Origin of the sequence: Bradyrhizobium sp. PSBB068 (assembly GCA_016839165.1) — a bacterium.
Lineage (GTDB): Bacteria > Pseudomonadota > Alphaproteobacteria > Rhizobiales > Xanthobacteraceae > Bradyrhizobium.
In genome coordinates, this window is the sequence record CP069300.1 from 6324745 (window position 1) to 6382415 (window position 57671).

At 66.2% G+C, this 57671-nt stretch carries 37 protein-coding genes and 1 riboswitch (2 of these 38 only partly in view); of the genes, 8 read left to right on the forward strand and 29 right to left on the reverse strand.

Annotation, left to right across the window (positions count from 1 at the left end; all coding sequences use genetic code 11):
• The 10 genes from JQ507_29445 to JQ507_29490 all read right to left on the reverse strand — a co-directional run.
• Positions 1–5073: the start of a filamentous hemagglutinin family protein gene (locus JQ507_29445; protein QRI68966.1), read on the reverse strand. Its footprint begins 7020 nt before the window's first position; the window shows 5073 of its 12093 coding nt (coding positions 1–5073); its start codon is at positions 5071–5073; its stop codon lies beyond the left edge, outside the window.
• Positions 5074–5357: 284 nt separating this feature from the next.
• On the reverse strand, positions 5358–6341 hold the full coding sequence (locus tag JQ507_29450) for a FecR domain-containing protein (protein ID QRI68967.1): 984 nt from the start codon (positions 6339–6341) through the stop codon (positions 5358–5360).
• Positions 6342–6405: 64 nt separating this feature from the next.
• On the reverse strand, positions 6406–6948 hold the full coding sequence (locus JQ507_29455; GenBank protein QRI68968.1) for a sigma-70 family RNA polymerase sigma factor: 543 nt from the start codon (positions 6946–6948) through the stop codon (positions 6406–6408).
• Positions 6945–7499 (reverse strand): STN domain-containing protein, encoded by a 555-nt coding sequence (locus JQ507_29460; protein ID QRI68969.1) that lies wholly within the window; start codon positions 7497–7499, stop codon positions 6945–6947. The genes JQ507_29455 and JQ507_29460 overlap by 4 nt, the downstream gene beginning before the upstream one ends.
• Before the next feature lie 282 nt (positions 7500–7781).
• Entirely contained in the window at positions 7782–9275 is a 1494-nt protein-coding gene (locus JQ507_29465; protein ID QRI68970.1) for a PepSY domain-containing protein, read from the reverse strand.
• A gap of 2 nt (positions 9276–9277) precedes the next feature.
• A complete protein-coding gene (locus tag JQ507_29470) occupies positions 9278–11551 on the reverse strand; it encodes a TonB-dependent siderophore receptor (GenBank protein ID QRI68971.1) in 2274 nt (757 codons plus the stop codon).
• A gap of 105 nt (positions 11552–11656) precedes the next feature.
• Positions 11657–11852: riboswitch (cobalamin riboswitch) on the reverse strand.
• Positions 11853–11960: 108 nt separating this feature from the next.
• A complete protein-coding gene (locus tag JQ507_29475) occupies positions 11961–12890 on the reverse strand; it encodes a GTP-binding protein (GenBank protein ID QRI68972.1) in 930 nt (309 codons plus the stop codon).
• 1 nt (position 12891) lies between these two features.
• Positions 12892–14382 carry an amidohydrolase family protein gene (locus JQ507_29480; GenBank protein ID QRI68973.1) on the reverse strand — a complete coding sequence of 497 codons (1491 nt, stop codon included), beginning with the start codon at positions 14380–14382 and terminating at the stop codon, positions 12892–12894.
• A gap of 154 nt (positions 14383–14536) precedes the next feature.
• Positions 14537–15076 (reverse strand): hypothetical protein, encoded by a 540-nt coding sequence (locus JQ507_29485; protein QRI73571.1) that lies wholly within the window; start codon positions 15074–15076, stop codon positions 14537–14539.
• A 4-nt stretch (positions 15077–15080) separates the two neighbouring features.
• The gene (locus JQ507_29490) at positions 15081–16937 is read right to left on the reverse strand and encodes an ABC transporter ATP-binding protein/permease (protein QRI68974.1); all 1857 of its coding nucleotides are present in this window, start codon (positions 16935–16937) and stop codon (positions 15081–15083) included.
• A 195-nt stretch (positions 16938–17132) separates the two neighbouring features.
• Between JQ507_29490 and rpmE the strand changes: the two genes are divergently transcribed.
• Positions 17133–17360: a 50S ribosomal protein L31 gene (gene rpmE, locus JQ507_29495; GenBank protein ID QRI68975.1), complete on the forward strand. Its 228-nt coding sequence runs from the start codon at positions 17133–17135 to the stop codon at positions 17358–17360.
• Positions 17361–17599: 239 nt separating this feature from the next.
• On the opposite strand, the gene JQ507_29500 is transcribed toward rpmE, so the two are convergent.
• The 3 genes from JQ507_29500 to JQ507_29510 form a co-directional block, all read right to left on the reverse strand.
• Complete coding sequence (locus JQ507_29500) at positions 17600–18148, reverse strand: hypothetical protein (GenBank protein QRI68976.1); 549 nt, start codon at positions 18146–18148, stop codon at positions 17600–17602.
• A 217-nt stretch (positions 18149–18365) separates the two neighbouring features.
• Complete coding sequence (locus JQ507_29505; protein QRI68977.1) at positions 18366–18983, reverse strand: LysE family translocator; 618 nt, start codon at positions 18981–18983, stop codon at positions 18366–18368.
• A gap of 13 nt (positions 18984–18996) precedes the next feature.
• Positions 18997–19623, reverse strand: coding sequence for an FMN-binding negative transcriptional regulator (locus JQ507_29510; GenBank protein QRI68978.1), 627 nt, complete (start codon positions 19621–19623; stop codon positions 18997–18999).
• 123 nt (positions 19624–19746) lie between these two features.
• On the opposite strand from JQ507_29510, the gene JQ507_29515 reads away from it, so the two are divergent.
• A complete protein-coding gene (locus JQ507_29515; protein ID QRI68979.1) occupies positions 19747–20337 on the forward strand; it encodes a hypothetical protein in 591 nt (196 codons plus the stop codon).
• Here JQ507_29515 and JQ507_29520 read toward each other — a convergent pair.
• Together JQ507_29520 and JQ507_29525 are read right to left on the reverse strand one after the other, a co-directional pair.
• The gene (locus tag JQ507_29520) at positions 20315–20827 is read right to left on the reverse strand and encodes a DUF1465 family protein (protein ID QRI68980.1); all 513 of its coding nucleotides are present in this window, start codon (positions 20825–20827) and stop codon (positions 20315–20317) included. The two genes, JQ507_29515 and JQ507_29520, sit on opposite strands and share 23 nt — an antisense overlap.
• A gap of 488 nt (positions 20828–21315) precedes the next feature.
• The gene (locus JQ507_29525) at positions 21316–21507 is read right to left on the reverse strand and encodes a DUF1192 domain-containing protein (protein ID QRI68981.1); all 192 of its coding nucleotides are present in this window, start codon (positions 21505–21507) and stop codon (positions 21316–21318) included.
• A 258-nt stretch (positions 21508–21765) separates the two neighbouring features.
• Between JQ507_29525 and JQ507_29530 the strand changes: the two genes are divergently transcribed.
• Together JQ507_29530 and JQ507_29535 are read left to right on the forward strand one after the other, a co-directional pair.
• Positions 21766–22764, forward strand: a complete 999-nt coding sequence (locus JQ507_29530) for an NAD(P)H-quinone oxidoreductase (GenBank protein ID QRI68982.1) — start codon at positions 21766–21768, stop codon at positions 22762–22764.
• Between the two features lie 120 nt (positions 22765–22884).
• The gene (locus JQ507_29535) at positions 22885–25761 is read left to right on the forward strand and encodes an EAL domain-containing protein (GenBank protein ID QRI68983.1); all 2877 of its coding nucleotides are present in this window, start codon (positions 22885–22887) and stop codon (positions 25759–25761) included.
• On the opposite strand, the gene JQ507_29540 is transcribed toward JQ507_29535, so the two are convergent.
• Positions 25758–26015: a hypothetical protein gene (locus JQ507_29540; GenBank protein QRI68984.1), complete on the reverse strand. Its 258-nt coding sequence runs from the start codon at positions 26013–26015 to the stop codon at positions 25758–25760. The two genes, JQ507_29535 and JQ507_29540, sit on opposite strands and share 4 nt — an antisense overlap.
• Before the next feature lie 116 nt (positions 26016–26131).
• Between JQ507_29540 and JQ507_29545 the strand changes: the two genes are divergently transcribed.
• A complete protein-coding gene (locus JQ507_29545; protein QRI68985.1) occupies positions 26132–27625 on the forward strand; it encodes a GGDEF domain-containing protein in 1494 nt (497 codons plus the stop codon).
• Positions 27626–27924: 299 nt separating this feature from the next.
• On the opposite strand, the gene JQ507_29550 is transcribed toward JQ507_29545, so the two are convergent.
• The 9 genes from JQ507_29550 to glf all read right to left on the reverse strand — a co-directional run bounded on the left by JQ507_29550 (position 27925) and on the right by glf (position 39402).
• Positions 27925–29958: a DEAD/DEAH box helicase gene (locus tag JQ507_29550; GenBank protein ID QRI68986.1), complete on the reverse strand. Its 2034-nt coding sequence runs from the start codon at positions 29956–29958 to the stop codon at positions 27925–27927.
• Between the two features lie 185 nt (positions 29959–30143).
• Positions 30144–30737 carry an N-acetyltransferase gene (locus JQ507_29555; protein ID QRI73572.1) on the reverse strand — a complete coding sequence of 198 codons (594 nt, stop codon included), beginning with the start codon at positions 30735–30737 and terminating at the stop codon, positions 30144–30146.
• Positions 30737–31564, reverse strand: a complete 828-nt coding sequence (locus JQ507_29560; GenBank protein QRI68987.1) for an ABC transporter ATP-binding protein — start codon at positions 31562–31564, stop codon at positions 30737–30739. The genes JQ507_29555 and JQ507_29560 overlap by 1 nt, the downstream gene beginning before the upstream one ends.
• Before the next feature lie 12 nt (positions 31565–31576).
• Positions 31577–32374 (reverse strand): ABC transporter permease, encoded by a 798-nt coding sequence (locus JQ507_29565; GenBank protein QRI68988.1) that lies wholly within the window; start codon positions 32372–32374, stop codon positions 31577–31579.
• A gap of 23 nt (positions 32375–32397) precedes the next feature.
• Complete coding sequence (locus JQ507_29570; GenBank protein ID QRI68989.1) at positions 32398–33849, reverse strand: phenylacetate--CoA ligase family protein; 1452 nt, start codon at positions 33847–33849, stop codon at positions 32398–32400.
• A 520-nt stretch (positions 33850–34369) separates the two neighbouring features.
• On the reverse strand, positions 34370–34717 hold the full coding sequence (locus JQ507_29575) for a hypothetical protein (protein ID QRI68990.1): 348 nt from the start codon (positions 34715–34717) through the stop codon (positions 34370–34372).
• Between the two features lie 238 nt (positions 34718–34955).
• A complete protein-coding gene (locus JQ507_29580) occupies positions 34956–36257 on the reverse strand; it encodes a sorbosone dehydrogenase family protein (GenBank protein ID QRI68991.1) in 1302 nt (433 codons plus the stop codon).
• Between the two features lie 605 nt (positions 36258–36862).
• A complete protein-coding gene (locus JQ507_29585) occupies positions 36863–38134 on the reverse strand; it encodes a beta-lactamase family protein (protein QRI68992.1) in 1272 nt (423 codons plus the stop codon).
• 62 nt (positions 38135–38196) lie between these two features.
• Positions 38197–39402 carry a UDP-galactopyranose mutase gene (glf, locus tag JQ507_29590; GenBank protein ID QRI68993.1) on the reverse strand — a complete coding sequence of 402 codons (1206 nt, stop codon included), beginning with the start codon at positions 39400–39402 and terminating at the stop codon, positions 38197–38199.
• A gap of 209 nt (positions 39403–39611) precedes the next feature.
• Here glf and JQ507_29595 point away from each other — a divergent pair, with 209 nt between their 5' ends.
• Both JQ507_29595 and JQ507_29600 read left to right on the forward strand, forming a co-directional pair.
• Positions 39612–40844, forward strand: coding sequence for a hypothetical protein (locus JQ507_29595; GenBank protein QRI68994.1), 1233 nt, complete (start codon positions 39612–39614; stop codon positions 40842–40844).
• A 73-nt stretch (positions 40845–40917) separates the two neighbouring features.
• The gene (locus JQ507_29600) at positions 40918–42075 is read left to right on the forward strand and encodes a caspase family protein (GenBank protein QRI68995.1); all 1158 of its coding nucleotides are present in this window, start codon (positions 40918–40920) and stop codon (positions 42073–42075) included.
• Between the two features lie 42 nt (positions 42076–42117).
• Here the strand turns inward: JQ507_29600 and JQ507_29605 are convergent, their stop codons facing one another.
• Both JQ507_29605 and JQ507_29610 read right to left on the reverse strand, forming a co-directional pair.
• Positions 42118–42666: a DUF488 domain-containing protein gene (locus JQ507_29605; GenBank protein QRI68996.1), complete on the reverse strand. Its 549-nt coding sequence runs from the start codon at positions 42664–42666 to the stop codon at positions 42118–42120.
• 12 nt (positions 42667–42678) lie between these two features.
• On the reverse strand, positions 42679–42888 hold the full coding sequence (locus JQ507_29610) for a DUF2945 domain-containing protein (protein QRI68997.1): 210 nt from the start codon (positions 42886–42888) through the stop codon (positions 42679–42681).
• Positions 42889–43148: 260 nt separating this feature from the next.
• Between JQ507_29610 and JQ507_29615 the strand changes: the two genes are divergently transcribed.
• The gene (locus JQ507_29615; protein QRI68998.1) at positions 43149–45692 is read left to right on the forward strand and encodes an EAL domain-containing protein; all 2544 of its coding nucleotides are present in this window, start codon (positions 43149–43151) and stop codon (positions 45690–45692) included.
• Between the two features lie 153 nt (positions 45693–45845).
• On the opposite strand, the gene JQ507_29620 is transcribed toward JQ507_29615, so the two are convergent.
• Together JQ507_29620 and JQ507_29625 are read right to left on the reverse strand one after the other, a co-directional pair.
• Positions 45846–46388 carry an RNA polymerase sigma factor gene (locus tag JQ507_29620; protein ID QRI68999.1) on the reverse strand — a complete coding sequence of 181 codons (543 nt, stop codon included), beginning with the start codon at positions 46386–46388 and terminating at the stop codon, positions 45846–45848.
• 23 nt (positions 46389–46411) lie between these two features.
• Positions 46412–57671, reverse strand: the 3' portion of a protein-coding gene (locus tag JQ507_29625; protein ID QRI69000.1) for a filamentous hemagglutinin family protein. The gene runs 941 nt beyond the window's last position; only the last 11260 of its 12201 coding nucleotides appear in the window; its start codon lies off the right edge, out of view; the stop codon is at positions 46412–46414.

The window sequence follows — 57671 nt, forward strand, 5'->3', positions numbered from 1 at the left end:
GTCCGGGATCGTATCGGTGCTGCGGCCGATGGTCAGCGTGGGCGGCTGATCGGACTGCGCTGCCGTGAAATTGCTTTGCCCGGCGGTGACGACCGCGACAGCGCCTGTGGCAGGATAGATCTGGGCTGCGATGAGAGCGAGATTCCAGTCGGTCGATAACGTCGTCGCCTGCCCCGCCGCACCGCTGGCCAGGAAGCGGATATCGCCCTTGCTGGCGAACCTGATGTCGCTAAAGCCGGGCGCGTACATGCTGTTCGGCGCGGCAGCCGAGAATTGGATCAGCCCCTGAATGTCGATCTGACCGGCATCGGCCTCGAAGATCGCATTGGTCGGCAACACCGCGCTTCTGGGATTGCGGATGCTGCCGCTGATGGTGCCGTCAGGGATATTGGCGACCGATTCAGCAAACAGGATGTAGGGCGCCGACAGCTTCACGCTCCCGGTCGCGGCCGCCATCGAGGAATCGATCGGCCCGGACACCGGAGCTCCCGACGTGAACGCCGCCGCCGTCAGCGTCAGGCTGCGGCCGAGCGCGAGCGACACGTTGCCGGAGAACTGCATGTAGTCGCCGGAGATCAGCGTCAGGCTGTCGAACCCGCCGGCCTTGACCATGTCGGCGCTCACGGTGGCCTGGCCGAACGCGAGATGCGACGCATCCGTCCCCGGAGCGATGTCCGCAGGCAGCAAGGAATCCGGACGCCCCTGCACCACGGTCATCAGGCTTGGCACGATCACATTGGACGGCGCCGTGCTGTTGGGGAAGGTACTCATCTTGAAGATCGGCGTGGTGAGCGCGATCGACAAATTGCCGCCGGAAGCGCCGCTCCCGCCGGAGAAGGCGTGGATATCGCCGTCGAGATAGAGACCGCTCTGCGACGCCAGCGTAACGGAGCCGCCATTCGTCGTGACCATCTGCGGTTGGGTTGACGACGCTGCACCGCCCGCTGCCAGATCGATCGCGACGTGGGTGCCGTCTGCATTGAGTTCGGCGCCCGGGCGCAGGATCACGAAGGCGCCGCCGCCATTGATGGTGATGGCGCCGCCGTCGGTCGCTCGCCCGAACAGATGTCCTGATGTGTCGGATGCCTGATAGGCCAGACCCGAGACATCGAGCCTGGCTGCGGCATCGACCCAGACCGAAACGCCGCGGCCGTTGCCGTTCAGGTCGAAGTTGAGACCCGCCAGAACCGGCGAGCTGTAGGCATCATTGACCAAAGTGATGCTGCCGCCACGCGCAGTGAGGTTGCCGAACACGCTGATCTGGCCGAAGGCGTCGAGCGTGATGCTCTGGCCCGGATCGACGCTGATCGAGGCACCGTCGCCCACCACGATCGCGCCGCCGCCCGCGAGAGGACCGGAGCCGGATCTGACGAGCGAGCGCAGCGTGAGGCTCGCACCGCCGCGCTGGGTCACAGCGGCCTTGACCGAATCCGCGGTGAACAACGGCGGCGTCCACAGCGTCAGCGCCGATGACGGATCGCTGCCGGTAGCTGCCGCATAGCTGTTCGCCGTGAACCGGTAGACCGGCATCGCGGCCGCAATCACGGTGTTGCTGGCCACCACGACGCCGAGCCCGCCATTGATGTCGTAGCTCGAGAAGCCGGCGGTGAAGAACGCTGGATTGAGCGCCGCTGCCGGTGTGATCTGGACGGTCTGCGGCAGCACCACGCCGGCTGGAATAATGGTCCCGACCGGATAGGTCATCGGCGTGGATTGAATCGATCCTGCGGCGTAGGTGATTTGATAGGGCGTGATTGGAATGCCGTTCGGGAAGACATTGGAAGGAATGGTGGTTCCCGCCGGAATACGGCCATTGCCGCTCCAGCCAGTGATGACCGTCCCGACCGGGATCACATCGCCTGGGCTCCAATAATTCGTCCCGCCATTGCTGGTCCTGCTCTGGAGCGCATCCATGCCCTTCGGCACGGTCCAAATCGCACCGGTCGGCGCGGTCGGTACCGCTGAGATCGTGACGTCGACCGGTATCGGCGTGTCGTACACCAGCGAGGTGAAATTCAGCGTCAGCGCCGTCGGCAAGGGCTGGCCTGCGGGAATGGTCATGGCCTGCTTCAGCTTCACGGCCAAAGGCGCCGACATGCCCGCGGGCAGTACACCGCCGGCAAGTTCGGCATTCTCGCCGATCAGGATGTTGCCGGGCGTCGAGATCGTCAGCGTGCCGCCGCCGCTGACACCCCAGGCACGGATCGCGCCGTCGAGAACAAGATTTCCATCGCCCGGCGTGCCGGCGTTCTGCTGGGTGTGGCCCGCAATGATCGTGACGTTGCCGCCCTTGCCGCCCTGCGTCTTGCCGTTGATGAGAACGGCACCGCCGGAGGAGACATCGATCACGCTGCCGGCCGCGAGCGTGACGTTCTGGGTCGAATCGAAGGTGACATTGCCGCCGTCGAGCAAGCCGAGGCCCGACACACTGGTCGGATCGGTCTGCGCATTGACCCACAGGCCGCGCGTGTCGATGGTCGCGCCGGCCTCCAGCGTCAGCGTCGCGCCGCCGGTCGCGTTGGTCAGCGCGATGGTGCCGTTTGCGGTGTTGAGGATGTTGCTGACCGTGACGCTGCCGGAGCGCGCGATGATGTCGGCGGCGATATCGACGGTCGGAGCGGTCAGCCTGACCTGCGCGCCCGGCGCAAATTGCAGCGGCGCGTTGATCGAGATCTTGTTGCCGGTGTTGATGTTGAAGCCGCCGAGGCCAAAACTGTTCAGCGTCGGCGCATCGAACCAGGCCGTGTTGGCACGGTCGGACGGCAGCGCGGAGGTCAGGCCGAGATTGCCTGAGACCGGCGCGACGTTACCGAACGTCACGTTGGTGTTGTAGGCGTTGGAGAGTCCATAGCGATCGTACTGCCCAAGCGCCAGCGTGCCGGCGAGCGGCACGGTGGTCTGCGTCAGCTTGTAGCCGTCGCTGATGCCGGCCGGACGCTTGGCAAGCTGCTGCTCGCCGTCGATCACGTTGGCGAGGATCGTGCCCTCGAACACCGAGGTCGGGGTCGAAAGGAGGAGGCTGCCGGCGTCGCGGCCCATCGTGTAGCCGTTTTCCCAGCGGCTGCTGCCCTTGCCGAACGGGCTGAGATAGACCTCGACGACGCCCCAATGCGCGTGATTGACGATGAAGCCGTTCGCCACCGCGACATAGGTCAAATAGGACGGCGCATTGTCGGCACTGTAGATGCGACCGTCACTGCCGAGCAGCAGCGTCTGCCGCACATAGCCGCTCTGATATTGCACCGCGCCGCCGGAGATGTTGAAGAGCGCGCCTTGCTGCGCCACCACTTCCGGCGCCGACAGCGTGATGGTGCCGCCGACCGCGGTCCATTCGCCGATCTTGTGGCCGGTGTTGTTGAGATAGCCGGAGACTTCGAGCAGTCCGCCCGCGGTGTAATAGCGGTCGGTCGCATAGCCGCCGGTGCCGGCCGGCACCAAAGTGAGATCACGGGCATCGATCCACATGTTGCTGTTGAGCAGCGTGCCGCTGTCGCGGTTCTGCGGGCTGTCGCGCAGCTCGTTGCCCTGGACATTGACCTTGATCGCATTGGCCGACACCGGCAGCACGGTGCCGGTGGTGCCGGAGACGTCGATGACAGAGCCGGTTTCGGCGAACACCCGCTTACCGGCGGAGGCCGTGACCTGGCCGCCCTGCGCCATGGTCAGCGAGCCGTTCCTGAAGTCGATGGTGCCGCCGGTGACGATCTCGATGCGCGACTGATCGGGGCGATCCACCAATGTCGAGAGGTTGTCGAACTGGCCGGTCGCCAGCAGATTGGGCTTGGCCGAGGCGATCAGCGCATCGCGCTGCGAATTGAACGCGGTCGCGGTCGGATCGATGCCCGAGACCAGCGCGGCCGCGGCATCGGTCTCCGGCAGGATCAGGCTGATGCCGTTACTGGTCAGCGTAACGCTGCCGCTTGTATCGGACGCCGAGTTGAGCAGATGAATGGTGCCGCGCTGGTTGACCGAGGTGGTGGAGACGAGGATGCCGTCCTGGGTGACGGCATGGCCGGCCAGAGTGATGTCGCCCTGCTGGGCCAGCACCAGGCCGGTGTTGGTGACCGTGCCGCTGCTGCTGCCGCTGCGCAGCAGCGGCGCGATCTCGTTGCCGCGTGTGGTCGAGTTCTGGTTGGCGTTGGTGCCGTAACCGGCGCGCAGGATGAAATCGTCGCCGGCCGCGAACTGGGTCTGGCCCTTCGGCGTAGTGATGGCGCCGGCGTTGTTGACCTCGGTGCCCATCAGCAGCACGAAGCCGCCGCCCGCCGTCACCGAGGACGGCGCATTGGTGGTGATCAGCGCGCCGCTCTCGACCACGATCTTGCCGCCCGCGCCGGTGAAGTTCGGCACATAGACGTTGCCGCTCTGGCTCGCATAGATGCCATTACCGAACTGGCCGTCGGTGATGTTGGCGCTGGAGGCGATCAGCGAGCCGACATTGATCTGGCTTGCGCCGCCGAAGATGATGCCGTTCTGGTTGATCACCAGCACCTGGCCGGGAGCGGTGATGCGGCCGAGGATCTGGCTCGGCCCGGTGTTGCCGACGACGCGGTTCAGCGCGGTCCAGTTGCCGGCCTGCTGGTTGAAGTTGAGCGTGGTCTGGCTGCCGACGTTGAAGCTTTGCCAGTTGAGGATTGCCTGCGGCGCGGTCTGGTTGACGGTCACCGTGGTCTGGCCGCCGCTCGCGGTCTGGCTCGGCAGCGCGGCGCCTTGCCAGAGGGCCGAGCCGGGCACGGCGCCCGGTGCAACCTGAAGCCCGCCCACGGCAAGACCGTTCGGCACCGCCACCTGCGGCAGCGTGGTGGATCGCTGCGAGGCGGCAGCCGCGCCGCGGGCCGCCGCCTGCGCGGCCTGTAGCGCCTGGATGGCCTGGGTCGCCCGGGTCAGCGCGCCCTGGCTCTGCCTCGCGACTTCGGTTGCCTGCTGGGCCGCGGCGGTGGCGCCGTCGCTGGCGATCGTCGGCGCCGAATTGATCGCCCCGAAATTGCCGAACGGCCGCGCGGATGCATCCTCGAGCCCGGTCAGCAGCAGCGCCAGCGTGCTGGTTCCAGCGAGCAGCATCGAGCGGGACACCAATCCGATCCGCTGCCGCGGCGGAAGCGGCGCAACCCGGCGCTGAGCGAGGCGGGAACGGCGGGCAACGCGCTGACGAGACGGCATGGGATGTCCCCTGGGAACAACGGACGGAACGTTTGCGCAGATCGGATCTGCGCAGGCGCCCGTCACGCGGCTGAACCGCATGCCGGGCTTCTCGTCCCCAAGGACGCCATCTGATCGGCGGGACCGAACAACAAAATCACGGGCCGCATCACAATTCCCGCGCACACGCGGTGCACGCTTTCATGGCTCGCCAAACATCAGCTCAGCAGCACGATGCCGCCCGGCAGATGTCGCGCCTTCGCGCCGAAAATCTGCTGGAACATGGTCAGAATGCCATCGACATTGTCGATGCGGAACCGGCCGTTGACGAGACGGCGCTCCAATTCCGCATTCGTCACCATGACCTTGCCCGACCGGTAGCGATTGATCTCCGTCACGACGTTACGGAGCGGCGCGTCATGAAAGATCAACATTCCGTCGCGCCACGCGGTCACCTCGGCGGGATCGACCGACATCGGCGCGGCGAGGCCGAGCGCCGCATAGCTGACCTGCTGCCCCGCACGCAGCGTCGCGACAGAGCTGTGACGGTTGACCCGCACCTCGCCATCGAGACAGGTCACCACGCAGGTGCTGCGCTGGTCATGGCGGACGTTGAATTGAGCCTGGTGCGCGCGCATCTCGCCGTCGCCGGCAACGACGCGCACCTCGCGGCTCGCAGAGCCCGCCGCGATCACCGCTTCCCCGGTCAAAATCTCGATGCGGTCCTGGCTGGCGTCGTCCGATCGAACATTGACGCTGGTTCCGGTGTTCAGCGTCACCTTGACGCCGCCATCGATCGTCAGCTTGCGCTGCTCACCGGCAGCGGTGCGATAATCCGCCATGACGTCCTGCAGCGACGGCCACAGCTGCAGCGGAGGCGACACCACGAGATACGCGGCCGCCGTTGTCGCCAGCGCGCCGCCGAGCACCGCCCGCCGCGTCATTCGCGGCTGTGGCCTTGCCGCAGCCAGGATGGAATCGCCGCGCCGCTTCAGCAGGTTGGCGCCGGCCGGGCCGAGCTGATCCCACAGCAGGCTGGCCTGCGCCAGCGCCTCCGAATGGGCGCTGCTCTGGTTTCCCCAGCGCTTGGTTTCCTCGATGTCCCGCCGGGTGGCCTGCCCCGAACCGAGCCGCTGGACGCGCGCAAGCGCCTCGCGCTCGATCGCGGTCAGCTCCTCCGGCGGTTCGTCGCTACGTGTCATCGATCGGGCGTTTCTTTCAGAATCACTTCCATCCAAATGCGCAATACTCTCTGACGTTCTCACATCAGGACGTTTCCCGCGGTGCCGGACCGAAACGCCTCGTGACTTTTTTACCAAACCGCTTGGCGCAATGTTCGAGCGCGGCTTTCAACTCGAGCTCCACCAACCGCTGGGAAACCCCAAGACGCTCGGCGATTTCCCGGAGCGGGGTACCCTCCAGGCGGGATGCCAGCAGGATCGTCCGGCGGCGCGGCGTCAGCTCCTCGAGCACCTGCTCGAGGCGCGCAATCTGCTCGCGCGATTCGACCTCCCGCTCCGGCCCGGGCGCCGCGTCGACGATCTCGAGCATCGGCTGCACCTCGAACCGCTTGATCCGCCGCGTCTCCTGGCGCTCCCGGCTGATCGCAAGATTGAGCGCGCTGCGCAGCAGATAGCCGATCGGGCTGTCCACCACGCCCGGGCCGTTCTTGTCACGAAGGTGCAACCAGGTCTCGTGCAGGGTTTCGCGCGCTTTCTCGTCGCCGAGCCGCCTTGCGAGGCGGCGGCGAAGCTCGTCGTAGCGCTCGACGAGCACCTGCCTAAGCGTCGTCCAGGTGGTTTCCGTCATCGCGCAACCAGTCCCTGGCGCTGCGGCTCACGTGCAGCGCAGTCGCCGGTCTCGGAAGGCGGCCGCGGCGAAACCGCCATCATGACGGGCTGCGGCATGTCCGGTGGCGGCGGCCGGCCGATCACGACCGCACGCAACATGGCGGCGATCGCCCGGTCGCGCGCGCTGTCGTCGGTCGAGCCAAGCAGTTGGGGCTGCAGCACTTCACCGCCATGCCCGATCCAGAACCTGAACTTGATCCGATATCCTCCCGGCGTGGTCAGCGCGGATCGGCAGAATGCATCCTCGACGCTGCTCTGGACGACCGCAAGATAGGGCATGAAGCTGCGCATCGACGTGGTCTGCGGCGTGGTGGCCGCGGGCACGATCGTGAAGGCGTTGGTCGCGGCATAGACCGCGACCAGGCCGGTCCCTTCGAGCAGAAGCTGCAAAGCCATGTCAGGCGCCATCGATCCCTTGACGGCCTGTGCGCGGCGTCCTCCGGCCAGCGTGGCGTCGTAGACGACCTGCAGACCTGTCGCCGCGCTGTAGGCATCGAGCGCCGAGACCAAGGGCTGCCCCCCGATATCGAAGTCGACCGTTGCCGGCGTTCGAACTGATTCAGGACCCCCCGCCATCGCTACCGTCTGGATATTCCCGGCAACGAGAGTGCCTATGACCAGGGCGAGAAAGCGCTGCCACATCCGATCATGCTTTGCGCGCAGCTCAATCTTCCGACCAACAAAGTGCATGAGGCGCCGCCTTGATCCCCAAGCCCCAGCGGAACAGCACGATCCATCGGCGATCGATACAGCCGTTCGTCAAGTCAGCGGCAGGCGCAACATAGAAAGAGATTATGACAATCTGCTAACACGGGCGTCGACCGCGCAAGACCGCACCTTGCGCCGCAGCCGGCGCCATCCGATCACGATACCGCTGATCGAGACGACCGTGCCGACCACGGACAGCAGCCACACCACGACGTCGCGCGCCGGCCAGATGCGCAGCAGCAACGGGAAGTCGAGGCTGTGCAGCGCGTTGAACAGCCAGCGATACGATCGTCGGCTGTCGTCGCTGCGGTCGAGGATCTCGGCGGTGACCGGAGAGATGTGCAGCCAGGTGTGGGCCGGATCGTCGAAGCCGATCCGCAACACCGGAAGCTCGCGCTGATGATGCAGCGTGTACCAATACGCATCCGGCTCATCGAGTTGATGCACCGATGTCATCGCAGCGCCCGGCATCGCGCGTCGGGCGGCCGCGATGATCTCGTCCCGCGGGAGCGCCACGGGCGCGCCGGTTGCCGGATCGGCGAGGCTGCGACGGCCGCTGCTGTCGTCGAGCAACATCAGCGGGCGTCCGCCGATCCAGACGAAGCGCGCCTCCACTGCCGATATCGACGGCGGCGACCGGAACTCGGCGACGATGTCGGGCGCATCATGGCCGCTGTAGCCGGTCGCGATCTCACGCGTCATGCCGCGCCCGGAGAACGCACCGCCGGGATTGAGCGACAGCCAGCCGCTGAACATCCAGGTGAAGACGAAGATGCCGCCGACGAGGCCCGCGATATGATGCCAGCCCATCCAGCCGCGATAGGGCGAGACGGCGCCATCGGCGTAGCGGCGCGTCAGCCGCAGCCGGAGAATGCCGATCCAGAATCCGGTGACCGCGACCACGAGGCAGATGCCCGAGATCCACAGCACGACGTCCCGCCACAGCGGGCCGTCCTTGCGCAGCACGGTCGGATAGATCCAGTGCGGGATCGATCCGAGCCAGTTCCAGATCCGTTCGCGCCGCGTGGTATCGAGCGCGATCTCGCCGCTGCGCGCGGAGACGTAGAGCTCGGTGCCGTCGGCATCACCGAGGCCGATCCGATAGAGCGGCCGCAACGGATCGAAGCGCGCGGTGACCGACCATTGATCGCGCGTCACCGTGTCGAGCAATTGTGGCTGCGCCGCATGCGAGTGATGGCCGGCGATCGCAAGCGCCTGATCCGGCGTGATGTGATCGATCACGCGGCCATCGGTCGCCGAGATGGTGCCGGCGGCGCCCTTCCAGCCGGTCACGCGATAGACCGGCGTATCATCCATCATCGAGAGCCGCAGGTCGCGCGGATAATGCTCTGCGCCCGCAATCGCCATCGCGCGATCCGGCGCGACCTGCACCTTGTTCCAGAGAATGAGCGGGAGCGCAGCGAGGCGCTCGCCGTCGGTGAGGCGTGGAAACGCGACATACATCATGACGAGGCCCGAGATGAACCACATCGCGAACAAGAGGCACGTCGCAATGCCGATCCAGCGATGGACGACATAGAGCCACCGCCGCCCTCGCCGGATCAGAGCCTTGCGCATGGTCAGAACTTCACGTTGACGGACAGTTCCGCCGTGCGCGGCATGCCCAGCAGCCACTGCCCCGTGCCGTTCGCGGTCACCGCGTAGACCTGGTCGAACAGATTGTAGACACGGAAGGCAACCGTCGTGCGATCGTCCGGTTTCCACCTGATGCCGCCATTGACCACATTGTAGCCCGGCCGCCTCTGGGTGTTGGCGAGATCGGAGTACATCGCGCCGACGATCTGCACGCCGCCATAGACCGACCAGTTGGGCGCGAAATCCCAAGTCAGCCAGACATTGGAGACCTGCTGCGGCACGTTGACCGGGACATTGCCGGCATAGCTGACGATCTTGCCGCCGACCAGCTGGCTGTTGTTGTCGTATTTGGCGCGCAGCAGCGCCGTATTGGCGTCGATGCGCCAGCCGTAGTCGAGCGCGAGCCCGACCGAGGCCTCGACGCCACGCGATGATTGCTGCCCGACCTGGAGCGAGTATCCGGGATTGCCGGGATCTGCGATGAGCAGATTGTTCTTGACGATCTCATAGCCCGCCAGCGTCCACTCGCCGCGTCCGCCCAGGAACGACTGCTTGACGCCGATCTCGGTCTGCTTGCCGCTGGCGAGCTGGAAGTTCTTCTGCGAAGCAGACAGCGAGATGAGATTGCCGACCGGGTCGACGCCGACCGCATACTGGCCGTAGAGCGCGAGGTCCTTGATCGGTTCGTACACGAGGCCGGTGCGCCAGCTGGTACCCGACAGCGTGGTTTCGAAACTGTTCCCCGGTATCTTGTAGTCGGTGCGATCGATCTCGGGTCGGTCGTATCGGACGCCGGTAACGAGCGACAATTGATCGGTCAGCTTGAGCCGGTCCTCGGCGAACAGCGCGTATTGATTGACGATCGAATTGAAGCCCGGCGCGGTCGCCGTCGTGGTTGCAAAAAACGACCCGGGATCGAACACATACGGGTTCACCGACGACGCGCCGCCATAGGGTGAGTTGTTGGTGTGGAAGAACTCGATGTGATTGACGTCGAAGCCGGCGACGAACTGGTTCGCAAGGCCGAAGATGTGACCGCTGAACGTTGCGTCCATCCGGTTACCGGACTGCTTCTGGTCGTGGAAGATCTCGATATAGCTGGAGCGGTCGATCAGCTGCGTCTTCGGATTCCAGGTGTAGTTCTCGATGTCGCGCCAGTGCCGCTCGCTGGTCAGGTAATAAAGCGTGTTGTTGACCTTGATGCCGTCGGCGACATCCCACTCGGTCTTGAACTGGGTCCAGCTGTCCTGGTAGCGGATCGCGCTGTCGGAGGCGTTGTAGTTCTTGAAGCGCAGCGCGTCCTGGATCGCGCCGTTGATCAACGGCGTGCCGAAATAGCGCGACGGGCTGCGATCGGCATAATCTTCCGACAGCGTGAAGGCGAGATTCTCCGACGCCTGCACGCGCACGGCGGCCGACACCGCCGCATTCGAGGTCTTGTCGCGATCGACCCAGCCGTTCGACATGTTGCCGGTGGCGTTGATGCGATACGACACATTGGGATTGATCGGACCGGTGCTGTCCACCGACAGCCGCCGCGTCATGTTGCTGTCGAGCGAAACCTCGGCCTCGTTGTAGGGCGTGTTCTGCGGCTTCTTCGGGATCACGTTGATGACGCCGCCGATCGCGCCTTCACCGTACAGCACCGAGGCCGGGCCGCGCAGCACTTCGATGCGCTGCGCCGACCAGGTGTCGTAGGGGAACGTCAGGGTGCCGGAGCCGATATAGAAGCGCGAGCCGTCGTAGAGCGTCATCACCGAGTTGCTGCCGGCAAAGCCGCGGGTGCTGAACGACAGGCCGCCATTGCCAGGCGCAGGCGTTGCGATGAAGCCGGCCGCGTTCTGGGTAACGGCATCGAGCACACTATGCTGGCCGCGTTCGGCGATGGTCTGCGCGGTGATGATCTCGACGCTCGCCGGCGTCTGCAGCGGCGTCAGGTTGAGGCGGCTGCCGGTGCCGCCTTGCGTGGTGGCATTGAGTGTCGGCGAAGCCGCCCCCGATGCGCCCGACGCTGCGGCGCGCGGCGCGCCGCCGGCTGCCGCGGCCGTTGCCGGCCTGGCGCGCTGCCGCGCGGTCGCGGTGTTGCTGCTTCGCGCCGCGGGTTTGGGCTTCGCGGATGCCGATGGTGCGACCTCGATCGGATCGAGCGTGGTGGGTGGAGCTGTTTGTGCTGAAGCTTCAGCCGGCAGCAACAATGATGACAAGGAGCAGACGAGACCGAGGCGCCAGTTGCGCGCAACGGAAGAAGACGAGGACATGAAACGACTCGCGGTAACGTGGCACGTCACCGCGAACGCGGACTGGCGCATTGCCGGAAAGGCAGTGCTCCGATCCCACCAGGACGCCCCCGCCCGATGTGCTCGCGTGTGACCACGACTGACGGCAGGTCTCCTGGCTCACGGGTCATCGCCTGTTGACGCCTTCCCGAGCTGAGTAGCCCAGTGGCAAATTGACGAAAGGCTCGCCGTTTACAGTTGCGGGGACAGCTGCGGCATTGGGTTACCCTCGCACCGCATTCCCTTTTGATCCCCGAAGGGAACCGTCGCCGAAATTGATAGGAGGTGCCGGCTGGGCTGTCAATTCGATGCGATTGTCGCACGCATGCTTTGCGCGATTGTGCTGCGGCGATGACACAGCCGTTTGCTGACGCGGAGGCTTATTGTCCCGTCATCCTGCTTCGACGCATCCCTGCATGATCTCATCGATCTCGGCACGCGAGAGCGCTCCCATCTCGGCGATGAACACTAGCCGCGTGCGCGGTACACCGGGCGCCGGGACACCGCCTGCAGCCAGCTTCGCGCGGCCGCCGGCGAGTTGAAATACCGTCAGCCGTCCGGGCTGCTCCACCGTCTCGAACAATCCCTTCGCCCGCGCCAGCTTCGGCGCCAGTTTGCCGATCGCCTGCTGCAGGCGCGGCAGAAGCACCGGCCGCTCCGAGGTCCAACTCAGCGTCTCGAAGCGATCGGTCGCCGGCCGTCGCGGCGCGGGCTCGCGCGGCGCCGGCACATGATCGAGATCAGCCGGAAACAGCAGCGCGGCCGGCACCTCGCCATGCAGGGTATCGACCACCACGGCCGCCGGACGCACCGTCCGCACGGCGGCGCGAATCGTGGCGCAGGCGGCGGCATCGGCGAGATCCACCTTGCTCAACGCCACCACATCCGCCGCCCGCAGCTGCGAGCGCAGCAGTGCATCATCCAGCGCTGTCACCGGTTGCGTCGCATCGACCACGCAGAGCACCGTCTCCAGCGGCGCCTCCCTCCAGATCACCGGATCCATCAGATTGCGCACGATGTCGGCGGGATCAGCGATCCCGCTGGTCTCGATCACGATGAACTCCGGACGCGGATCACGCCGCAGCAGGGTTGCGAGCGTGCGCAGCAGGTCGCCCTCCAGCGTGCAGCAGATGCAGCCGTTGCTCAGGCTGACCACGCCATCACTGGCGCCGGCGATCAACTCCGCGTCGATGTTGATCGCGCCGAAATCGTTCACAACGGCGGCGATGCGCTTGCCTTGCGCATGGGCCAGCAGATGGTTGACGACCGTGGTCTTGCCGACCCCGAGGAAGCCCGCGACCAGCAGGATCGGGACCGGCACGTCAGCCCCCGGTGACCGGCCGGCGCACCGGCCGGCCGGGCCGCGCCGCGACATCGAGCACGCCGTCATTGATCAGCGGCTGGCCGCTGACCACGAGGTGCCGCACACCTTCCGCCGGACGGTTCATCGCCGAGAAGGTCGCACGGTCGCTTAGCGTCTCATAGTCGAACGCGACGATGTCGGCGTCGGCGCCCGCCTGCAGCCTGCCCTTGGCGCGCATCGCCGGCGTGCTCGCCGACAGGATCTCGGCCGGAATCAGCGCGCATTTGCGGATGCCCTCGAGCAGCGACACCTTCTTGCGCTCGCGCACCCATTCGCGGATGAAGCGGGTGAAGCAGCCCGCCGAGCGCGGATGTGAGGTGGCATCGTCCGGCAGCGGCCAGGCGTCGCCGGTGTAGGGGCGGCCGTCCGACAGCGTCCACGGCATCGCGTCGGAGGCGATCGCACCGCCCGGATACAACACCGCCATGTCGAGCAGATCGCGATGATGCGCGTTGTTCTCGATGTCGAGCACATGCCACAGCACCAGCGTGGAGGGCTCAGCGGCCTGGGCCGCCAGCAACTCCTCGCGGCTGCCGAAGCGATGCCCGTCGGTGACGCGCTGCACCGAATCATAGCCGAGGCCGTTGCGCTCCTCGAATTTGGGATCGCTGAAGAAGGTCGCCGCCAGCACGGTCGAGCCGGTGCCATAAGGATAAGCCTCCACCGTGATCGGCAGGCCCTGCGCCTGCGCTTTCGCGATCAGCGCGACGCAGCGCTCGATGTCGGTCTTGCTCGACGAGTTGAAGTGGCAGATGTGCATATGCGCGCCGGTGGCGCCGGCATAGCCGATCAGGCGGATATAGGCTTCGGCCGCGCTCTCGGGATCGATCCGCGACATGTAGGCGACGTGGGTGAAGGTCGGCACCGCGTGATCGGCGGCGAGCTGGCACACCGCGGTCAATTCCTGCACGCCGGCGCCGGGGGCATAGGCGTTGAGAATGCCGATGCCGATGCCGCCCTCGTTCAGGCCGTTGGCGAGACGCTCGAGGATGCCGGCGACCTCGCCGTCGGTCGCCACGTTCTCGATCCAGCGGCGATCGCGCATCGCCGCGCCGAACGATTCCAGCGAGCTTTCCGAATTGGAGCCGGTCATCGCGCCGATCCGTGCGAAGGCCCAGTTGGTCGCGGCGCCGTAATTCAGCACCCGCCCCTTCTCGGCCTGGCGCTTGTACCAGGATGCCACCGGCAGCACGCCGGCCTCGAGGTCGAGCGATGTCGTCACCCCGTCGAACGCCTGCATGCGATCGGCCGGAATGGTCTGGCCATGCGCGTGCAGGTCGATGAAGCCCGGCGCGACTACGAGGCCGGTCGCGTCGATCTGGCGCTCGGCGCCGCCAAGGCCGGTGCCGACAGCAGCGATCTTGCCGTCGACCACGGCGACGTCACCGATCGCGTCCATCCCGCTGGCCGGATCCACCACCCGGCCGCCGCTGATCACCAAACCACCCATCTCGCCACTCCCCGCATTGCCCGAAACCGACCGGTCTCATTTCGGGCACAGAGAAGCGCATCACACGCATCACAGCAACCGGGCCAGGGTTGTGGCGACATGCTCTGGCGGAATATCCGCCGCGCCGTGACGGCGATTGCAGGGGAGCCGCTGCCTACGTTCCGGTTGCACGCCGCGACGGCAACCCTCGCCAGAGATCGTTGCCCGGCTTGATGCGGCCCGCCAGCAGTTTCGGCGGCGTGCTCTCCTTGGCGATCGCCGCCTCGAACGCACGCTTGAGCCTGACATTGTCGATCTGCGCCAGGAATCGCCGAATCACGGCGGCCCGATCCACTCCCCGGCCCGAGATCGCCGCGCACAGCTCCGCGGTCGTCCTGCGGAAGAAGTGGAAGGCATCATCGGCCGCACCGCCGAGCCGGTCGACCTCGCCGGCGACGCCGAGCGCGTGGATCCGATCGTCGTCATCGAGCGTCACGGCAAAGCGCAGCACCGCAAGCTGCCAGGCACAAAGCAGCCTGCTCTCCGGTTCGCTCACCATCTCGCGCATCAGTCGAACACCCCGCGCGACTGAGCTGCCTCGGTTGTCGAGGGAGGTCCGGCGCGGCGCGACTATCCTTGCGCGACAATAGGTTTTCGAGGGGAGCGCGCCGGCGATCGCATAGGAATCGCATAGACGGAGCGCGCGGAGTCCGATCCGCTCAGATGCCCTCGAACTGCAAGCGCGCCAGCCGCGCATAGAGGCCGCCCACGGCGACCAGCTCGGCGTGCGTGCCCTGCTCGACGATCCTGCCCTGGTCCATGACAAGGATGCGGTCGCAGGACAGCACGGTCGCCAGCCGATGCGCGATGACCAGCGTGGTGCGGTGGCGCATCAGTTCCTCCAGCGCGGTCTGCACCAGCGTCTCGCTCTCGGCGTCGAGCGCCGAGGTCGCCTCGTCGAGCAGCAGCAGCGGCGCATCGCGCAGGATCGCGCGCGCGATCGCGATGCGCTGGCGCTGGCCACCGGACAGCGTCACCCCGCGCTCGCCGAGCTGGGCGTCGAAGCCATCAGGCAGGCGGCGCAGGAATTCGGTGGCATGCGCGAGCTCGGCGGCGCGCTCGACCTCGGCATCGGTGGCATCGGGGCGGCCGAACCGGATGTTCTCGCGAGCGCTCGCGGCGAACACCACGGAATCCTGCGGCACCAGCGCGATCCGCGCCCGCACCTCGGCCGGATCGGCCTGCCGGATCGGCACGCCGTCGAGCGAGATGGTGCCCGATTTCGGATCGTAGAAGCGCAGCAGCAGATGGAACAGCGTGCTCTTGCCGGCGCCGGAGGGGCCGACGATCGCGACCTTCTCGCCTGATCGGACCGAGAGCGACACGCCGTCGACCGCCAGCGCATGGGGCCGGGTCGGATAGGCGAAGCTGACATTATCGAAGCCGACATCGCCGCGCGCCGGCTGCGGCAGCGCGCGCGGCGAGGGAGGCGCTGCGATCTGCGGCCTGACGCGCAGGATCTCGAACAGCCGTTCGGCGGCGCCCGACGCGGCCGAGACCTCGCCCCAGACCTCGCTGAGCTGGCCGAGGCCGCTGGCCGCGAAGGCCGTATAGAGAATGAACTGGCCGAGCCGGCCCGGACTGATGGTGCCGACCAGCACGTCGTGCGAGCCGACCCACAGGATCACGACGACGCTGGCGAACACGATGAAGATGACGATCAGGGTCAGCACCGCGCGCGCCTTGGTCGAGCTGCGCGCGGCCTCATAGGCCTGCTCGACCTCGCGGCTGAAGCGCGTCCGGGCGAGCCGCTCGCCGGTATAGGCCTGCACGGTGCGGATCGCGTTGACCAGCTCGGACGCGTAAGCGCTGGCATCGGCCAGCGTGTCCTGGGCGTTGCGCGACAGCCGCCGCACCCAGCGGCCGAACGCGACCAGCGGAATCACGATGATCGGGATCGCGAGCAGCACGAAGCCAGACAACCTTGGGCTCGTGATCACCATCATCGCGGCGGCGCCGAAGAACAGCATCACATTGCGCAGCGCGATCGAGACCGAGGCGCCGACCGCGGACTTGATCTGCGTGGTATCGGCGGTGAGTCGCGACACCAGTTCGCCCGAGCGGGCCGAATCGAAGAACGAGGGCGACAGCGAGATCAGATGCGCGAACACGTCGCGCCGGAGATCGGCGACGATGCGCTCGCCGATCGTCATCACGAGATAGTAGCGCGAGGCGCTGGCGCAGGCGAGCACCGCGACCACCGCGATCATCACGCTGAAATAGCTGTTGATCATCGCGATGCCTTCGGGCGTGAAGCCGAGGTCGATCATCCGCCGCACCGCGACCGGCACGACCAGCGTGGTGATCGCCGCAATCGTCAGCGAGATCAGCGCCAGGATCGCCCGCCCCTTGTAGCGCGCCACATAGGGTGCGAGCGCAAGCAGGGGGCGCAAACGCGCACGGCTCTTCGCCGGCTCCGCGATCTGGCTCTCGATCAAGGCTTCCTCATCGAGCAGCGCGTCGCGCGGAGGCTCGGGGGCGCCTCGAGGGGTCTCAAGCTGTTCGGCTGCACTCATTATTCTTAGACCGGTTCTATCGCCCCCCACATAGGCCCGCCGACCCCCGGCTGGCAAATCCGGTAAAGTCCCAATGCGGTGATGGGCTTAAGCCCTTTCTTGGCTTGTTTTGGGGGTCTCCATGGGTTATAGAGCCGCCCAAATCCCGTATCCCAGACATCTTGAGACGGGCGCCGGCGCGCCGAAGGAACTGTCATGAAAGCCGATATTCATCCGAATTATCATACGATTAAGGTCGTCATGACCGACGGCACCGAGTACCTGACCCGCTCCACCTGGGGCAAGGAAGGCGACACGCTGAACCTCGACATCGATCCCAAGTCGCATCCGGCCTGGACCGGCGGCACCCAGCAGCTGATGGACCGCGGCGGCCGCGTCTCGCGCTTCCAGAAGAAGTTTTCGGGGTTCCTCAAGAAGGACTAAAGTCCGCTTCGAGATTGCCTTCACTGTCGAATGCAAAACGCCTTCGTTTCGGAGGCGTTTTTGTTTTGGGGGGCGGCCGTCGGTCGGCAGAGAATATGCGACGCGCTTGTGCCCACCATCGTCGTCCCTGCGAAAGCATGGCCTTCGCCGGGACGATAGGGAGTGTGTGGCACGCTCGCGACGTCCAGAGACGCAGGGCTTGCGTTCAACCGGAACAGACAACCTGCGGCAGGTCCGACCTAGCGCGGACGTTTTGGTCGCTTGAGCTCGGCGACCTTGAACTTCCCAGCGGCCTGCAGACTGCTGCAAAGCCACCAGGCCCGATTGCGATACTCGCCCAGGAACCACTTGGTCTCGACGCAATCCACATAGGATTTGTAGGTCAGATTGTCGCGGCATGTTGCCGAGAACGGTCCATAGGTTTGTCCGCCACCCGACTCGCTGCACCCCACCCAGGGGTCCTTGCCGTGCGGCATGCTCGACTCGCAACCACCATTGCAATTGCTGGCGACCTTCTCCAGCGCGGCAATCCTGCCCATCACGGAATCCGGCGACGGCGCGCGCGCTGACGATGACGACGTCTGAGCGGTTCTCGATCTCCGGTGCGATGCCCCTGCGGTCGCCGCCTGCGTCGGCCGATTTGGCCGTACCGCCGGCTTCGGCGCTTCGACCGTGATGGAAGGAAGCGGCTTGGCGGAATCGGTTTGTGACGCCGCCGGGCCGCACAGCACGACGCTCGACAAGACAGCGGCAGCTGAAGGCGCGACAAAGCGTGACGACAATCTCATGACATGCCCTCCCAAATGCGGGACGGAACAGCCGTCCCGAGAAGCGCACGGTACCATACATCCCGGATTGCGCTACCGAGGGTTGAGGATCTTTCCGCCGATTACCAGCCGTTTCCGAGATTGATGAAGACCCGCCCTGGATCCACGGAAGCAGCTCGTAGCGCAGGCCGGCGAAGCCGTTGTCGCCCTCCTTGCCATTGATCGACAACGCCTGCGCCTAACGATCCCCGAACGCCAGCCGTGCGCCGAGCGCGACCAGGATGCTGCCGCCGATCCGCTGCATGATCCGCTGCGAGGTGCGCGAGCGTTGCAGCTTCGACATCACGGCGCTGGCAAAGAACACGCAGACGATATCGACCGCTGAGAAGGTCAGGTTGACCGTCGTACCGAGCAGGAGCAGCTGGGCCCAGACCGGCAAGCTTGCCGTCGCGTCGACGAACTGCGGCAGGAACGCCAGGAAGAAGATCGCGGTTTTCGGATTGAGCACCTCGACGACGATGCTTTGCGCGAAGGCGCGCTCCGCGGAGAGCGGCGCCAGCTCGGGGCGCCTCGTCGTGTTACGATCACGGAACAGCGACAGGCCGAGCCAGACCAGATAGGCCGAGCCGGCGAGCTTCATCGCGGTGAATAGCGGCGGCACCGCGTGAAACAGCAGTGCAAGGCCGGCAGCCGCGGCGATGACATGGACATAGCCGCCGAGATGCAGGCCGAGCGAGGCCATCAGCCCCGCGCGCCGGCCGCCCGCGAGCGTGCGGGCGGCGGCGTACAGCATGGCCGGCCCCGGGATCAGCGCGAAGGTCGCGGTCGTGATCGCGAAGGCAAGGTACAATTCCATCGTGTGCTTTATCTCAGTTCGCCGGAATCAGCGCCGCGACCTCACGGTCATGAGGATTGTCGCTTTCGCCGAGCCCCGCGATGACGCCGGCGCGATCCTCGAGCTTGCGGTTCTGGCTCATCTTCTTCTTGGCGTCGATCCGGCTGATCGGCATCCGGAAGCCGACGATGCCGCGCAGCTGCGCCTTGATGAAATCATCGGGCGCATCGCTGACCTGCCAGGCTTCCTTGCGCGAACTCTCGTGCAGCCTGGTCAACCGGGTGACGACGTCGAGCAGACGGTCGGCATCCTCGAAGAACTCGGCCACCCCATAGGCGTGCACGGCGACGTAATTCCAGGTCGGCACCACCTTGCCGTGCTCGGCCTTGGTCACATACCAGGACGGCGTCACATAGGCGTCGGGCCCCATGAAGATCGCCATCGCCTCGCCGACAGCGGGCAGCTTCCACTGCGGATTGGGCCGTGCGACGTGACCGTAGAGCGTGCCGTAATCGCCCTCGTCTTCACTGAGGATCAGCGGCAGCGGCGTACCAATCAGGCCGTCCGCGGTCGCGGTGACCAGCGTCGCGAGCCGTGAGGCCCGCATCGCGGCGTGGATCGGGCCGAGCTCTTCCATCTTGAAATGCAGCGGCAGGTACATGGACAGACCTCTTCGACCTCATCGATTGCTGCTCGCACAATAGCGCAGAAGTGGCCTATGATAAGAGCCACTTTCACGACCTGCGATAGAAGCGGCAACTCTCAGCAGCTCGGGGCATGTGCCATGACCGATGATTTTCGGTACTCGATCGATCTGTCGATGGCACAGGCGAGAGCCGAGAAGGTCATCGAATGCATGAAGCGGCTCAGGGACCAGCACGATCTCCGCCGCTTCGAATACACCAACCACCTCCGGGTTGCTCCGACGGAGATACCCCACAGTCACCCGGTGCTAACGCTCAACACCGCCTCGCACGATCCCGAGGCGATCCTCTGCGAATACCTGCATGAGCAAATGCATTGGTATCTGGTGAGATTGGACTGTGCGAGCGAAGGCGCGCCAGTGATCACCGCGCTGAAGCAGCGCTACCCGGAAGCGCCGGTCGGATTTCCGGACGGCGCGAACGATGAATACTCAACGTACTTGCACCTGCTGGTGAACTGGCTGGAGATCGAAGCGGCGTCACAGGTTATCGGACGCGAGCGCGTGATGGAGATCGTCGGCCGCAAGCACTATTACCAGTGGATTTATCGCACCGTGCTGTCCGACCGGGACAGCCTCGAAGCGATGTTCCTGACGCACGGCATCGTGCCGATCGCGCCCGCCCCGGTAACGATCCCTCTCGCTGATCCTACTGCTCGAACGCCGCCTTGAGGCGGTTGAGCTGCGGCACCAGCGGGTTGCCGATCGACGAGCGATCGGGCGCCGGCGCGTGGATCGTGGTGTCGAGGCGGCGGACGCGCGCCTGCAGGTCCATCGAGCGGGCGATCAGCTGCTGCAATTGCTCGGGCAGCTTGGTGACCATGTCGGCCGGGCCGGGATCGGCGGCCGACAGCTTGACCTTGGTCTTCTCGCGATTGGCCTGGGTCAGCGTCATCTCGCCTTCCTTGACTGCGCGATGCAGCAGCAGCCAGGACGCGAGCTGCATCAGCCGCGTGGTCAGGCGCATGCTTTCGGTGGCATAGGTCAGGCTCACGGACCGTTCCAGCGCCTTGGCCTCGGCTCGGCCGTCGCCGTCGAGATAGGCCGCGGTCTGCTCGACCAGGTCCATGCCTTCCCGGAACAGCACGCCGAATGCCGCAGAATTGGTCAGCCGTTCACTGAACAGCACAAGCCCGGCTTCGTTCTGGGAACGATCGGCCATGGTTAACGCCCTCACACCATCGTAACGCCCGCCGGCATCTCGCGCGCCAGCTTATGATGAACAAATCATTGCGCGGGCGCGCCGAAGAGTCCAGCCGCAACCGGATTTATGGTTTCCAGCCGTGGACGCAACAAAAAAGAGCCGCCGTTTCCGGCGGCTTTTGAAGTTGATAACAGGGAGGCGTCAAACAGAGTGGACAGGAGCCACTCGGTGTCCAAACGAGGACAATGCAGTCATAATCGAGAAAGCTTAACCGATCGTAAATGAACGGTTTTCTTCAGGCTTTGTTTGCCATGTCGGCCATTGACCTAGTTTGAGACAGGCCCCCAACGAGTCGTCCCGGCGAAGGCCGGGACCCATAACCACCAATGCCCGCGTTGCGCGCGGCTGCGGCCAGCCCTGCGCGACTAGAGACAGCTGTGGTTATGAGTCCTGGATCGCGCTCGCTTTGCTCGCTTGTCCGGGACGACGCGATGTGAGGTCGGAAGCTACGACTTGAAGAACGCGTTCGCGGCATCCTTCGAGGCGCGCTTCTTGGTCATCGCCTCTTTCAAGCGATCGACTTCGGTCATGAGCAGCGCGATGCGTTCGGTCAATTCTTCGACCGACAGCAGCGAGAGATCCTGTCCGATCTCGTGGCTGATCTTCTTCCGCGGCCGGTCCTCATCCTCAATCGGCATGTGTCCTCCCCGCGATGTGATCTGGCTCCCTGTGCGGAGAATTTTGCAGTGACTTTCGTGTGCGCGCAACAGCCGGCGCGAATGCCCCGGCCGCCGACGCGGCATGGCACGCCGCTGCGAGCGCGGACTGCTCGCTGACAAAAGCGCTCCCGGAAAGCCGGCTGTCAGAGAACCGGGTTCGGGGCCTAACGGCGTTTCGCTTCGTTGCAAAAGGCGGTATGCCATCCGCCAATCCTCTTCTCCGACCAGGGACCAGCCATGACCAACCTGCCCGCGCAAATGACCGTCGTTGCCATCAGCAAGCCCGGTGGCCCGGAGGTGCTGGTGCCGGAGACCCGCGCGCTGCCGGTGCCGAAGGCCGGCGAGATCCTGGTCAAGGTCGCGGCCGCCGGCGTCAATCGTCCCGACGTCGCGCAGCGCTCCGGCTCCTATCCGCCGCCGCCCGGCGCCAGCGACCTGCCCGGCCTCGAGATCGCGGGCGAAGTGGTGGCGCTCGGCGAAGGCGCCAAGCACAAGATCGGCGACAAGGTGATGTCGCTGGTCGCCGGCGGCGGCTACGCGCAATATTGCATCGCGCAGGACGCGCAGGCGATGACCGTGCCGCCGCAGCTCACGATGCAGGAAGCCGGTGCGATTCCTGAAACGCTGATGACGGTGTGGCACAATGTGTTCGAGCGCGGCGCGCTCAAGGCCGGCGAGACGCTGCTGATTCACGGCGGCTCGTCGGGCATCGGCACGATGGCGATCCAGCTCGCCAAGGCGTTCGGCGCCAAGGTGATCGTCACCGTCGGCTCGCAGGACAAGGCCGACGCCTGCCTCAAGCTCGGCGCCGATCATGCGGTCAACTACAAGACCGAAGATTTCGTCGAGGCGGTGAAGAAGGCGACCGACGGCGCCGGCGCCAACGTCATCCTCGACATGGTCGGCGGCGACTATATCGACCGGAACTACGACGCCGCCGCGGTCGAGGGCCGCATCGTCCAGATCGCGTTCCTGTCGGGAACACCGAAGGCAACGGCCAATTTCGCCAAGCTGATGGTCAAGCGGCTGCACCACACCGGGTCGACCCTGCGCCCCCGTAGTAATGCGGACAAGGCGGCGATGGTCGCGGCGATCGAGGCAAAGGTGCTGCCGCTGCTGCGCGAAGGCCGCGTCAAACCGTTGATGGACAGCACATTCCCGCTGGAAAAGGCCGCCGACGCGCACCGGCGCATGGAGACCAGCGAACATATTGGCAAAATTGTGTTGGCGGTTTAACTCTCGCGACTGGAGCAGAGGCGGAAACCCTTTGATTCCCTTCGCTTTCGTGTCATTTATCGCGCCACCTCCGGGCCGGTCGCCGGGCCCGGGCAGTTTGTCGATCGCGGAGTACTGACATTGCGTCTGATCAGGTGCCTTGCGCTGCTGGCGCTGGGCCTCATGATGTTTGCCGCTGCGCCTGCCGCGTATGCGATCGACGCGGTCAGCGTGCGCAGCGATGCGCCGGCGATCGACCTCACCGCGGTGCTCGACCATCAGCGCAGTGAAACCGACCGCATCCAGGTCTCCACCGCACCGGGAACCGACGGCATCGTGCGCCGCATCGAAGTTCGCGCCCGCGAGGGCGGCCAGAACTGGGTGGTGTTCGCGCTCGCCAACAACACCGACGACCAGCTCGACCGCCTGATCGTCGCGCCGCATTACCGCATCGTGTCGTCAGGCCTGTTGTGGCCCGACCTCGGCCTGTCGCGCATCGCCACCATCACGCCGTCGGTCGGCGACCGTCCGGAGCGGCAGGAGAGCCCGACCGCCGACGTGTTCCGCATCACGCTCGATCCCGGCGCGGTCGTGACCTATGTCGCGGAGCTGCGCACCGACAAGCTGCCGCAGCTCTACCTGTGGGAACCCGACGCCTACAAGGACAAGGTCAACTCGTTCACGCTGTACCAGGGCATCGTGATCGGCATCTCCGGCCTGCTCGCGCTCGTGCTCACGATCTTGTTTGTGGTCAAGGGCAGCATCATGTTCCCGGCCGCCGCGGCGCTGGCCTGGGCGGTGCTGGTCTATATCGGCGTCGACTTCGGCTTCTGGGGCAAGGTGCTCGACATGTCGAACAACGCCGAGCGCGTCTGGCGCGCGGCGGGCGAGGCGATCCTCGCGGCGACGCTGCTGGTGTTCCTGTTCGCGTATCTCAATCTCAGCCGCTGGCATGTCCGCTATTCGCACATCACGATCGGCTGGCTGGTCTTCCTCGGCTCGCTGGTGGCGCTGGCGCTGTTCGATCCCGCGGTCGCCTCCGGCATCGCGCGGATGTCGCTTGTCATGATCGCATTCGCCGGCTTCGCGCTGATCGTCTATCTGTCGACCCACGGCTTCGACCGTGCGGTGCTGCTGATCCCGACCTGGTTCCTGCTGGTGGTCTGGGTGGTCGCGGCCGGCATGACGGTCGCGGGTTCGGTCACCAACGACATCGTCGGTCCGGCGCTGCTCGGCGGCCTGGTGCTGATCGTGATGCTGATCGGCTTCACGGTGATGCAGCACGCCTTCGCCGGCGGTGGCGCCACCACCGGTGTCGTCTCCGATGTCGAGCGCCGCGCGCTGGCGCTGACCGGCTCCGGCGACCTGATCTGGGACTGGGACGTGTCCGCCGACAAGGTGTTCACCAGCCCCGAGACCGAGGCCCTGCTCGGCCTCAAGCGCGGCACGCTGGAAGGCCCGGCCGCGAAATGGCTCGAAGTGCTGCACCCGCTCGACCAGGACCGCTTCCGCGCCGCGCTCGACAGCGTGCTCGACCAGCGCCGCGGCCGCCTGGTGCAGGATTTCCGGCTGCGCACGCCCGACGGCCATTTCATGTGGTTCGCGCTGAAGGCGCGGCCGGTGGTCGGCTCCGACGGCGAGGTCTCGCGCGTGGTCGGCACCCTCACCGACGTCACCGAGTTCAAGAACTCCGAAGAGCGGATGCTGCATGACTCGGTTCATGACAATCTGACCGGCCTGCCGAACCGCAAGCTGTTCATGGATCGCCTCGGCGCGGTGGCGAACCTCGCCAAGACCATGCCGAACCTGCGGCCGACCCTGATGGTGATCGACCTCGACCGCTTCAAGCAGGTCAACGATTCCGTCGGCATCGCGGTCGGCGATTCCATCCTGCTGACGCTGGCGCGCCGTCTGACCCGCATCCTCAAGCCGCAGGATACGCTGGCGCGGATGGCCGGCGATCAGTTCGGCCTGATCCTGCTGTCGGAGCAGGACCCTGCGCGGATCACCAATTTCGCCGAGACCATCCGCAAGACCATCCGCGCGCCGATCGCGTTCAACGACCGCGAGATCTTCCTGACCGCCTCGATCGGGCTTGCGCTGTCCGACCCGGCGGCGCCGCTGACCGACGAGATCATCAAGGACGCCGAGCTTGCGATGTATCATTCGAAGCGGATCGGCGGCGATCGCATCGACGTCTACAAGCCGGCGATGCGGGCGCGGAAGACCGACCGCCTGACGCTGGAGAGCGACCTGCGCCGCGCCATCGAGCGGCAGGAGATCACGATCCTGTATCAGCCGATCGTGCGGCTGGAGGATCGCGCGATCGCGGGCTTCGAGGCGCTGGCGCGCTGGGACCACCCCAAGCTCGGCCGGATGTCGCCGTCGGAATTCATCAACGTCGCCGAGGAGACCGGTCTGATCGTCGACCTCGGCATGTTCGTGATGGACCAGACCGCACGCCAACTCGCGGTGTGGCAGCGCGCGATGCGGGCGCGCGAGCCGATCTTCGCCTCAGTCAACGTGTCGTCGCGGCAATTGCTGCGCCACGATTTGATCCACGATATCCGCACCGTGCTGTCGCGCTCCACGGTCGCGCGCGGAACGCTGAAGCTGGAACTGACCGAATCGCTGGTCATGGAGAATCCGGAGCACGCCGCCCAGATGCTGGCGCGGATTCGCGAGCTCGGCACCGGGCTGTCGCTCGACGATTTCGGCACCGGGCACTCCTCGCTGTCCTATCTGCAGCGCTTCCCGTTCGATACCATCAAGATCGACCAGTCCTTCGTCCGCACCACCAGCCGCGGCACTCGCCCGGTGATCCTGAAATCGATCATCGCGCTGGCGCACGATCTCGGCATGGAGGTGGTCGCCGAAGGCGCCGAGACGGATTCGGACGCCGTCGAGCTCTACCAGCTGGGCTGCGAATATGCGCAAGGCTTCGCCTTCGGCGAGCCGATGGACGCCGACGCCGCCACGCGCCTGCTCACCGAGGAACGGCTGGAAGCCGCGAGTTAACGCGGCTTCGGCATGCGCTTGAACTTGACGCTCTTGCCGTCGGCCTGGCGGGTGGCGATGTAGCCGGCCTCGATGCAGGCCTCGCGCTGCGGCATCTTCTCCTGCGGGCTGCGCAGGGTTTCCCACCACGACGCCCGGTGCGCGGCGCGCGGCAGCGCCGCATCGATGATCGCCTCGATCTCGTCGAAGGTCAGCACGAATTCCGGCAGATGCTGCTTCTTCAGATAATCCCGCAGCGCGTCGTAGTCGTTCACGTCATCCTCAAGGCTCAGGGTTCCGGCAACCATCCGTTAACCCATTCGGCGACCGCTGTCGCCATTTAAGGCGACGACAAGATTTCCCGATGCATGACGGCGCATTGGAGCTGAAAATGCCATTTCGACGGGGAAACGAAGCTAGGCGGCGCTGGAGGCTATCGGCAAAGCTGCTGATCGCAGCGTCGATTGCCACCGTCCTCGGCTTCTCCGCGGTCTGCGCCGGCGTGATGTTCGACATGCGCCGCGGCGAGGAAGAACTGGCGCGCCGGACCCTTGAGAATCTGGCGTCGGGCATCGAGGCCGACATCAGCCGCAACATCGAGCTTTACGACCTGTCGCTGCGCGCGGTCGCCAGCAATCTGGAAATGCCGGAGATCCGCAATGTCAGCAAGGAGCTGCGCCAGCTGATCCTGTTCGACCACGCCGCGACCGCGAAGCATTTCGGCGCTATCCAGGTGTTCGACAGCAAAGGCGATCTGACCATCGACGCGGCGAGCCTGGATCCGCAGTTGGAGAACCGCAGCGACGAGGAGTATTTCACCGTCCATCGCGACCATCCCGACACCGGGCTGTATATCAGCCGGCCGATGCTGCATCGCGGCGCCTACGCCATCGTGCTGAGCCGGCGCATTGTCGGCGAGGACGGCCGCTTCCTCGGCGTCGTGGTCGGCTCGATCCGCTTCAGCTATTTCCACGACCTGTTCGGACGGCTGAACCTCGTGCCCGGCGACACCATCACCGTGCTGCGCAACGACCGCACCATCATCATGCGGACGCCATTCGATCTCGACGTGATCGGCAAGAATCTCGCGGAGCAACCGGACTGGAAGGCCGACAAGTTGAAGGCCGGCGGCGCGTTCTCGGGCAAGGGCCCGGTCGACAATACGCCGCGGCTCTATGTCCGGCGCGGCAGCTCCGGGCCGCTCTATGTGGTGGTCGGCAAGCCGCTCGCGGCCGTGTTCAACCTCTGGCGCACCGAGGCCATTCGCATCGGCGCGATCATGGCGTTCCTGATCCTGTTCGTGCTCAGCGCGACGCTGGTGCTCGCCCGCGAGATCGTCCGCCGCGCCGACGCCGAGGACAGGCTCGAGGAAATGGCGACCACCGACGCCCTTACCGGCCTGAAGAACCGGCGCAAGTTCGATGCCGAGATCGAACGCGAATGGCGCCGCGCCGGCCGCTACGGCCAGCCGGTCGCGCTGTTGATGATCGATGCCGATCATTTCAAGGCGTACAACGACACCTATGGCCATCAGGCCGGCGACCAGGTGCTGGTCGGAATCGCGATCTGCATTTCGGATGCGGTACGCCGCGCCGGCGATTGCCCGGCGCGCTTCGGCGGCGAGGAATTCGCCGTGCTGCTGCCCAACATGACCGCGCTCGAGGCCTTCAACCTGGCCGAGACCATCCGCGGCAAGGTCCAGCAATGGTGCGAGGGCGAGCTGAGCACGACGGTGAGCATCGGCGTTGCCAGCATGCGACCGCTTGCAGGCCAGCAATGGGCCGACCTGATCGAAGCCGCCGACAAGGCGCTCTACGCCGCCAAGGCCAACGGCCGCAACCAGTCGGTGGTGGCCACCACGACGAAGATCGCGCTGGTGGCGTGAGGACGAAGTTTGCCGCGGCAAGATGCCCGGCTGCATACGCAATTGAGTTCGTCGCGCAATCCCTCCACATCGTCGTCCCGGCGAAGGCCGGGACCCATAACCACCGCATGTGATTGTGAATGGGATTGTGGCCGCAGCGTCACGCAACAACGAGCATTCGGGGTAATGGGTCCCGGCCTTCGCCGGGACGACACTGAGAATGTGGCAGGTCCCGTGGCTCTCGCGGCGCGCTGCGTTCGAGGCTTGCCGCCATCATCGCCGCAGGCAAAAAAGGCGGCTCCGCCGCGTCAGCCGCCAGCTCAGCCCCGCCGCTTCTTCTTTGGCTTCTTGCCGAATTTCGGCTTCGCCGCCACGTCCGGCCACTGCGCAGGTCCGGCGTGGCCGGGCTTGCCCCGATGCTTCTTTTTCTTGCCGAACCTCGGCTCATCGCCGGATGTCGGCCTGGCGCCCTTTTCGTTCCGATCGGATCGGAACGGGGCTCTGGAGTCGCGCCTTGGGGCGTTGTCGTCACGCGATCTGCCCTCCGCTTCGCGCGAAAACGCTCTGGTCTCACGATCCGGCTTGCCGCGTCGCCTTGCTGCGTCGTCGCTGCGCGGCGCGCCGTGCCCGCCGTCGTCTTGATCGCGCCAAGGCTCGAGCCTCGGCTTGCGCGCCGGCTTCTCCGCGCGCGCTTCCCCCTGCGGGGCGTCCGCCAGCGGCTCGATGCGGATGCTGTCTTCCTTGTCCGGACGCTTGATCTTGACGGCGAAGGAATCCGCGACCCGCGCGGCGATCTCGAATTCGGTCGTCGTATCCATGATCTTGATGGCGCCGATGTCGCGCTTGTCGATGCCGCCGCGGCGGCAGATCATCGGCAGCAGCCAGCGGGCTTCGGCATTCTTGCGGCGCCCGATCGCGGCGCGGAACCAGACGGTGGCCTCCTCCATGCCGTGGCGTGGAGACTTGCCGGTCTTCGTGCGCGGCTCGGCGCCACGCTCCTCGCGGCGCGAGGCGCGATCGCCCCGGTCGCGGCCCCGCCCCTCGCCGGGATCGAGAATGTCTTCGGGCGCAGGCAGCCGTGCGCGATAGAGCCTGGCCAGCGCCGCGGCGACCGCCTCGGGCGACCGTTCGGCGAGCAGGGCCTGCGCGAGGGCCAGATCGTCCGATGTCGCCTCCTCGGCAAACACCGCATCCTTCAACAGGCGCTCATGGTCGAGCTTGCGGATCTCGTCGGCCTGCGGCGCGGTGCCCCAGACGATATCGATGCCGGCCAGGTCCAGCAGAAGCTCGGCGCGGCGCCGCCGTGCCGGCGGCACCAGCAGGATGCTGACGCCCTTGCGGCCGGCGCGGCCGGTGCGGCCCGAGCGATGCTGCATGACCTCCGGGTCTTTCGGAAGGTCGGCATGAATGACGAGATCGAGGCTCGGCAGGTCGATGCCGCGCGCCGCGACGTCGGTCGCGACGCACACCCGCGAGCGGCCGTCGCGCAACGCCTGCAACGCCTGGGTCCGCTCGTTCTGGGTCATTTCGCCCGACAATGCGGCCACCGAGAAGCCGCGCTCCAGCAGCGCCGCCTGCAAGTGCCTGACCGCTTCCCGCGTGTTGCAGAACACCAGCGCGCTCGGCGCCTCATGGAAGCGCAACACGTTGACGACTGCGTGCTCGACATCGTCGGCCGCGACGCGGATGGCGCGGTACTCGATATCGGAATGGCCGCCCTCGTCACCCGCGACCTCGATCCGGAACGCCTGCTGCTGATACTGCTTGGCAAGTGCTACGATGCCGCGCGGAAACGTCGCCGAGAACAGCAGGGTGCGCCGGGTGTCCGGCGTGGTTTCGAGGATGAATTCCATGTCTTCGCGAAAACCGAGATTGAGCATCTCGTCGGCCTCGTCGAGCACGACGACGCGCAATCCGGAGATGTCGAGACGGCCGCGGCGCAAATGGTCGCACAACCGGCCGGGCGTCCCGACCACGATGTGGGCGCCTTGAGCCAGCTCGCGCTGCTCGCGGCGCGGATCCATGCCGCCGACGCAGGACACGACGCGGCCATCGGCATGTTCGTAAAGCCAGGCGAGCTCGCGCTGGACCTGCAAGGCGAGCTCGCGCGTCGGCGCCACGATCAGCGCCAGTGGCGCGCCGGCCGGCTCGAACCGCTCGGCGTCGCCGAGCAGATCCCGTGCCATGGCCAATCCATAGGCAACGGTCTTGCCCGAGCCGGTCTGGGCCGAAACCAGGAGGTCGCGGCCGACGGCGTCGTCGGCCAGCACGGCGAGCTGGACGGGGGTCGGCTGTTCGTAGTTGCGCTCAGCCAGGGCGCGGGCGAGCGGCGGACTTGTGGTCGGAAAGGGCACGAGATGGGAAACCTTGATTGGTCCGGGCGCAGAACGTCGAGCGGGACGACCTGAAGCTGCGACCCGGCAGGCGGCACGGCCGCATGACGATTTGGCGCTGCTTTACGCCAAGACCGGCCAAATCGCCATGCCCCCAAGGCCCTCCCATGACGGAAAAGGCCTTCTATTGCGGAAAAGATGCCGGATCAGGCCGGCTGCCCGATCGGGGCCCGGCCGCCGGCGATCCGGTCCATCAATCCGGACAGCCGCGATGGTGGCGGGCTGGCTGGCGCAATCCGGCCGCCCGCGCCGCGCAGCGCGCCCGGCGCCAGCTCGCAGGCCAGCAGACGCTCACGTTCGTAGGGGCCGGGCATGCGGAGCGCACCGGTCGACGCCGCCGAGAAGCCGAAGCGGGCGTAATAGCCGGCGTCACCGACCAGGACGACGGCGCGATGACCGAGCAGATCGGCCCGCTGCAGCGCCTGCCGCATCAGCGCAGCGCCGATGCCGAGGCACCTCACCTCCTCCGACACCGCGAGCGGGCCGAGCAGCAGGCAGGCATGACCGGTTCCGGTCACGACCGGCCACAGCCGCAAGGTGCCGACCAGGCGGCCGCCACGGCGCGCGACAAACGCGAGGCCGCGCGCAGGCTTGCGGCCCTCGCGCAGCCGCTCCGAGGTCCTGGCGAAGCGGCCAGGACCGAATGCGGCGTCGAGCAGACTCTCTCGCGCCGCCACGTCCGAACGGCGTTCCCTGCGGATCGCAACCGGTTTGTCGTTCGGAGAACCAGATGAGAACATCACGCGACCCTCGCCAGATAGATGAAGACCTCGTCGAGGTCGCGGCACTTGAAGCGTTCGGCGAGCTCTTGCGGACGCCCCATCGCGACGACGCGGCCCTGGCTCATGATCACGACGAAGTCGCAGAGCTGCTCGACCTCGGCCATGTTGTGCGAGGACAACAGGATGGTGGCGCCGCGGCGCTTCTGATAGGCGCGCAGCCGGCTACGCACCCATTCGGCGCGGTCGGGATCGAGCGAAGCCGTCGGCTCGTCGAGCAGCAGCACCTCCGGATCGTTGATCAGCGCCTTCGCCACCGCGACGCGGGTCTTCTGGCCGGCCGAGAGCCGCCCGGTGACGCGGTCGAGCACGTCGCCGAGCTCGAAGTCCTCGACCAGCTCCTCGATCCGGGCCTTGAGATTGGCGACACCGTAAAGCCGCCCGAACACCGTCAGGTTCTGGCGCACGGTGAGCCGTCCGGGTAGCGCGACATAGGGGCTTTCGAAATTCATCCGGCCGAGCACCTTGTGACGCTCGGTCGCCATGTCGTGGCCGAGCACCATGGCGCGGCCGAAGCTTGGGATCACGAGGCCCATGATCATGGCGATGGTGGTGGTCTTGCCGGCGCCGTTGCCGCCGAGCAGGCCGACGGTCCAGCCCTTGGGCACGATGAAGTTGACGTCGTCGACCGCCCAATGGGTACGGTACTGTTTGCAGAGATCCTCGACCGCGATGGCTGGCGCCTCCTCGGGATTGGCCAGGTTCGACGAGCTGCCCTGCGCGGGCGTGGCGTTCGGCGACACGGATGTCAGATGTCTGCGGGGCAGCAAGCGTTCGATGCGGCTCATGGATGTCTCCCCTTACTCGCCCATCGTGAGCAGGCCGCCCTTGTGACGGGCGCTCTGCAGCAGGGCAACGAATGTGATGAAGCCCAAGCCGAGATAGACGGCATTGAGCGCGAGGCATTCGATCATCAGGTCAGTGCGGAAGGTGCCGTCGAGCAGCACGGCGCGCATGCCCTCGAACACATAGGTCGGCGTCAGCGACCAGGCGACCGGATGCAGCCAGAGCGGCAGCGCGGCGACCGGATAGTAGACGCAGCACAGCGGCAGCAGCACGATCATGATCGAGTAGGCGAGGCTTTCGGCGCCAAAGCCCTGCCGGATCACGAGGCCTGCGACCACGAGCCCGATCGCCCAGCTGGTCAGCACCAGGTTGAGGAAGAACGCGACCAGCCCGGGCCCCATCGCGAAGACGTTGAAGCCGAACAGCACGAAGGTCAACAGCATCACCGGCAACGTGCCGATCACGAGCCGGATCAGACTCATCGCCATCAGCGAGGCCGCAAGCTCGAACGGCTGCAACGGGCTCATCATCAGATTGGCGAGGTTGCGCGACCAGATCTCCTCCAGGAAGGTGAAGGTGAAGCCGAGCTGGCCGCGGAACAGCACGTCCCAGAGCAGGACGGCGCCGAGCAGCAGGCCGGCGGTGGAGGCCATCGCCGACTTGCTGTCATAGAGGTAGGTGTAGAGGAAGCCCCACACCAGCATCTGCATCGCCGGCCAGTAGACGATCTCGAGCAGCCGCAGCGATGACGAGCGCAGGATGTAGTAGTAGCGCGCCGTCATCGCGGCGATGCGGTTCAGTGACTGTGTCATGGCACCCATCCGTGTGGCTTGCATCAGTCGAACTCGCGGCGGATCGGGCGGCGCTTGCCGACCTTGGGCGGAAATGCCAGCAGCGCGTTGGCCTGCACCCGGACCGGATGCTCGAGGCAGGCCGCGAGCAGGTCCTCGAGATGCGCGACCGAGCTGTGCAGCCGGCACGGCGGCGTATCCTGGCCGAGCACGACGCGCGCCTCGACGAGGTCGACGCCGCGCTGCACGATCTCGAACTGCGCCAGATGCAGGTTGCAGTCGAACATCCAGCGATAGGTCGCATCCAGGATGCTGCCGGCCGGCACCTTGCGGCCGTCACGGTTGACGAAGGCGTCGTTGAGCCGGCCGTCGATGCTCGCGATCTGCGACCAGTTGATGTCTGATGGCGCCGGATTGACCGGCCGGGTGATGTAATCGCCCTGGACGTAGCGGATGAACGGCATCGCCTCGTTGAGCAGATTGGTGATTACGGCGATGCCGGACTGGCCGTCGGCCTGCGGCTCCATCGTGATGGGATCGAGCACGTCGAGATGCACGGTGTCCTCGCAGACGTGATACTGGCCGTCGGGCATCTCCAGCGCGATCCGGGTCGCCTCCTCGGAGGAATATTCGTCGAGCACGGGCACGCCGAGCTGGCGCGACCATTCCTGACGCGCGGCGCGCGAGGAGTATTCCGAATGCGTCACCGCGAGATTGAGCGAAGAACGGAACTCGTCGACATGCGGCATCAGCGCATCGAGGCTCGACGGATACAGCGACAGGATCTTCGGCCCGAGATAGCGCAGATGCTGGGCGACGCGCGCCGGCGGGATCAGGTTCGAGATGAACGCGGTCGGATAATCGCCGCCGATCGAATCGAACCACCACGGCACGGTGTAGACATGGGCGAGCAGATCCTCCGCGCGGTAGTTGCCGCCGCTCTGCATCGCGAACTGGCGGACGCCCTGGATGGTGTCGGTGATGACGGCGTCATAGTCGACGCGGATCAGCAGCGTCTGGCCGGACGAGCCGGATGAACGGGTCGGAAACAGGTTTTCCGGCTTGTACTTCCTGTTGACGCACTGGTCCGGAAACGCCGCGACCAGCTCGGGCTTGGTGATGACCGGAATCTTCTGGATGTCGTCATAGTCGCGCAGATGCTCCGGCTTGAATCCCGCCGCATCATACTTGTTGCGGTAGACCGGAATGTCGCGATAGGCGAGCTCGACCAGCTCCTTGATGCGGGCGAGCTGCCGTGCGCGGATTTCGGACACCGGCAGATAGGGATGCCGCATGCATTCGCCGAGATAGTTTGCGGTGGCCGCGACCAATTCCGGCGCCGCATCGCTGGAGGGCTGGAAATCCGGACGGGTGTGCTCGGTCTCCCAGAACTGGCGCTGCGGCACGGCCGGGACGAGGGACGCGGCGGCCTGATCGTGCTCCGGCACCAGAGCAAGGCTGTCATCGGAAGTGCTAATTGCAAGGGTGGACGTCATCTTCAGCTCCATGATTGTCGGGAGACCGCCCGTTCATGGCGCTATCAATGGCGCGCGGCGCGCGTGGCCGCCGTGACGAGTGTCACACGCGGCCGCAGCCCACGCGCGCCCCATCCACCGCGGTCGTTCGAGGCTGCGGCTCGTGATGTTCGCTGACTGCCGTTAGGCGATTGCTATTTGCCCCACATCGCCTTCCTGATCCGCCCCTTGCCGCCGCATGTCCTGCAAGGCTCAGGATAGATTTTGCGTCCCGGCTCGCTCGGCTGCCTGACCTCGGGAAAACCTGTCCCGTTGCACGCGTCACACTTCTCTTCATCGGAAATAAGGTGCTTCACCATCGAACGTCCCGGATTGAAAAGATCGAAGCCCGCGGGCGCGGGATTCCGCCATCGCTACTTACGAACGAACGCGGGTCGTGGTTTCAGCTGCATGGCTGCCCCGCGCGGCAGCGCATCCGAGAGGTCAAGGGAACGATGACGGGACGACCGCCGTTATTACACTGTCTCTTCTGAACGTAGCTTCACTTCGCCTTGAGCGCCTTCTCGTGGCTCTCGAGTGCTGCCGTCATCAGCTTCGGCAATTGCGCGGCATAGACCTCGATGAAGGTCGCATCGCCGCAGCCTTGCGGATCGCGCGCGGCCTGCTCGGCGACGCGCGCGGCCTTGGCCTCGCATTTCGCGAACATGTGCCAGAACCAGTCCGGGCTCTTGCCGAGCGCCGGCTTGTTCTTCTTGATGACGGCGGCGCCGACCGCGCTCATCGCGCTGACGACGCCGGCGCCCAGCGCGCTGATAGCGCGCGCGTTAAGGATGTCCTCGCGCGCCTGCGCAGTGGCGTTGGTCGCGGTCGTTCGTGCCTTGGCCGGCATGCTCAAGCTCCTTCGATCCTGTCGATCCCTGCCGTAGGCGAAGCATCGGCCGGGGAAGTTGAGGAAGGCTCAAGGGGCATGGTTGAAAACCGCTATGGATTTCATTCCGGTTTTATGCGCTTCCGAGCGATCGGGCCTGGAGAGCTTTTGCCCTTCCCTCGGCGATCGGCGAAAGGGTAAGGCTCCTGACACATCTTCGTCGACCGGCAATCGATCGACAGCGGCGCTGAGCCGGCGTCTACGCCCCCGTCACGCGCCAGATCACGTTGCCGACATCGTCGGCGACCAGCAGCGAGCGGTCGGGGCCGAGCGCGACGCCGACCGGGCGGCCGTAGGACACCTTCTCGTCGGGCGCGAGGAAGCCCGACAGGATGTCGCGCGCCGGCCCCGAAGGGCGGCCGTTCTCGAACGGCACGAACACCACCTTGTAGCCCGACAGCGTCGAGCGATTCCATGAGCCGTGCTGGCCGATCACCATGCCGTCGGGGAAACCAGGCAAGGTGCCCTTGGGCATCCAGCACAGACCGAGCGAAGCGGTGTGCCCGCCGAGCGCGTAGTCCGGCTGGATCGCTTTGGCGACCATCGCCGGATCCTGCGGCACGCGATCGTCCACCGTCTGGCCCCAATAGCAATAAGGCCAGCCATAGAAGCCGCCGTCACGCACCGAGGTCAGATAGTCGGGCGGCGTCTCGTCGCCGATACCGTCGCGCTCGTTGACGACGGTCCACAGCACGTTGGTGCTCGGCTCCCATGCGAGCCCGACCGGATTGCGCAGGCCGCCGGCGAAGATGCGGCTGGTGCCGGCGGCAAGATCGAGCTCGTAGATCGCGGCACGGCCTTCCTCGACCGCCATGCCGTTCTCGGCGATGTTGCTGAGCGAGCCGACGCCGGCGTAAAGCTTCTTGCCGTCGGCACTCGGCAGCAGGCTGCGCGTCCAGTGCCCGTCGGGCTTGAAGGTTGCGAGTTTGCGTCCCTCCGCGGTGATGCGATCGGCGCCCGCAGTGTAGGGAAAGGCGACCACGCCGTCGGTGTTGCCGACATAGAAGGTGTCGCCGATCAACGCCATGCCGAACGGCTGGCGCAGTCCCTCCATGAAGGCACCGCGGCTTTCCGCGATGCCGTCGCCATCACGGTCACGCAGCAGCGTGATGCGGTTGGCGCTGACGCCGAGGGCCGCGGCGCGCCGCATCGTCGCCTGCATCGCATAGTGGAAGACGCTGCGCGGTGTCCCTGCGATCTGCGTCGCCTCCGCGATCAGCACGTCGCCATTGGGCAGCACGTTGATCCAACGCGGATGGTCAAGCCCGGCGGCAAAGGCGTTAACCTTGAGCCCGGGCGCGGCGGTCGGCACCTGCCCCTTGTCCCAGCCGCGCGCGGTCGGCATCTTCAGCGTCGGGATCGCGCCCTGCGATTTCGCCGCCGGAATCTGCGGCGCGTCGCCCCAGGCCGGCGCGGGCTGCGCGCCCTGCATCCGCCGCCACGCCACGGCGCCGGCCCCGATCGCCGCGACGACGCGGGCAAAAACTCCAGACGTGCTCATGAACTTCCCCTGTTATTCGCGCCGGTTATTGCGCGTTGTTATTGCCTTGCCGGCCGGCCGCGGCCCGCAGCAGCATTCGCATAATGCCGGCCCTGATGACAGTAGTTATACGATCTTCGCAGCTGCACCCGAATCGAGGACACTGGTGGCACGCTCCCTTGTCAGAGCGTTTTCCTCCCTGAGACCTTGCCCGCCCCGGTCGGCGGGCTTCCTTTTACGAACCGCCCAGCTCGGGCGCAGCTTGCCGTGGACCGTTATAGCTGGAAAAGCATAGCGATCGAGCGAATGCATGCGACCGGGCAGAGCCGGCGCGCCAATCTCGCAGCGCAAGGCTCTTCACCAAATCCCGATCCCGGCTCCGTGCAAATTCACCTTCGTCCGCGGCATCGCGGATCAGGAACGCTGCTCCGCGGCGGTCGTTGGTCGCGACACCAGCAAGGAGTGTATGCATGGAACGGAACAGCGTCGCTGATCGCTGACCGGCGTTTACCGGCAGTGGTAAGCCACGCAAATTCAACGGCCCGTCGCTCGGATTGAGCGGCGGGCCTTTTGCCATTTCGGCGAACCGATATCTGTGAACGACTCTCTCGCAATTTGGAGGACGATCACTTCACCATCGCGCCGTAGACGATGTCCTGGACGTTCTCGCGATAATATTTGCGCATCTCGCCCGGCGCCGCGGTTCCCACCACCACGACGAGACGCTCCTTCGGATCGCAGAAGAACTGCGTGCCGTAGGCGCCGTTCCAGGTGAACTCGCCGGGATTGCCCGGCACCGAGGACAGCCCCTCGCTGGTCCGCACCGCAACCGCCAGCCCGAAGCCGAAGCCGGCGCGATGCGGCTCGACCGCGGCGACGTTGTTCTTGATCTCGGGCCCGAGATGGTTCGACGTCATGTGATGCACCGTCTGCGGGCTGAGGATGCGCTTGCCGTCGAGCTCGCCGCCATTGAGCAGCATCTGCCCGAACCGGACATAGTCGCCGACGGTGGCGAACGAGCAGGCGCCGCCGCAGTCGAACCTGGTCGGCGTGTCGAGCAGCTTGATCGATTGCGGCTTGCCGGTCAGCGGATCGTTGGGGAACGGCCGCGCCAGCCGCGCACGCTGGGCCTCGTTCGGGTGGAACGTCGCCTCCTTCATGCCGAGCGGCTTCCAGACATTGGCCGCAAGATAGTCGCCGAGCCGTTCGCCCGAAACCTTCTCGACCACGGCGCCGAGCACATCGATCGAGAAGCCGTATTCGAACTCGGTGCCGGGCTGATGCACCAAAGGCAACTGGGTGATGCGGTCGATGAAGGCCTGAGTGTCGCCCTCGACCGCCGGCGCGGTGCCGTCGGGATAAAGCCGGGCCAGCGCGCTCGAACTGTCGGGCCGGCCGCCATACATCAGGCCGGAGGTGTGGCGATAGAGATCGTGGATGAAGATCGGGCGTGCCTGCGGCTCCATCGCGAGCGAGCCGTCGGCCTGCTGCACGCCGACCTTCATGTCGGCGAACGCCGGATAATAGTCGGCGACCTTGGCCTGCAGCGGCAACTTGCCCTGCTCCATCAGCGTGAGACCTGCGACCGCGGCCATCGGCTTGGTCATCGAGGCCAGCGCGAACACGGCGTCGATCGGCATCGGCGTGCCCTTGACCGGGTCGAGCTGGCCATAAGCCTTGTAATGCACGAGCCGGCCGTCGCGGGCGATCGCCACGACGGCGCCGGGCACCCGCTTGGCCGCGATCTCGCGCGCGAAGAAGTCGTCGAGCCGCGCCAGCCCCTGGTCGGAGAAGCCGACCTGGTGCGCCGAAGCTTCCGGGAGCGGCGGTGCGGCGTGAGCGATGGTGATGGCAAGACTTGTGGCGGCGGCAGCCGCGGCAATGGCGATCTTTCGCATTGTTTCCTCACCGGGGCGGGCGATTGTTATGCGATTTGGTGCCCGCAGCTCGCAGGAATAGATCACGCCGACAACGGCGACAAGGCGTGGCGACGCGCGGCGGTGCCGCCGGTGCGCATATCTTCTGCGAAGAACGGCTCGACCTCGCGCTCGAACGTCTTCAGCGCCGCGCCGATCGCCTGGTGCATGTCGAGATATTTGTAGGAGCCGAGCCGGCCGCCGAAGATGACGTTCGGATGCGCCGCCGTCATGGCGTGATAGGACGCGAGCATGGCGCGGTCGGCGGCGGTGTTGATCGGATAATACGGCTCGTCGTTGCGGCCGGCGAAGCGGGAATATTCCCGGTAGATCGTGGTCCGCGCGCCGGTATGGGTGCGCTCCGGATGCAGATGCCTGAACTCGTGGATCCTTGTGAACGGCACCTCGGCGTCGGCATAGTTGATGACGGCGGCGCCCTGGAAATCGGCGACGTCATGGACTTCGCGCGCGAAGTCGACGGTGCGCCAGCCGAGATGGCCGCAGGCATAGCCGAAGAAGCGGTCGATCGGCCCGGTATAGATCACGAGCTGGCGCGGCGTGATGCGCTCAGCGACGTCGAAATAGTCGACGCCGAGCTCGACCGCGATTTTTGGATGCTCGAGCATCCGTTGGAAGATCGCGGTGTAACCGTCGACGGGCATGCCCTCATAGCGGTCGGCGAAGTAGCGATCATCGAAGCTGAAGCGCACCGGCAGGCGGCCGATGATGTCGGCCGACAGCTCGCGCGGATCGGTCTGCCACTGCTTCTGCGTATAGCCGCGGATCAGCAGATCGTAGAGCGTGCGGCCGACCGAGGCGATGGCCTTGTCCTCGAGATTGCCGATCCCACCCGCGCCATGCGCGGCAGCCTCGGCCGCGATCACGGCGCGCGCCTCGTCAGGCGACATGATGCGGCCGAAGGCGGCGCACACCGTCGCAAGGTTGATCGGCATCGAATAGACACGGCCGTTCGCCACCGTGAAGACGCGGTGACGGTAGTCGGTGAAATACGTGAAGCGCTGCATATAGCGCCAGACCGTCTCGGAATTGGTGTGGAAGATATGCGTGCCGTAGCGGTGCACCTCGACGCCGCTGTCGGAATCCACTTCCGAGTAGGCATTGCCGCCGATATGCGGCCGCCGGTCGAGCACACAGACCGAGCGACCGAGCCTGCTGGCCGCCTGCTCGGCGATCACGGCGCCGAAGAAGCCCGCGCCCACCACCACGACCTCGAAGCTATCAAGCTGCATGTGGCCCCGCTCCCCGCGGGCGCAGGCGGCAGCCCGCCGCGACATCCCGACGGAACTTCAACGGCGCTGCGGTCGACTTCCGGCGAAGATTTTGGTTAAGGCCACGATAATTCCGAGCCCGGAACGGCCGGCTCGGCCGTTCAACTGGCAGCATGCGAAGCGGTGGATTTGTCCGCGCACGCGGCAACAGCATCATGCGCGGGGGCTCCATGTCCGTGATCTGCGTCCTGTACTCCAGCAACACGACCTATGATTCACTGCGCGGCATCCTCGCGATGGCCGCCGCCGAGCTCGACCGGCTCGGGCACGAGGTCAAGATGCTCGACCTGCTGGCGCCGGATTTCTCGGCCCGGCTCAACGCCCTGCTGCCGCGGAAGGCCGAGACGATGGCGCTCGGCTTCTCCGGCATCGGGCTCGACATCCACACCAAGGACGGCAGGCTGTTCTGGGACGTGGCCCAGATCCCGGTCTTCACCTGGTTCTGCGACCATCCCTGCTACTTCGCCAAGCGGCACGGGCTCGAGAGCCGCTATACCGCGCATGGCTACGTGTTTCCGGACCACGCCGCATTCAACCGCGACCACCTCGGCGCCAATGGCAGCGTGTTCGCGACCCATATGGGCATCCCCGATCCCGGCTTCTTCGGCGGCCTGCCGCCCGAGCAGCGCAACGGCCGGCTGGTGTTCGCCAAGTCGGGCTGGAATCCGCTGGGGCTCGAGCGCGGCTGGCGCAAGACCATGCCGCCAAAGCTGTTCGCGCTGCTGTTCGACGCGATCGCCGAGGCGCGCGGCAAGACCTGCGGCGCGTTTCCGAAGATCATCGTCGACGTCGCCGAGCGGCATCTGGTCTATCTGACGCCGGGCGGCGATCTGTTCAACGTGATCCTGACCCGGCTCGACAACTACACCAGGGGCGTGCGCACCCGTGAAGTCGGCGCCGTGCTTGCCGACTACCCGGTCGATTTCATCGGCGGCGGCTGGAGCGATCTCGACGTCACCGGGCGCCCGGCCCGCGTGCTCGGCGCGATGACCTTCGATGCGATGCGCGAGGGCCTCGGCAGCTATCTCGGCGCGGTCTCGCTCAATCCGAATATCGACCAGTCGGTGCATGACCGGGTGTTCTTCGCGCTCGGCGCCGGCACCGTGCCGGTGTTCGACGCCAACCGCTTCTCGGCCGCGGAGATGCCGCATCTCGCCCGCTACAGCTTCGGCCAGGACACGGCCAGCATCGCCGCCAGCGTCGAGGCGGTGCTTGCCGATCCTGCCGCGGCGCAGGCTGCGACCGCCGCCACGATGAGCGAGCTCTATCCGCGCTTCTCGATGCAGCGGTCGGTGCAGGACATCCACGAGATCACGATGTCGATCGCGGGCGCCGCCGGCGCCGGCCTGTTGCCGGCCGAGCCGGTGCCGGCCGGCGTCTGGACGCCGAAGCAGGCGGCCTGACGCGGAGCCATTTCGATGGCCGGCTCGCGCCGGCTGCGATACCCTGCACCCATCACCTCCGAACGGGTCCAGGATGAACCGGCGCGCGTTTGTTTCGGGACTGGCTGTCGCGGCGCTCGCCGGCGTTGCGCCGCTGCCCGCCGCCGCCGACGGCAAGCGGGTGGCGCTGGTGATCGGCAACGGCGCCTACAGAAGCGTGCCGGCACTGACCAATCCGCCGACCGACGCCGGCGATATCGCTGCGGCGCTGAAGCGCCTCGGCTTCGCCGTTACCCTGATCAGGAACGGCAGCTTCGATGACATGCGGCGCAGCCTGATCGCGTTCGGGCGCGAGGCCGCAGGTGCCGACATGGCAACGGTGTATTTCGCCGGCCACGGCATGGAGATCAACGGCGACAACTGGCTGATCCCGGTCGATGCCGAGCTGAAGCGCGATACCGATGCTGCGAATGAAGCGATCAGCCTGCAGAGCGTGATGCTGCAGGTCTCGAGCACCGGAAGTCTCGGCCTCGTCATCCTCGACGCCTGCCGCAACAATCCATTCGCGACGAAGATGAGCCGCTCGATCGCGACCCGCGCCGCCGCGACCAGCGGGCTCGGCCGCATCGAGCCGGTCGGCAACGTGCTGGTGGCCTATGCCGCGCGCGACGGCACCACCGCGCTCGACGGCGACGGCCGCAACAGCCCGTTCGCCGCAGCCTTGTTGCGCAACATCGAGGCGCCGGGCGTCGAGGTCACCTTCATGTTCCGCAACGTCCGCGACGACGTGATGGAGGCGACGCGCAACGAGCAGCAGCCCTTCGTCTACGGCTCGCTTTCGCGCAAGGCGATCTATCTGGCAGCGCCGCCCGCCGAGACCGCAAGCGCGAAACAGGCGAACAATGCGCCGGCAGCGGCCGCTCCGGCATTATCGGCCCCGCCGGCAACGCCAGTCGGCGCCATCGATCCCGCGCTGGTCGGCACCTGGGAGATCATGGTGGCGAGCGGCCGCGGCCAGTCGCGCTGGATCTGGCAGATCATGGCCGACGGCACCTACAAATTCCACGCCGAGCCGTTCCGCTCGGCACAAGCCCACGAAGGCACCGTGACCTTCGCCAACGGCCGCTGGACGCTGCATGCGCTGAAGGGCATGAGGAACTATAGCGACGCCGGCTCCTACGAGGTTCATGACGCGACTGCTGTCATCACGGGCAAGCTCGGCACCGGCTATTGGAAGCGCAGCGTGGAGTGAGGCGCATGGCACACCGCGGTCGCCGCGGGTTGCATCACGCTCTCATAGATCGAGCTGCCCCGTTGCCGGATAGACCACCGTCCCATCGCCCTGCACGAGCGCGCCTTCGGTGAGCCGGGCAGGCTCGAGCCGGCCCTCTCCCATGATGTGGACGACGCTCTCGCCGGCCGCGATCAGATAGTCGGCGACGATGCGGCGGTGGCAGCGCCACCACACCGCCTCCGAGCACATCATCGCGCAGCGTTGCGCGCGACCCTCATTGCGCAGATGCTGCAGGCCTGCGTGAAACTGCGGCGACAACGCATAGTCGGCGTAATTGTGAAAGCTCTCGTTGCTCCAGAAGCCGTTGACCGAAGGCGGCACGTTGCGCGCCTTGCCGCGCAGCCCGCCGAGATCGGCCAGATGCTCATACGAGATGGCCGTGGCCTTGAGCGAACCGGGAAGCGTGTCCTTGTTGAACTGCGGATTGGTTCGCGAGCGCGGCACCGTTCTGATGTCGACCACGCGATCGATGCCGGCCGCGGTGAGGACGGCGACGAAATCCTCGAGACTGCGGTTCGAATGACCTATCGTGAAGAACGGAAGCGCCATGCCGCGGCTCTGCTAGGCAGGATGGAGCGCGCTGCCCTTGTGGGCTGCGACGTGATCGGTCTTGTCGCTCTTGATCTCGTATTGCGGATCGGCTTCCGAGGCGCGGTGCATGTGCCCCTTGTAATCGAAATCACGCGTGTGAACCGCGATGATGGTGCCGGAGACGCGTCCGGCCTCGGAGTTCCAGCTGACGTGATCGCCGACCTTGAATCTCCTGGTCATCTTTGTAGCGTCCTTCGTGCGCGGGATGCCAAGGGGATACCAAGCGGATGCCAACGCAATCTGAGCTTGCCCGCGGCAGCAAAGAGTTTCATCCAGGTTAAGTTCCTCCCCATCCCGAATGCCGGTTGCGGGATTCACCGATACTATACCAAATCTGCGGAAGAGCCCCCGACTGTGAGCGGCATCGCTCCAAGGTTGTCGCGCTATATGCTAACGAGTTTGCCGCGTAATTGTACGTTGGCGTTTTTGGTTGGGGACCGATGGCCGCTCGTAAACTGCCGCAAGGGCAGGCCCCCACGCGGGTAGCGCGTCGACGCTGGAATGAGGAACGGTCGCTGCGATGCGCCATCAGGATGGCCCGCATGGGCTACTGGGAATCGCACAGCGCCGCCGCGACCGATGTCTGGATATCGCCCGAGTTCGCCGCCTTCTACGAATTCGAGACGCGCGACGGCTTCATCCCGATCGCCGCGGTGCGCGAGCGCTATTTGCCCGAAAGCCGGAAGGTTCTGGAGGCGCATTACGCCGCCTGCTGGGCGGAGGGGCAGCCCTATGCGGTCCAGACGCGGCTGCGCAGGTCCGACGGCAGCGTGCTCGACTGCGTAGTGCATGGCGAGCCGGAATTCGACGCGCGCGGTCAGGTCCGGCGCGTGTCCGGCATTGTCCGCGACGTCACGGAGGAGACCTCCGCGCTGCGGCGCCTCGCCGAGAGCGAGCAGCGGCTGGCCGATTTCGTTTCTACCGCTTCGGACTGGTGCTGGGAGAGTGCCCCCGACCATCGGCTGCTGCCCTATCCCAAATCGCTTCCCGGCAATGCCGCCTTCCAGACGGTGGCCTCCGGCGGCAAAGCACGCTGGGAGCTGGCTTACGCGCCTGAGGACGCGGAGGGTATGGCGCAGCATCGGGCCGACATGGAGGCCCATCGCCCTTTTCGCGACTTCACCTATACGCTGATCGGCAAGGACGGCTCGCGCGTCAGCATCTGCACCAGCGGCAAACCGATCTACGCCGAGGACGGCAGCTTTCTCGGCTACCGCGGCACGGCCAGCGACATCACCCAGCTCAGGGCGGCCAAGGCGTTGCTCGACCAGCGCACGCGGGCGCTGGAGGAAGCCCACCGGCTCGGCAAGATCGGCACCTGGAGCTATCGGCTCGACACCGGCCGCACGACCTGGGCACCCGAGCTCTATCAGTTGCTCGGCTTCGATCCGGCGACGTTCGAGCCGACCAATGCGAGCGTGATGCCCCATTTCCTGGGCGGCGACGCCGACCGCCTCCGCGAGGTGCAGAAACGGGTGCTCCGCACCCGCCGGACCGAGGCGACGGATTTGCGCATCCTGCACGCGGACGGCACCGCCCGCGACCTGGCGGTCATCTGCAAGGCCGAGATCGCCCACGACAAGGTCATCGGCATCGTCGGCACCGTGCAGGACGTCACCGAGCGCAAGGAGGCCGAGCGCCAGCTCGAGCAGCTCGCCTACAGCGATCCCCTGACCGGGCTCGCCAATCGCGCGCTGTTCACGCGCCAGCTCGCCGCCATGATCGAGGGCTGCGCCGTCGAAGGCCGCGGCGGCGCGCTGCTGCTGATCGACCTCGATCGCTTCAAGGAGGTCAACGATTCGCTCGGTCATGCCGCCGGCGACCAGTTGCTGATCCAGGTGGCGGCTGCACTGCGCCAGGACCTTGGGCCGCGCGCCTTCATCGCCCGACTCGGCGGCGACGAATTCGCCGTGCTGGCGGAGGGACGCGGCATGTCCGACGCCGCGCTGACCGGACTTGCCAACCGGCTGATCGGCAGGCTCTCGGTCCCGGTCGATCTCAGCGAGGGCGAGGCCTGCGTCGGCGCCACCATCGGCATCGCCCGCCTGCCGGAGCATGGGGCGACGGCGGAGACCGCCGTGCGCAACGCGGATCTCGCGCTCTACATGGCCAAGGAGGCCGGGCGCGGCCGGGCCCAGCTGTTCGAGCCGGTCTATGCCCAGGCGGTCGATCAACGGCTCGACCTCGGCCGCCATCTGCGCCACGCCGTGGAAGCCGGTACGCTCGAGGCCCATTACCAGCCGCAACTCGACCTGCGGACCGGACGCGTCACCGGCTTCGAGGCGCTGCTGCGCTGGACCCATCCCGAGCGCGGGCCGATCTCGCCGGCCGAGTTCATCCCGATCGCGGAAAGCTCCGGGCTGATCGTCGATCTCGGCCTGTGGGTATTGCGTGAGGCCTGCCGGCAGGGCCGCGCCTGGCTGGATGCCGGGCTGCCGCCGCGCACCGTCTCGGTCAACGTCTCGCCGGCGCAGATCTGGAACGTGGACTTCGAGACGGCCGTCGCGGCCGTGCTGGCAGAGACCGGCTTTCCGGCGGAGCTGCTCTGCCTGGAGCTGACCGAAAGCCTGTTCGTCGATCATACCGAGCAGCGGATCAGCCGCACGCTGACGGCGCTCTCTGATCTCGGCGCCCGGCTGGCGCTGGACGATTTCGGCTCGGGCTATTCCTCGCTCGGCTATCTGACGCGCCTGCCGTTCGACTGCCTGAAGGTCGACCGCGCCTTCGTCGACGGCATTTCCACCGCGCCGGAGAAGCGCAAACTGCTCGGCGGCATCATCGCCCTGTCGCATGGGCTCGGCATGACGGTGGTGGCCGAGGGCGCCGAATTGCCGGCCGAGGTCGACGTGCTCGGCGGGCTCGATTGCGACCTGGTGCAGGGCTTCGTGTTTTCCCCGCCGATCGCCGCCGACAAGGCGCCGCTGGTGGCCGCCAGCATCGAGCGCGAGGCGTACCGGATCCAGCCCAAACGCAAGCGCCACTAGAGCATGATCCGGAAAAGTGCGAAGCGGTTTTCCGAAAAGATCATGCTCAGACAACAAGCTAAAGCGCGATGATGATTCACTAATCTCATCGTGCTTTAGGCGGCGACCTTCAACCTTCTCAACGTCAAGGTCTCGCGGGATCGGCGGAAGCAGCTACCACCGCAGCCGTGGCCCGCCGAGACGACGGGCCACCGTGCGGCCAAGGGCATTCGCGCAGTGGAGCAAGGCCAGCTTGAGATCATTTTCGACCGTACGAAGGCCGATCTGCAAACGGTCCGCCACCTCTTGTGCCGTTGCGCCCTCGATCGAGATGTCCTGGAGCACCCGGCGAGGCCTCTCGGGAAGCTCGGCCAACGCAGATTTGAAGGCCGCGATCTCGGAGCGTGCCTCGACCACCCGTGCGGCGTCGGGCTGATTGTCGCAGACATCCAACAGCGCATCGACCTCGGACGCGCCGAGACGATGGGTCTGGGCCCTGTGCCGATCCTTCGCGACATTGATGGCGATACGAAAGAGAAAGTCGGGCGGGCTGCGGACCGGCGCCGCATCCGTGACCCGATCCAGCCGCAGGAATGTCTCGTGCAGCGCCTCGTGGGCGAAGTCGGAGGACCCCAGGCGGCGCGTCAGCCTTGCGATGAGACCATCATAGTTCTCCACCAGCTGGTCGCGCAGCCTCGCCTGGTTGGTATTGCCCACGTTCAGCGCCCCCAAACTATTCTTCAGTGCGTCTCGAGACTCGCTCGTTCCTCCGCGGTGAGCGCCTGCCTCTGCGTCTCCGAAAGCGCACCATTGCCGACAAGCTGCAGAACACTGTTCTGGTTGTAACTGTGCTGGTCTTGCGGCCGCCGCTTCTGCTCGTCCCGCGCGGGATCCGGCGCAGCGCCGTCGCCGCCGCCGTAACCCATGACCTCGACGATGATGATCGAGGGCTGGTCATTGCCCTTTGGCGGCGGCGCGGCGGCCTGCTGGCTCGCGGCGGCGGTGTTCGACGCCGCTGTCAGCGCGGCCACCGGCGGCCCCTGCACCGTCGGAACGCCGGTCGAGGTGCCCTGCACCTGGATGTTGGCGGCGTTGACCACCTGCAGCGCGGCGAGATTGACGTTGCCCGAGACACGGATGCCGGCCTCGCCCGCATCGATGGTGCCGAGCGGCGCGATCAGGTCGACATCGCTCGGCGGGGTGCCCGGGATGGTCGCGAGCGCGGCGATGCCGGCGCCGCTCGACGGTACGGCGGGCGCGAGCGTGGCGTTGCCGTAGCTGTCGTAGCTGAGCAGCGGCGGGGTGAAGATCGTCGTGGTCTTCGAGCCGCGGCCGGCGTTGATATCGCCGGTGGCGGACCAGGCGAGAATGTTGCCGCCGAAGGTCGTCATGATGCGGCTCTGGCCGAGCAGGATGCTGCCGAGCGAATAGATGTCGATCGGGCTGTTGCGTCCCTGCGTGATCAGGCCGGAGCCCGCGCCCGGGGTGACGCTTTCCACGCCGAGGATGGTCCGCCCGCCCGGATTCAGCACCTGGATGGCGCCGCCGTACTGGGTGCGGATGCCGGCATCGGCGAGATAGATATTGCCCAGGTAGTCCTTGGCAAAGCCGCTGAACATCGTCAGCCCACCCGAATAGTTGATCGCGTTGCCCTGGGCGTCCTGGTCGGGGAACAGCGTCGCGATCGCCTCGCGGCCGCGCAGATAGCTCTTGTAGCGCGGTCCGGTCGCATCGTTGTACTCACGGCCGCCGAGGGTCAGTTCCTCATAGAAGACCTGGCGGACGAATACGCCCTGTTGCTCGCTCGGCAGCGCCAGGAAATAGGCGAGCGCGTCGGCCGCGCTTCCGGTGTAGCCGTAGCGCTTCTGCAACCATGCCAACAGCTCGGCGCCATAGGCGTGCACCACCTTGCCGCTGCCGGCGAGCGGCGTGCCGTTGCCTGCCAGCTGATTGGCCGGGTCGAAATAGCGTTTGGCGAAATCGGAATAATCCGGGCCGTTCGCGCCGACACCGGTCAGCACCGCGATATCGGCGCCGCCCGCATTGTTGGCAGGGTTCAAGACATCCCCGACGCTGGTCAGCGTACCATAATAGCCCTGGTACAGGTTGCGGCCGGCCTGGATCTGAAACACGCCCGGACCAACCACATCCACCGACTGGTAGATGATGTCGCGACCGGCCTGCATCAGCGAAACGCTGGTGGGGCCGGTGTTGAAGAACACATCCGGCGTCGCGCCAAGACCGACGATATCGCGGCCGGCAATCACCTCGAACGGCTTGGCCGCGAGATACCAGGTGCCGTGCTGGGGAAAGAAGCCGGCGCCGGAGCTGCGGACCATGGGCAGCGCCGCCCCAAGGCTGAGATCGTCGATGTCGACGCCGGCATAGACCAACGCGGGCTGGCTATCACCCTGGTGCAGATTGGAGACCGGCGTGTCTTCGCCGAAGGCGAGCGGGTTGAAATTGTTGGTACGGTAAATCCCGTCCGGCGACGCGTTGGTGTTCCCTCGGCTGGTGGAGAACACCGGATGCCGTGGCGTCGCGAGCGCGCTGATGTCGGCGCCCGACATCGACAACACCTGGCCCTGCCCGTAGATCGACCCTGCCGCCAGCAATTCCAGCTGGCCGTATTGCGACGGCATCATCTCGATCGATCCGCCGCTGAAGCGAATGTCGCCGTTGGCGGCTGCAACGATCAGCGTTCCCGGATAGAAGCCGTTCGCGTTCTGCTTGCCGCCGGTGTCTCCCGACATTGGTGCCACATCGCCACCCGCCGAGTAGAGATTGATCGCAGTGGCCGACGTCCACAGCGTGAAATTGGTCAGCCCGCCGGTACTCACCACCGGCGTCAACGATCCGTCCGCGTTAACCTGAAACCGCGTATAGAGGCCACGATTCACGTCGACCGGCGCGGCCATGCCGGGGTCGCTCGCCCCGCTGATCACGAGGTCACCGCGCGTCGTGATGCTGACGCTGCCGTCGCCCGGCGTGAATGTCGGGCCGAGCGTCTTGATCGAATCCTTGAAGGTGGATGGATCAAGCGTGCGCGGATCGACCGACGAGGCCCCGCCACCTCGCCCGTTTGGAAGCACAGCTCCGACCGACCCGGCGCGAACAATGGTGTTTCCGCGCAGATCGGCGACCGACCCGAAATAATCCGGCCAGTAGGATCCCGACGCGGTGAGTGGGCTCATCGGATTGAGAATGCCTCCGACGTTCAGCGTCAGATCGCCGCCGCCGGTCTGCAGCACCGTCCCGTCCGGCAGCACCCGCCCGCTCGACGCGACCGCAAGATCGAGCCCGGTCGAGGTGGTTGCGGCGCCGCCGCCGGATGCGCCGGCATTGCGGCCTGCGATCACTGTCAGATTGCCGCCACCGAGCGTACCGATCCCCTGGAAGCCGACGAGGGAGGCGCCGGTTGCAGCCGCGTCGGTCTTGGCGAAGGTGCCGAAATTGATCCACCATGCGGTCGGATCCGGCGTCAGCCCGCCACCGCCCTGGGTTTGCAGCCAGTTCGCGATCCGATCCGTGTTGGTGTTGCGTAAGGTGTTTTGTACCGGGGCGGTCTCGATGTAACCCGTCACATCCTGCTGCGCCACGAGCAGCAGATCGCCGCCATGCTCCGGATACCAGGCATGGGTGATGTTGCTTCGCAGCGCACCGATCAGGTCATAGGGATTGCTGCCGTTGACCAGAACCGGGGCAGCCTGCGTGCCGGCCGTATAGACGCCATACGGGGTCGCTTCGCTGAAGCTGCCGCCGGCGAGCAACTCGAGGCTGCCGGTGCCGGTGCGAACGACACTGTAGAAGGTGCCCTGGCCGAAGTTGCCATAGGTGGGATCGTTGAGCGTCAGATTGCCCGCGCCGCTCAGCGCACCCACCGTTTGCAAGCCGCGTTGGTCGGCGGCAGTGAGATCGGCGCCCGCCGTCAAGCGCAGCGATGCCGATTGCGAGCCGCTCGGCAGCATGACGGCCCAGGCCGACGTTCCCTGTGCGGCTGGAAGGGCGGGACCCGATGGCGAGCTGAATACGCCGCCGACGGAGGATGCCTTGGTGGCCGGAATGTACAGGAAGCTGAGAGTAGTGCCGGCCGGAATTGTCTGCCCCGGGGCATAGCGATGGCCGCTCGGGTCCCTCGGATAGAAGGGCAGCACCAATCCCCACGTCGTTGGAACAGTCCAGGCGGTGGCCGTTTTCACGGTCCCACCAATGCTCAGCAGATAGTTGGTGCCGACCTGTCTGAAAGCAGAACTCGCGGTGACGTCGGCCACCGGGGAATACAGCGCCGGAGCATCTGTGGCCGGCCGGAAGCCGTCCGATATGCTTCCCTGAATGGCCAGATTGCCACCCGCCCGGATCACGAGGGCCATCGCTTCGCCGGCGCCATAGGTCGCCGAGTTCGGATCGCGATCGGCATTGGCGCCGTAGCGATACGTCGCGAGGTCGATGTCGCCCGAGGTCGACAGGTCGCCGCTCGAGGTGATCTGAACGCCCGGCCGCAGATGATAGGCGCTGCCGTACGCCGACAGCCCCGCAACACGCGCCGACAATCCTGCATTGCCGAGTGCCGCGCTGATGAAGGCCGTGCTCGCGGTGTCGTACCCGTCGAGCGTGGCCTGGGTGATGGTGCTGCCGCCAGGCAGATCGTAGGTCCAGAAGGCGTTGAGCGCGATGCTATAGGCGCCCTTGATGTTGAGCGGACCCGCGGCGTTGATCGCGATATCGCCGGAGGTCTCGCCGGTGCGCTGGGCATTCAGCACCACGTCGCCATAGGCGACACCGTTCGGCGCGGTGAGATCCATCGTCGCGCCGGGCGACAGCGTGAGCACGCCGCCGGCGGCGGTCAACTCGATATGACCGCGGTTCTTGGCTTCGATCGGCTGGCCGTAGCTATCCGTTTGCAGCACCGTGCCGTGGGCATCGAGTACGGCAGTCGACGCAAGCGCCAAGCCGTTGCCGGCCGAGAGGCGGATCGTGCCGGGCGCCGCGCCGCTGGCATCGATCGTGCCGGCGACAGTCAGGGCGCCGCCATCGACCGACACCGTCACGCTGTGCGCCTTGACGCCGTCGCCGATCACCAGATCGCCGCTCTTGATGTCGAAGCTGCGGGCATCGAACAGGCCGCCTTGCGTCAGGAGGGCGTTGAGCGCGGCGAAATCGGTGCTGCTCATGCTCGCGGCGGTGACGCTGAAGTCGCCGCTGGTGTTGTTGCCGGTGGCGCTGCCCGCGAGGCGGCCGCCGAACGAGACCGCTCCGCTGCCGGCGCTGATGCTGATCGACCCTGCGCTGGCGTTAGTGGCGGAGACGTCGATCACCGAGCCGGCCGCCTGCGTGAATCCGCCCTGGCTGCTGTTGAAGATCGCGGTACCGCCGAAGCCGTAGACCGTCGCCTTCTGGATCATCGAGGGCTGGCCGGAGAGATCGATGCGGCCGCTGCCGCCGATCGCGATGTCGTTGGTCGCGTTCACGACCAGCTTGCCGCTCGGCAGCAGAATGGTGCTGGCGATCGCGACGCTGTTGCCGGTCAGATCGATCTCGGCGCCTGATATCGTGGAGGTCGCAGCGCTCTGCGCGAGCCCTGTGGGCACGGTGACAGCAAGCGCACCGCCGGCGGTATAGTTCATGATCGACTTCTGCGCGCCGGTCAGCAGCGGCGTCGACAGCGTCAGGTTGCCGCCGGTGCCGCTCTGGCCGAACACGGCGCCGGCCGCCGTGCTCGGCGCCTGGTAGACGTACAGCGAGCCGTTGCCGGACGAGACGATCCGCGCGCCGCCGGTCATGTTGACATTGCCGAAGCCGTAGATGACCCGGCTGGACGTCGTCGACGTCAGCGAGGCGACCATGCCGAAATCGATCTCGTTCGCGACCAGATTGAGCGTGCCGAGGCCGGTCCCGAGCCCGCTGGCCCCGGGTGCCGGCGGCGTCGCGCCGGCGATGCCGTTCCAGGTGATCTTGCCACCTGCGATGGTCGCGGTGTCACTCGCGGTGCCGTAGCCGTAGATCGCCGGCGTGTTCAGGACCAGATCGATGCCGGTGCCGGTGGCGTCGAGGCCGGTCGCGCCGAACAGGTTGATGGAGTTCGCGGCACTCAACGTGATCTTTTCCAGCGCCGGCGCGGCATGGCTGGGGTCGCCATGCACCAGCACATCGAACAGCGCCTGGTTGAACAGGAACCCTGCCGGGGCACCGGCCGCGGCAATCGTGCCGCCGTCGCCGATATTGATGCTGCCGACCGCGAGCGTGATGTTGCGCGATCCGAAATGCGCTGTGGGATCGATGCTCGAGGCACCGTTGGTGGCAAAGGCCAACGTCCCTTCGGAATAGAGCTGCGAACCGGCGCCGATCGTGATCGTGCCGGCGCCGCCATTCGAGCCGAGGAAGTTGAGATTGCCGTTCGACAGCGCCAGCACTGTGGTGCCGGAGCCCGTGGTGTAGCTCACGCCAAGGGACGTGGAGTCGAACGGCGCGGGCCCCTGCCCGATGGTGCTGAGCGTGACGTTGTTGCCGATCGTGATATTGCCGCCGACCAGGAACAACTCGCCGGCGCTCAGCGTGACGCCGTCGCGAACCTGGAGGTCTCTTCCGCCGGAAAAGAGCATCGTGCCGTTAACGATGCCATCGGTGCCGTTGATGATCATCCGCGTAGCGCCGATCGCGTCCAGATCGCCTGCGCGAACGGATACACCGGCGAAACCCGGTGTTGGCGAGCCGGCGTAGATTTCATCTACACCTGACAGGGCCACTTGTCCGCCGAAGCCGCCTGGTCCGGCCTGCAACAGCGCGGTGCCGCTGAATGCCAATGCGGGCGATGTCGGTGGCGTCGTCGATGGCGGCTCGAACGCCAGCATCAGCATCTTGCCATCGGCCGGCAGCAGCGGGCGCACGCCGCCGAACTGCGTGGCATTGGCGATCATGAAGTCGCTGTAGCCCTGCTCGTTGTACTGCGAATATATCCGCACCGACGCGCCCGGCGTGATCAACACCTGCGACGCAAGTGCGCTCCTGATCGCGGTATTGCTGGTGCCGGTGTACGCCGAGGTCGCATATGTGCCGTTGCCGATCGCGACGGCGCCGTTGATCGGCGTTCGCGTGGCCGCGCCGAGTTCAACGCGATAGGCGCCAGGCAGCAACGCATAGTTCGACGGAAGCAATGTGTAGCTGCCTGCCGGCAGGCCCGGCACGCCGGCCGGAACGGTGATCTGCTGGCCGATGGCCGGATCCCCGGCGCCATTTTCGGGCGCGATGGGCGCATAACCGGACGCATAGCCAGGCAGGATGGCATAGACCTTGTCGCTAGGCTTGCTGACAGGCGTGGCCGGATTGGCATTGATCAACGGTGTGTTGAGCACATTCACCGAGCCGCCGCGCCCCGAAATGAAGGCGGCTCCGCTGAGGACGCCACCACCCGACATGTCGAGCGTTGCGCCACTTTCGACGTTGATGGATTGACCGTCCAGCGTGACGCCGGACTGATGGCCGACATTGCCGAAGTTCGTCACGTCGATCCGGCTTACGCTCGCCCCGTTGTAGCTGTAGGTCACGCCGTCGACGGTGCCGCCATAGGGGATGGTCATGCCCGCCATCGAGACCGAGGTCAGGCTGCCCGGCAGCACGTCGACCCGTTGTGTCGGAATGCGGTTGTCGAACGGATTGTTGTTGCCGAGCACGACGCTGCCGAACGGCGCGCGGACGATACCGCCCTGCTCCACAACAGGTGCGGCGAGCGCAAGGCTGCCAAACACCGACAGCGGTGCGTCGGGAATCGTGTCGGTGCTGCGGCCGATGGTCAGCGTCGGCGGCTGATCGGACTGTGCAGCCGTGAAATTGTTCTGCCCGGCGGTGACGACCGCAACGGCGCCCGTGGCGGGATAGAGCTGAGCGGCAATGAGATCGAGATTCCAGTCGGTCGCCAGCGTCGTCGCCTTCTGCGCGGCGCCGCTGGCCAGGAAGCGGATATCGCCCTTGCTCACCAGCCTGATCTCGGCAAAGCCGGGCGAATACATGCTGTTCGGCGCGGATGCGGAGAACAGGATCAGCCCCTGAACGTCGATCTGGTTGGCATCGACCTCGAAGCTCGCTTTGGTCGGAACACCGGCCGCACCTGGATTGCCGATCAATCCGCTGGTGCTCTTGTCCGGGACGACCGCAACCGGTTCGCGCAGCAATACATAGGGCGCGGACAGCAAGACGTTGCCGGTCGGGACCGGTGCGGACGGATCCGGCTTGCTTGGCGAGCCGACAGGTACGGGCAGGCCCGGCACGGGCGGCGCCGATGTGAACGCGGCAGCCGTGAGCGTAATGCTTTGGCTAAGCGCGAGCGATACGTCGCCGGCAAACTGCATGTAGTCGCCCGAGCTCAGCGACAATCTGCCGAAGCCACCCGCCTTGATCATGTCGGCACTGACCGTGGCTTGGCCGAACGTCAGCTTCGCAGCGTCGGTCCCCGGCGCGATGTCGGCGGGCAGCAGCGATTGCCGCGCCTGAGTCACAATCAGCGTGCTGGGCACAAACGCGGTAGCCGGTATGACCGAGCCGTCGGCCGGGAAAACGGCGGTGGGCAAGGAGACCGACAGGCTGCCGCCCGCCGCGCCCGAACCGCCGCCCGCGGCATGGATGCTGCCGTCGAGATAGAGCCCGCTCGATGAGCTGAGTGCGATGGAGCCGCCATTGCTCGGAAGCGTCTGCGCGCCGCCAGGTGTGTTTGGTGACATCCCGGCCGCAGAGTTGACGGTGACGCTGGCGCCGTCGGCATTGAGTTCGGCACCGGGCCGGACGATCACGAAGCCGGTTCCACCATTCAGGCTGATGCTGCCGCCGTCGGTGACCGTGCCGTAGGTCCGTCCACCGTTATCGGTGGCCGTGTAGGCCGCACCCGAGACGTCGATCGCGGCGTCCGCGCCGATCCACAGCGATAAGGCACGGCCGTTGCCGGATGTGTCAAAGTTGCGCGACGGCTCCAGTACATTGTCGGACTCGTTGATCAGCGTGATGCCGCCGCCATGCGCGGTGAGCCTGCCATTCATCGTGATCTGATTGTAGGCATCGAGCTTGATGCTCTGTCCGGGATCGACGGTGATCGACGCACCATGGCCGACCACGATCGCGCCGCCGCCGGCTCCGTTCAGCAGCGAACGCAAGGTTACGCTGACACCGGCCCGCTGCGTCAGCGTGGCCTTGACCGAGTCCGCGGTGAACAACGGCGGCGTCCATAGCATCAGAGCCGACGACGGATCGCTGCCGGTAGCTGCGGCATAGCTGTTCGCCGTGAACCGATAGACCGGCATCGCGGGCGCGACCACCGTGTTGCTGGCCACCACAACGCCGAGCCCGCCATTGATGTCGTAGTTGGAGAAGCCGGCGGTGAAGAACGCGGGATTGAGCGCCGGTGCTGGCGTGATCTGGACCGTCTGCGGCAGCACCACGCCGGCTGGAATAATGGTCCCGACCGGATAGGTCATCGGCGTGGATTGAATTGATCCTGCGGCGTAAGTGACTTGATAGGGCGTGATTGGAAGGCCACTCGGGAAGACGTTGGACGGAATGACGGTTCCCGCCGGAATACGGCCAGTGCCGCTCCAGCCGGTGATGAGCGTCCCGGCCGGGATCACGTTGCCTGCGCTCCAATAACTTGTCCCGCCATTGCTGTCTCTGCTCTGGAGGGAATCCATGCCCTGCGGCACGGTCCAATCTGCACCGGTCGGCGCGGTCGGTACCGCTGAGATCGTGACGTCGACCGGTATCGGCGTGTCGTACACCAGCGAGGTGAAATTCAGCGTCAGCGCCGTCGGCAAGGGCTGGCCTGCGCGAATGGTCATGGCCTGCTTCAGCTTCACGGCCAGAGGCGCCGACATGCCCGCGGGCAGTACACCGCCGGCAAGTTCGGCATTCTCGCCGATCAGGATGTTGCCGGGCGTCGAGATCGTCAGCGTGCCGCCGCCGCTGACACCCCAGGCGCGGATCGCGCCGTCGAGAACAAGATTTCCATCGCCCGGCGTGCCGGCGTTCTGCTGGGTGTGGCCCGCAATGATCGTGACGTTGCCGCCCTTGCCGCCTTGCGTCTTGCCGTTGATGAGAACGGCGCCGCCGGAGGACACATCGATCACGCTGCCCGCCGCGAGCGTGACGTTCTGGGTCGAATCGAAGGTGACGTTGCCGCCGTCGAGCAGGCCGAGGCCCGACACGCTGATCGGATCGATCTGCGCATTGACCCACAGGCCGCGCGTGTCGATGGTCGCGCCGCCCTCCAGCGTCAGCGTCGCGCCGCCGGTCGCGTTCGTCAACGTAACCGTTCCGTTTGCGGTGTTGAGGATGTTGCTGACCGTGACGCTGCCGGAGCGCGCGATGATGTCGGCTGCGATATCGACGGTCGGAGCGGTCAGCCTGACCTGCGCGCCCGGCGCAAATTGCAGCGGCGCGTTGATCGAGATCTTGTTGCCGGTGTTGATGTTGAAGCCGCCGAGGCCAAAGCTGTTGAGCGTCGGCGCATCGAACCAGGCCGTGTTGGTGCGGTCGGACGGCAGCGCGGAGGTCAAACCGAGATTGCCTGAGACCGGCGCGACGTTACCGAACGTCACGTCGGTGTTGTAGGCGTTGGAGAGTCCATAGCGATCGTACTGCCCAAGCGCCAGCGTGCCGGCGAGCGGCACGGTGGTCTGCGTCAGCTTGTAGCCGTCGGTGATGCCGGCCGGCCGCTTGGCAAGCTGCTGCTCGCCGTCGATCACGTTGGCGAGGATGGTGCCCTCGAACACCGAGGTCGGGGTCGAAAGGAGGAGGCTGCCGGCATCGCGGCCCATTGTGTAGCCGTTTTCCCAGCGGCTGCTGCCCTTGCCGAACGGGCTGAGATAGACCTCGACGACGCCCCAATGCGCGTGATTGACGATGAAGCCGTTCGCCACCGCGACATAGGTCAAATAGGACGGCGCATTGTCGGCACTGTAGATGCGGCCGTCACTGCCGAGCAGCAGCGTCTGCCGCACATAGCCGCTCTGATATTGCACGGCGCCGCCGGAGATGTTGAAGAGCGCGCCTTGCTGCGCCACCACTTCCGGCGCCGACAGCGTGATGGTGCCGCCGACCGCGGTCCATTCGCCGATCTTGTGGCCGGTGTTGTTGAGATAGCCGGAGACTTCGAGCAGCCCGCCCGCGGTGTAATAGCGGTCGGTCGCATAGCCGCCGGTGCCGGCCGGCACCAAAGTGAGATCACGGGCGTCGATCCACATGTTGCTGTTGAGCAGCGTGCCGCTGTCGCGGTTCTGCGGGCTGTCGCGCAGCTCGTTGCCCTGGACGTTGACCTTGATCGCATTGGCCGACACCGGCAGCACGGTGCCGGTGGTGCCGGAGACGTCGATGACAGAGCCGGTTTCGGCGAACACCCGCTTGCCGGCGGAAGCCGACACCTGGCCGCCCTGCGCCATGGTCAGCGAGCCGTTCCTGAAGTCGATGGTGCCGCCGGTGACGATCTCGATGCGCGACTGATCGGGGCGATCCACCAATGTCGAGAGGTTGTCGAACTGGCCGGCCGCCAGCAGATTGGGCTTGGCCGAGGCGATCAGCGCATCGCGCTGCGAATTGAACGCGGTCGCGGTCGGATCGATGCCCGAGACCAGCGCGGCCGCGGCATCGGTCTCCGGCAGGATCAGGCTGATGCCGTTACTGGTCAGCGTAATACTGCCGCTTGTATCGGACGCCGAGTTGAGCAGATGAATGGTGCCGCGCTGGTTGACCGAGGTGGTGGAGACGAGGATGCCGTCCTGGGTGACGGCATGGCCGGCCAGCGTGATGTCGCCCTGCTGGGCCAGCACCAGGCCGGTGTTGGTGACCGTGCCGCTGCTGCTGCCGCTGCGCAGCAGTGGCGCGATCTCGTTGCCGCGTGTGGTCGAGTTCTGGTTGGCGTTGGTGCCGTAACCGGCGCGCAGGATGAAATCGTCGCCGGCCGCGAACTGGGTCTGGCCCTTCGGCGTGGTGATGGCGCCGGCGTTGTTGACTTCGGTGCCCATCAGC

Bases quoted from the DNA above. Each gene is read 5' to 3' on its own strand.
- JQ507_29450 (QRI68967.1), bottom strand. From the start codon at position 6,341: ATGACACGTAGCGACGAACCGCCGGAGGAGCTGACCGCGATCGAGCGC.
- JQ507_29455 (QRI68968.1), bottom strand. From the start codon at position 6,948: ATGACGGAAACCACCTGGACGACGCTTAGGCAGGTGCTCGTCGAGCGC.
- JQ507_29465 (QRI68970.1), bottom strand. From the start codon at position 9,275: ATGCGCAAGGCTCTGATCCGGCGAGGGCGGCGGTGGCTCTATGTCGTC.
- JQ507_29470 (QRI68971.1), bottom strand. From the start codon at position 11,551: ATGTCCTCGTCTTCTTCCGTTGCGCGCAACTGGCGCCTCGGTCTCGTC.
- JQ507_29480 (QRI68973.1), bottom strand. From the start codon at position 14,382: ATGGGTGGTTTGGTGATCAGCGGCGGCCGGGTGGTGGATCCGGCCAGC.
- JQ507_29490 (QRI68974.1), bottom strand. From the start codon at position 16,937: ATGAGTGCAGCCGAACAGCTTGAGACCCCTCGAGGCGCCCCCGAGCCT.
- rpmE (QRI68975.1), top strand. From the start codon at position 17,133: ATGAAAGCCGATATTCATCCGAATTATCATACGATTAAGGTCGTCATG.
- JQ507_29500 (QRI68976.1), bottom strand. From the start codon at position 18,148: ATGAGATTGTCGTCACGCTTTGTCGCGCCTTCAGCTGCCGCTGTCTTG.
- JQ507_29505 (QRI68977.1), bottom strand. From the start codon at position 18,983: ATGGAATTGTACCTTGCCTTCGCGATCACGACCGCGACCTTCGCGCTG.
- JQ507_29510 (QRI68978.1), bottom strand. From the start codon at position 19,623: ATGTACCTGCCGCTGCATTTCAAGATGGAAGAGCTCGGCCCGATCCAC.
- JQ507_29515 (QRI68979.1), top strand. From the start codon at position 19,747: ATGACCGATGATTTTCGGTACTCGATCGATCTGTCGATGGCACAGGCG.
- JQ507_29520 (QRI68980.1), bottom strand. From the start codon at position 20,827: ATGGCCGATCGTTCCCAGAACGAAGCCGGGCTTGTGCTGTTCAGTGAA.
- JQ507_29525 (QRI68981.1), bottom strand. From the start codon at position 21,507: ATGCCGATTGAGGATGAGGACCGGCCGCGGAAGAAGATCAGCCACGAG.
- JQ507_29530 (QRI68982.1), top strand. From the start codon at position 21,766: ATGACCAACCTGCCCGCGCAAATGACCGTCGTTGCCATCAGCAAGCCC.
- JQ507_29545 (QRI68985.1), top strand. From the start codon at position 26,132: ATGCCATTTCGACGGGGAAACGAAGCTAGGCGGCGCTGGAGGCTATCG.
- JQ507_29555 (QRI73572.1), bottom strand. From the start codon at position 30,737: ATGTTCTCATCTGGTTCTCCGAACGACAAACCGGTTGCGATCCGCAGG.
- JQ507_29560 (QRI68987.1), bottom strand. From the start codon at position 31,564: ATGAGCCGCATCGAACGCTTGCTGCCCCGCAGACATCTGACATCCGTG.
- JQ507_29565 (QRI68988.1), bottom strand. From the start codon at position 32,374: ATGACACAGTCACTGAACCGCATCGCCGCGATGACGGCGCGCTACTAC.
- JQ507_29570 (QRI68989.1), bottom strand. From the start codon at position 33,849: ATGACGTCCACCCTTGCAATTAGCACTTCCGATGACAGCCTTGCTCTG.
- JQ507_29575 (QRI68990.1), bottom strand. From the start codon at position 34,717: ATGCCGGCCAAGGCACGAACGACCGCGACCAACGCCACTGCGCAGGCG.
- JQ507_29580 (QRI68991.1), bottom strand. From the start codon at position 36,257: ATGAGCACGTCTGGAGTTTTTGCCCGCGTCGTCGCGGCGATCGGGGCC.
- JQ507_29585 (QRI68992.1), bottom strand. From the start codon at position 38,134: ATGCGAAAGATCGCCATTGCCGCGGCTGCCGCCGCCACAAGTCTTGCC.
- glf (QRI68993.1), bottom strand. From the start codon at position 39,402: ATGCAGCTTGATAGCTTCGAGGTCGTGGTGGTGGGCGCGGGCTTCTTC.
- JQ507_29595 (QRI68994.1), top strand. From the start codon at position 39,612: ATGTCCGTGATCTGCGTCCTGTACTCCAGCAACACGACCTATGATTCA.
- JQ507_29600 (QRI68995.1), top strand. From the start codon at position 40,918: ATGAACCGGCGCGCGTTTGTTTCGGGACTGGCTGTCGCGGCGCTCGCC.
- JQ507_29605 (QRI68996.1), bottom strand. From the start codon at position 42,666: ATGGCGCTTCCGTTCTTCACGATAGGTCATTCGAACCGCAGTCTCGAG.
- JQ507_29610 (QRI68997.1), bottom strand. From the start codon at position 42,888: ATGACCAGGAGATTCAAGGTCGGCGATCACGTCAGCTGGAACTCCGAG.
- JQ507_29615 (QRI68998.1), top strand. From the start codon at position 43,149: ATGGCCGCTCGTAAACTGCCGCAAGGGCAGGCCCCCACGCGGGTAGCG.